Origin of the sequence: Streptomyces sp. NPDC053541, from assembly GCF_044544705.1 — a bacterium.
Lineage (GTDB): Bacteria > Actinomycetota > Actinomycetes > Streptomycetales > Streptomycetaceae > Streptomyces.
In genome coordinates, this window is the sequence record NZ_JBITXM010000007.1 from 298928 (window position 1) to 356598 (window position 57671).

At 72.4% G+C, this 57671-nt stretch carries 42 protein-coding genes (2 of these 42 running past the window's edge); 24 read left to right on the plus strand and 18 right to left on the minus strand.

Going from position 1 to position 57671, the window contains the following annotated elements; genetic code table 11:
- A protein-coding gene (locus ACIGW2_RS19875; RefSeq protein ID WP_399844740.1) for an McrC family protein crosses the window boundary here: on the plus strand, positions 1-380 show its end. It extends 874 nt beyond the left edge of the window; only the last 380 of its 1254 coding nucleotides appear in the window; its start codon lies beyond the left edge, outside the window; it ends in the stop codon at positions 378-380.
- Between the two features lie 264 nt (positions 381-644).
- Here ACIGW2_RS19875 and ACIGW2_RS19880 read toward each other — a convergent pair whose 3' ends face one another.
- The 3 genes from ACIGW2_RS19880 to ACIGW2_RS19890 form a co-directional block, all read right to left on the minus strand.
- Positions 645-2174 (minus strand): UDP-N-acetylglucosamine 1-carboxyvinyltransferase, encoded by a 1530-nt coding sequence (locus ACIGW2_RS19880; protein ID WP_356068320.1) that lies wholly within the window; start codon positions 2172-2174, stop codon positions 645-647.
- Between the two features lie 96 nt (positions 2175-2270).
- Positions 2271-2627: a VOC family protein gene (locus ACIGW2_RS19885; protein WP_391653487.1), complete on the minus strand. Its 357-nt coding sequence runs from the start codon at positions 2625-2627 to the stop codon at positions 2271-2273.
- Positions 2628-2691: 64 nt separating this feature from the next.
- Positions 2692-3876: a hypothetical protein gene (locus tag ACIGW2_RS19890; RefSeq protein WP_399844743.1), complete on the minus strand. Its 1185-nt coding sequence runs from the start codon at positions 3874-3876 to the stop codon at positions 2692-2694.
- Between the two features lie 470 nt (positions 3877-4346).
- Here ACIGW2_RS19890 and acnA point away from each other — a divergent pair, with 470 nt between their 5' ends.
- Positions 4347-7076: an aconitate hydratase AcnA gene (gene acnA / locus ACIGW2_RS19895; protein ID WP_391653485.1), complete on the plus strand. Its 2730-nt coding sequence runs from the start codon at positions 4347-4349 to the stop codon at positions 7074-7076.
- A 70-nt stretch (positions 7077-7146) separates the two neighbouring features.
- Here the strand turns inward: acnA and ACIGW2_RS19900 are convergent, their stop codons facing one another.
- Positions 7147-10971: a GH92 family glycosyl hydrolase gene (locus tag ACIGW2_RS19900; RefSeq protein ID WP_399844745.1), complete on the minus strand. Its 3825-nt coding sequence runs from the start codon at positions 10969-10971 to the stop codon at positions 7147-7149.
- 393 nt (positions 10972-11364) lie between these two features.
- Between ACIGW2_RS19900 and ngcE the strand changes: the two genes are divergently transcribed.
- The 9 genes from ngcE to ACIGW2_RS19945 all read left to right on the plus strand — a co-directional run bounded on the left by ngcE (position 11365) and on the right by ACIGW2_RS19945 (position 23438).
- The gene (gene ngcE / locus ACIGW2_RS19905; RefSeq protein WP_356068330.1) at positions 11365-12804 is read left to right on the plus strand and encodes an N-acetylglucosamine/diacetylchitobiose ABC transporter substrate-binding protein; all 1440 of its coding nucleotides are present in this window, start codon (positions 11365-11367) and stop codon (positions 12802-12804) included.
- Positions 12805-12857: 53 nt separating this feature from the next.
- Complete coding sequence (locus ACIGW2_RS19910; protein ID WP_356068332.1) at positions 12858-13787, plus strand: sugar ABC transporter permease; 930 nt, start codon at positions 12858-12860, stop codon at positions 13785-13787.
- A gap of 15 nt (positions 13788-13802) precedes the next feature.
- Positions 13803-14753 (plus strand): carbohydrate ABC transporter permease, encoded by a 951-nt coding sequence (locus ACIGW2_RS19915; protein ID WP_391653483.1) that lies wholly within the window; start codon positions 13803-13805, stop codon positions 14751-14753.
- A gap of 157 nt (positions 14754-14910) precedes the next feature.
- Complete coding sequence (locus ACIGW2_RS19920) at positions 14911-16122, plus strand: ROK family transcriptional regulator (protein WP_356068336.1); 1212 nt, start codon at positions 14911-14913, stop codon at positions 16120-16122.
- A gap of 122 nt (positions 16123-16244) precedes the next feature.
- Positions 16245-17345, plus strand: a complete 1101-nt coding sequence (locus ACIGW2_RS19925; RefSeq protein ID WP_391653482.1) for a sugar ABC transporter substrate-binding protein — start codon at positions 16245-16247, stop codon at positions 17343-17345.
- A gap of 155 nt (positions 17346-17500) precedes the next feature.
- A complete protein-coding gene (locus ACIGW2_RS19930) occupies positions 17501-18295 on the plus strand; it encodes an ATP-binding cassette domain-containing protein (protein ID WP_356068338.1) in 795 nt (264 codons plus the stop codon).
- Complete coding sequence (locus ACIGW2_RS19935) at positions 18292-19608, plus strand: sugar ABC transporter permease (protein ID WP_361580867.1); 1317 nt, start codon at positions 18292-18294, stop codon at positions 19606-19608. The genes ACIGW2_RS19930 and ACIGW2_RS19935 overlap by 4 nt, the downstream gene beginning before the upstream one ends.
- 224 nt (positions 19609-19832) lie before the next feature.
- The gene (dxs, locus tag ACIGW2_RS19940; protein ID WP_356068342.1) at positions 19833-21752 is read left to right on the plus strand and encodes a 1-deoxy-D-xylulose-5-phosphate synthase; all 1920 of its coding nucleotides are present in this window, start codon (positions 19833-19835) and stop codon (positions 21750-21752) included.
- 171 nt (positions 21753-21923) lie between these two features.
- On the plus strand, positions 21924-23438 hold the full coding sequence (locus ACIGW2_RS19945; protein ID WP_391653479.1) for an amino acid permease: 1515 nt from the start codon (positions 21924-21926) through the stop codon (positions 23436-23438).
- A 34-nt stretch (positions 23439-23472) separates the two neighbouring features.
- On the opposite strand, the gene ACIGW2_RS19950 is transcribed toward ACIGW2_RS19945, so the two are convergent.
- Together ACIGW2_RS19950 and ACIGW2_RS19955 are read right to left on the minus strand one after the other, a co-directional pair.
- Entirely contained in the window at positions 23473-23844 is a 372-nt protein-coding gene (locus ACIGW2_RS19950; protein ID WP_391653478.1) for an NTP pyrophosphohydrolase, read from the minus strand.
- Between the two features lie 12 nt (positions 23845-23856).
- Positions 23857-24963: an LCP family protein gene (locus ACIGW2_RS19955; RefSeq protein WP_399844751.1), complete on the minus strand. Its 1107-nt coding sequence runs from the start codon at positions 24961-24963 to the stop codon at positions 23857-23859.
- A gap of 279 nt (positions 24964-25242) precedes the next feature.
- On the opposite strand from ACIGW2_RS19955, the gene ACIGW2_RS19960 reads away from it, so the two are divergent.
- The 6 genes from ACIGW2_RS19960 (at position 25243) to ACIGW2_RS19985 (ending at position 35494) form a co-directional block, all read left to right on the plus strand.
- A complete protein-coding gene (locus ACIGW2_RS19960) occupies positions 25243-26871 on the plus strand; it encodes a hypothetical protein (RefSeq protein WP_399844753.1) in 1629 nt (542 codons plus the stop codon).
- Between the two features lie 156 nt (positions 26872-27027).
- Positions 27028-28254: a CDP-alcohol phosphatidyltransferase family protein gene (locus ACIGW2_RS19965; RefSeq protein ID WP_356068352.1), complete on the plus strand. Its 1227-nt coding sequence runs from the start codon at positions 27028-27030 to the stop codon at positions 28252-28254.
- A complete protein-coding gene (locus ACIGW2_RS19970; RefSeq protein ID WP_399844755.1) occupies positions 28251-32714 on the plus strand; it encodes a glycosyltransferase in 4464 nt (1487 codons plus the stop codon). Before ACIGW2_RS19965 ends, ACIGW2_RS19970 begins: the two co-directional genes overlap by 4 nt.
- 8 nt (positions 32715-32722) lie before the next feature.
- The gene (locus ACIGW2_RS19975; protein WP_356068355.1) at positions 32723-33487 is read left to right on the plus strand and encodes a rhamnogalacturonan acetylesterase; all 765 of its coding nucleotides are present in this window, start codon (positions 32723-32725) and stop codon (positions 33485-33487) included.
- The gene (locus ACIGW2_RS19980; protein ID WP_356068356.1) at positions 33484-34212 is read left to right on the plus strand and encodes a hypothetical protein; all 729 of its coding nucleotides are present in this window, start codon (positions 33484-33486) and stop codon (positions 34210-34212) included. The genes ACIGW2_RS19975 and ACIGW2_RS19980 overlap by 4 nt, the downstream gene beginning before the upstream one ends.
- Positions 34205-35494 (plus strand): phosphodiester glycosidase family protein, encoded by a 1290-nt coding sequence (locus ACIGW2_RS19985; RefSeq protein ID WP_391653474.1) that lies wholly within the window; start codon positions 34205-34207, stop codon positions 35492-35494. Before ACIGW2_RS19980 ends, ACIGW2_RS19985 begins: the two co-directional genes overlap by 8 nt.
- Positions 35495-35611: 117 nt before the next feature.
- On the opposite strand, the gene ACIGW2_RS19990 is transcribed toward ACIGW2_RS19985, so the two are convergent.
- The 5 genes from ACIGW2_RS19990 to ACIGW2_RS20010 all read right to left on the minus strand — a co-directional run bounded on the left by ACIGW2_RS19990 (position 35612) and on the right by ACIGW2_RS20010 (position 42531).
- Positions 35612-37750 (minus strand): 3-hydroxyacyl-CoA dehydrogenase NAD-binding domain-containing protein, encoded by a 2139-nt coding sequence (locus ACIGW2_RS19990; RefSeq protein WP_399844758.1) that lies wholly within the window; start codon positions 37748-37750, stop codon positions 35612-35614.
- A complete protein-coding gene (locus ACIGW2_RS19995) occupies positions 37747-38973 on the minus strand; it encodes an acetyl-CoA C-acyltransferase (protein WP_356068361.1) in 1227 nt (408 codons plus the stop codon). Before ACIGW2_RS19995 ends, ACIGW2_RS19990 begins: the two co-directional genes overlap by 4 nt.
- A gap of 280 nt (positions 38974-39253) precedes the next feature.
- Positions 39254-40537: an HRDC domain-containing protein gene (locus ACIGW2_RS20000; RefSeq protein ID WP_391653472.1), complete on the minus strand. Its 1284-nt coding sequence runs from the start codon at positions 40535-40537 to the stop codon at positions 39254-39256.
- A 150-nt stretch (positions 40538-40687) separates the two neighbouring features.
- Positions 40688-41353 carry a LuxR C-terminal-related transcriptional regulator gene (locus ACIGW2_RS20005; RefSeq protein WP_399844761.1) on the minus strand — a complete coding sequence of 222 codons (666 nt, stop codon included), beginning with the start codon at positions 41351-41353 and terminating at the stop codon, positions 40688-40690.
- 368 nt (positions 41354-41721) lie between these two features.
- Positions 41722-42531 (minus strand): DUF3000 domain-containing protein, encoded by an 810-nt coding sequence (locus tag ACIGW2_RS20010; protein ID WP_399844763.1) that lies wholly within the window; start codon positions 42529-42531, stop codon positions 41722-41724.
- A gap of 91 nt (positions 42532-42622) precedes the next feature.
- Here ACIGW2_RS20010 and hemE point away from each other — a divergent pair, with 91 nt between their 5' ends.
- A complete protein-coding gene (gene hemE, locus ACIGW2_RS20015; protein WP_399844765.1) occupies positions 42623-43699 on the plus strand; it encodes a uroporphyrinogen decarboxylase in 1077 nt (358 codons plus the stop codon).
- 241 nt (positions 43700-43940) lie between these two features.
- Here the strand turns inward: hemE and ACIGW2_RS20020 are convergent, their stop codons facing one another.
- Complete coding sequence (locus tag ACIGW2_RS20020) at positions 43941-45314, minus strand: FAD-dependent oxidoreductase (RefSeq protein WP_361580909.1); 1374 nt, start codon at positions 45312-45314, stop codon at positions 43941-43943.
- Positions 45315-45415: 101 nt separating this feature from the next.
- On the opposite strand from ACIGW2_RS20020, the gene hemG reads away from it, so the two are divergent.
- Together hemG and hemQ are read left to right on the plus strand one after the other, a co-directional pair.
- Entirely contained in the window at positions 45416-46933 is a 1518-nt protein-coding gene (hemG, locus tag ACIGW2_RS20025) for a protoporphyrinogen oxidase (RefSeq protein WP_399844922.1), read from the plus strand.
- A 23-nt stretch (positions 46934-46956) separates the two neighbouring features.
- On the plus strand, positions 46957-47670 hold the full coding sequence (gene hemQ, locus ACIGW2_RS20030; RefSeq protein ID WP_361580915.1) for a hydrogen peroxide-dependent heme synthase: 714 nt from the start codon (positions 46957-46959) through the stop codon (positions 47668-47670).
- Between the two features lie 60 nt (positions 47671-47730).
- On the opposite strand, the gene ACIGW2_RS20035 is transcribed toward hemQ, so the two are convergent.
- Together ACIGW2_RS20035 and ACIGW2_RS20040 are read right to left on the minus strand one after the other, a co-directional pair.
- Positions 47731-49419: an alpha/beta hydrolase gene (locus tag ACIGW2_RS20035; protein ID WP_399844768.1), complete on the minus strand. Its 1689-nt coding sequence runs from the start codon at positions 49417-49419 to the stop codon at positions 47731-47733.
- Positions 49420-49488: 69 nt separating this feature from the next.
- Positions 49489-50259 (minus strand): TIGR04222 domain-containing membrane protein, encoded by a 771-nt coding sequence (locus ACIGW2_RS20040; RefSeq protein WP_399844770.1) that lies wholly within the window; start codon positions 50257-50259, stop codon positions 49489-49491.
- Positions 50260-50383: 124 nt separating this feature from the next.
- Here ACIGW2_RS20040 and ACIGW2_RS20045 point away from each other — a divergent pair, with 124 nt between their 5' ends.
- Complete coding sequence (locus tag ACIGW2_RS20045) at positions 50384-51166, plus strand: hypothetical protein (RefSeq protein ID WP_399844772.1); 783 nt, start codon at positions 50384-50386, stop codon at positions 51164-51166.
- On the opposite strand, the gene ACIGW2_RS20050 is transcribed toward ACIGW2_RS20045, so the two are convergent.
- The 3 genes from ACIGW2_RS20050 to ACIGW2_RS20060 form a co-directional block, all read right to left on the minus strand.
- Positions 51163-52203, minus strand: coding sequence for a TIGR04222 domain-containing membrane protein (locus ACIGW2_RS20050; RefSeq protein WP_399844774.1), 1041 nt, complete (start codon positions 52201-52203; stop codon positions 51163-51165). The genes ACIGW2_RS20045 and ACIGW2_RS20050 overlap by 4 nt on opposite strands.
- On the minus strand, positions 52200-53618 hold the full coding sequence (locus ACIGW2_RS20055; RefSeq protein WP_399844776.1) for a DUF692 family multinuclear iron-containing protein: 1419 nt from the start codon (positions 53616-53618) through the stop codon (positions 52200-52202). Before ACIGW2_RS20055 ends, ACIGW2_RS20050 begins: the two co-directional genes overlap by 4 nt.
- 129 nt (positions 53619-53747) lie before the next feature.
- Positions 53748-54443, minus strand: coding sequence for a peptidyl-tRNA hydrolase (locus ACIGW2_RS20060; protein ID WP_399844924.1), 696 nt, complete (start codon positions 54441-54443; stop codon positions 53748-53750).
- 199 nt (positions 54444-54642) lie between these two features.
- Here ACIGW2_RS20060 and ACIGW2_RS20065 point away from each other — a divergent pair, with 199 nt between their 5' ends.
- The 3 genes from ACIGW2_RS20065 to ACIGW2_RS20075 are packed head-to-tail and all read left to right on the plus strand — an operon-like array spanning position 54643 to position 56788.
- A complete protein-coding gene (locus tag ACIGW2_RS20065) occupies positions 54643-55317 on the plus strand; it encodes an AIM24 family protein (RefSeq protein ID WP_391653461.1) in 675 nt (224 codons plus the stop codon).
- 47 nt (positions 55318-55364) lie between these two features.
- Positions 55365-56141 (plus strand): ATP-binding cassette domain-containing protein, encoded by a 777-nt coding sequence (locus tag ACIGW2_RS20070; protein WP_399844927.1) that lies wholly within the window; start codon positions 55365-55367, stop codon positions 56139-56141.
- Positions 56138-56788, plus strand: coding sequence for an ABC transporter (locus tag ACIGW2_RS20075; protein WP_399844779.1), 651 nt, complete (start codon positions 56138-56140; stop codon positions 56786-56788). The genes ACIGW2_RS20070 and ACIGW2_RS20075 overlap by 4 nt, the downstream gene beginning before the upstream one ends.
- 6 nt (positions 56789-56794) lie before the next feature.
- On the opposite strand, the gene ACIGW2_RS20080 is transcribed toward ACIGW2_RS20075, so the two are convergent.
- Positions 56795-57671 carry the 3' portion of a polysaccharide deacetylase family protein gene (locus tag ACIGW2_RS20080; RefSeq protein WP_399844781.1) on the minus strand. Its footprint extends 5 nt past the window's final position, so the window shows 877 of its 882 coding nt (coding positions 6-882); the start codon falls outside the window, past its right edge; its stop codon occupies positions 56795-56797.

The following is a 57671-nucleotide window of genomic DNA, read 5'->3' on the forward strand; positions in this document are numbered from 1 at the left end:
TGGACGAAGGGGATGCGATCCGCCTGCGACCCGATTTCGTCTGGTACGGAGAGTCCGGCACCCCACTGATCGTCGCGGACGCCAAGTACAAGGCCCGCAGAAAACGCGGCTTTCCGAATGAGGACCTGTACCAAATGCTGGCCTACTGCACGGCCCTGGGGCTGCCGGAGGGGCACCTGGTGTACGCGAAGGGCAACGCCCCAAACATCAGTCACCGTGTGCGACATGCCGGTACAGTCCTCCACCAGCACGCCATTGACTTGGAACAGCAGCCCGCGGGGTTGCTTGCCGAGATCGACGCGCTGGCTCGGCGCATGCTTCACGGCTCAGCAATGTCGCGTCAGGGCAGCGCGCCCTCTGGGAGTTCCTCGAATACCTGAGCCGGTGCATGGGACGCACGGCTGAGCACCCCGAGTTGGAGACAGCTCGTTGTACGGGTCTTCTCCGATGGGGTGGCTGCTCCACATGATTCCGATGACGAATCACATAGAGCACCGACCAACCGTCCCCCAGGCTCCGGGGCCGGTAGTCTCCCGGTCCCGACCCAAAGTCCCAGACAAGTCCCACAGGCACCGACGAATCCCCTCCTGGCTCGCATACATGCAGGGTCAGGAGGGGATTAGCGGCGTTGTATCTGAGGCTGCTCAGATGTCCCGGAAGATCTCGATCTGCGCCCCCACCGAGTTCAGCCGCTCCGCCAGGTCCTCGTAGCCGCGGTTGATGACGTACACGTTCCGCAGCACCGACGTGCCCTCCGCCGCCATCATCGCCAGCAGGACGACCACCGCCGGGCGGAGGGCCGGGGGGCACATCATCTCGGCGGCGCGCCAGCGGGTGGGGCCCTCGACGAGGACGCGGTGGGGGTCGAGGAGCTGGAGGCGGCCGCCGAGGCGGTTGAGGTCGGTGAGGTAGATGGCGCGGTTGTCGTAGACCCAGTCGTGGATCAGGGTCTTGCCCTGGGCCGTGGCCGCGATCGCCGCGAAGAAGGGGACGTTGTCGATGTTGAGGCCCGGGAAGGGCATCGGGTGGATCTTGTCGATCGGCGCCTCCAGCTTGGAGGGGCGGACCGTCAGGTCGACCAGGCGGGTGCGGCCGTTGTCGGCCGGGTACTCGGCCGAGCGGTCGTGGTCGAGGCCCATCTCCTCCAGGACCGCGAGCTCGATCTCCATGAACTCGATCGGGACCCGGCGGATCGTCAGCTCCGACTCCGTGACCACGGCGGCGGCGAGCAGGCTCATCGCCTCGACCGGGTCCTCGGAGGGGGAGTAGTCGACGTCGACGTCGATGTCGGGGATGCCGTGCACCGTCAGGGTCGTGGTGCCGATGCCCTCCACCCGCACGCCCAGGGCCTCCAGGAAGAAGCACAGGTCCTGGACCATGTAGTTGGAGGAGGCGTTGCGGATGACGGTGACGCCGTCGTGGCGGGCGGCGGCGAGCAGGGCGTTCTCGGTCACCGTGTCGCCGCGCTCGGTCAGCACGATCGGGCGGTCCGGGGCCACCGAGCGCTCGACCCGGGCGTGGTAGAGGCCCTCGGTGGCGGTGATGTCGAGGCCGAAGCGGCGCAGCGCGATCATGTGCGGCTCGATCGTGCGCGTACCGAGGTCGCAGCCACCCGCGTACGGGAGCTTGAAGCGGTCCAGGCGGTGCAGCAGCGGGCCGAGGAACATGATGATGGAGCGGGTGCGGATGGCGGCCTCGGCGTCGATGGACTCCATCTCCAGCTCGGCCGGCGGCACGATCTCCAGGTCCACGCCCTCGTTGATCCAACGGGTGCGGACGCCGATGGAGTTGAGGACCTCCAGGAGGCGGAAGACCTCCTCGATCCGCGCCACCCGGCGCAGCACCGTGCGGCCCTTGTTGAGCAGCGAGGCGCAGAGCAGCGCGACACAGGCGTTCTTGCTGGTCTTGACGTCGATCGAGCCGGAGAGCCGGCGGCGGCCGACGACGCGCAGGTGCATCGGGCCGGCGTAGCCGAGGGAGACGATCTCGCTGTCGAGGGCTTCGCCGATGCGGGCGATCATCTCAAGGCTGATGTTCTGGTTGCCGCGTTCGATCCGGTTGACGGCGCTCTGGCTGGTGGCCAGGGCCTCGGCGAGCTGCGTCTGGGTCCAGCCGCGGTGCTGCCGCGCGTCACGGATGAGCTTGCCGATGCGTACGAGGTAGTCGTCTGCCATGGCGTCACGTTATCTCAGATATGAGATGTGTCGATCACCGGGGTGCGGCATTCGGGTGACGTGTCGTTATTTATGAGGCTATATGACCGTTTCGGTCTAGTCGGGGAGATCGAGCGCCGTGGGGTGTCGCGGCTCGTAGAGCGGCAGCTCGGTCCCGCTCGGCAGCCGCACCGCCGCGAGCAGCCCCCAGGACTGCTCGGTGATGGCCCGTGAGATCTCGGCGCCCCGGTCCTCCAGCTCGCTGAGGGTACGGGTGAGGTCCTCGCACATCAGATAGACCTCGTGCTTCGGCTCACCCTCGGTCGGGTGCACCGCGACCTCGGCCGGCGGCAGCCGGAAGACCAGCCACCCCCGCCCGGCGTCCACGTGGGGGAAGCCGACGACGTCCCTGAGGAAGGCCCGGTCGGCCTCCGCGTCCCGGGTGTAGAGGATGACGTGCGCGCCGCTGAACATGCTCCGAGCCTCCGCCCCCGGCCCCGCCCCGGCAACGCGCGCGCGTCCGAACGGAGTCACCCGTTCAGGGCCGCCCCGCCGGCGTCAGGCTCCACGTCCCGCGCGACCGCACGTACAGCAGCCCCGGCTTCCTCGGCGTGACCACCGTGCGGACGAAGGCGCCGTCCCCCTCGCACAGCGCCTGCCCGAGCCGGAGGTCCGGGCGCAGGACGTGCAGCGCGAAGGCGGATCCGGAGTGCTGGGCGACCCGGATGCGCTCCCGGCCGCCCGGGTGCCGCAGCACGTACGAACCGGCCGACGCCAGGCCGTCGTCCAGGAGCAGCGGGTCCAGCGAGGGGAGCGCGTCGAGCGGGTGCAGCCAGGCCCGCCAGCCCTTCGCGGTGTGCGTCCGGAGGTGGATCCCGGTCAGCCCGTCGGCCGGGACCGGCACGACCGCCCGGGTCAGCGCGGAAGCGTGGGTGAGGGGCTGCCGGACCGGCCCGTCCGAGGGTTGGGTCAGCTCCACCCAGGAGTTCTCGGCCCGCTCCAGGTGGACGACGAGCACCGCGGGCTCGGCCGCGCCCGTGCGGTGGAGCACGAGCCCCGTCCCGCCCCGGCCCTCCCGCCGCTGCCCGGTCCCGGTGTGCGCCGGCCAGGTCTGGTAGGCCTCGGCGGGCGGTGGTACGGGCGGGGCGGAGGGTGCGTCCGTGCCCTTCCCGGAGCCCGGCGCGGACCGGGGTCCCGGCGCGGACCGGGGGACGGGCTCAGGCTCGCGCAGCCCGCTCTCGATCGGCGGCAGGCCCTCCGCGAGCCGCACGGCGTCGGCGGCGCACACGGCGATCGTCCGGGCCGCGCCGCCGGGCGGCGCCCAGCGGACCTCCTCGGCGGCGCGCCCGTGGCGCGGGTCGAAGAAGCAGAGGGGGAGGCGGTGCGGTCGCGGACGGCCGTCGAGCGCGGTGTCCACACAGGCCAGGGCGTATCGGCCCGCGTCGAGGGAGCGCAGCACGTCGGCGGCGTCGCGCAGCGTCCGGTCGCCGACGAAGTCCCGCTTGGCCTGCTCGTACGCGTCCAGGGCGCGCTGGTAGTCGGCGAGGAGCACGGGGTCGTGCGCCGTGTGGTCGGGCGTGAAGGGGTGCGCGGCGAGCGCCTCCCCGAACGCCGTGATCTCCGCGTCCACCCGGGCCAGGTCGCGCTCCGCCCGGTCCGCGCCCTCCTCGCGTCCGCGCCCCCGGAACAGGCCCCGGATCGCCCCCACCACGCCGTCGCTCATGCGCGTGATCGTAGGGCGTGGCTGCGCGGGGCGTCCGGCCGCCCCGGACCCCTGCCCCGGCCGCCCTGCGCGCGCCCCGGCCCCGGCCCCGGCCGCCCCTGCCCGTGTCCCGCCCCGCTGGCCTCGTGCCCCGCTCCACGGCCGTTCCGCCCGCGCCCGGGCCCCGGCTGCACCCGAAGCCCCCTCGTACGGGAGGGGTGCCCCTGCGCCCGCCCGGCCGCCGCCCTGCCTCCACCCGCCCGGGAAGCCCCTCCGCGGCCGTCCCGCCCGTGCCCCGGCCCCGCCACGCGAGATCCGGCCGGGCCGGGGCATGACCGACCGCCGGTGATGTACTAGAGTTATCTCGACATCGAGATATCTGCCGAGGCGCACCGCTGCCGCCACCCTGGTAAGGGTTACCTAACTTAGCCTTACCTTAGCGGATCGACGACGTGTACGTGGCGGCAGGATGTGGTGGAACGCGCACATATATGAAGGAGACTGTCGTGTCGGCGAACAGCTTCGACGCCCGCAGCACGCTGCGCGTGGGCGACGAGTCGTACGAGATCTTCAAGCTGGACAAGGTCGAGGGCTCCGCGCGCCTCCCCTACAGCCTGAAGGTCCTCCTGGAGAACCTGCTCCGCACCGAGGACGGCGCGAACATCACCGCCGACCACATCCGGGCCCTGGGCAACTGGGACTCCCAGGCCCAGCCGAGCCAGGAGATCCAGTTCACGCCGGCCCGCGTGATCATGCAGGACTTCACCGGTGTGCCCTGTGTCGTCGACCTGGCCACCATGCGTGAGGCCGTCGCGGCGCTCGGCGGCGACCCGGCGAAGATCAACCCGCTGTCCCCGGCCGAGATGGTCATCGACCACTCCGTCATCGCCGACAAGTTCGGCACCAACGACGCGTTCGCGCAGAACGTCGAGCTGGAGTACGGCCGCAACAAGGAGCGCTACCAGTTCCTGCGCTGGGGCCAGACCGCCTTCGACGACTTCAAGGTCGTCCCGCCGGGCACCGGCATCGTCCACCAGGTGAACATCGAGCACCTGGCCCGCACGGTCATGGTCCGCAACGGCCAGGCCTACCCCGACACCCTCGTCGGCACCGACTCCCACACCACCATGGTCAACGGCCTCGGTGTGCTCGGCTGGGGCGTCGGCGGCATCGAGGCCGAGGCCGCGATGCTCGGCCAGCCGGTCTCCATGCTCATCCCGCGCGTCGTCGGCTTCAAGCTGACCGGCGAGCTGCCCACCGGCACCACCGCCACCGACCTCGTGCTGACCATCACCGAGATGCTGCGCAAGCACGGTGTCGTCGGCAAGTTCGTCGAGTTCTACGGCGAGGGCGTGGCCGCCACCTCGCTCGCCAACCGCGCCACCATCGGCAACATGTCGCCGGAGTTCGGCTCCACCGCCGCGGTCTTCCCGATCGACGACGAGACCCTGAACTACCTCAAGCTCACCGGCCGCTCCGAGCAGCAGGTCGCGCTCGTCGAGGCGTACGCCAAGGAGCAGGGCCTCTGGCTGGACCCGAAGGCCGAGCCGGACTTCTCCGAGAAGCTGGAGCTCGACCTCTCCACCGTCGTCCCGTCGATCGCCGGCCCGAAGCGCCCGCAGGACCGCATCGTCCTCGCGAACGCCGCCGAGCAGTTCAAGAGCGACGTCCTCAACTACGTCGCCACCGCCGACGAGGCCGGCGAGGAGTCCTTCCCGGCGTCCGACGCCCCGGCCGCCACCAACGGCGTCCCGTCGAACCCGGTCCAGGTCACCGCCCCCGACGGCACGACCTACACCCTCGACCACGGTGCGGTGACGGTCGCGGCCATCACCTCCTGCACCAACACCTCGAACCCGTACGTCATGGTCGCCGCCGCGCTCGTCGCGAAGAAGGCCGTGGAGAAGGGCCTGACCCGCAAGCCGTGGGTCAAGACCACCCTCGCCCCGGGCTCGAAGGTCGTCACCGACTACTTCGACAAGGCGGGCCTCACCCCGTACCTCGACAAGGTCGGCTTCAACCTCGTCGGCTACGGCTGCACCACCTGCATCGGCAACTCCGGCCCGCTGCCGGAGGAGGTCTCCAAGGCCGTCAACGAGCACGACCTCGCGGTCACCTCGGTCCTCTCCGGCAACCGGAACTTCGAGGGCCGCATCAACCCCGACGTCAAGATGAACTACCTGGCCTCCCCGCCGCTGGTCGTCGCGTACGCCATCGCGGGCTCCATGAAGGTGGACATCACCAAGGACGCGCTCGGCACCGACACCGAGGGCAACCCGGTCTACCTCAAGGACATCTGGCCCTCCGAGGCCGAGGTCAACGACGTCGTCGCCAACGCCATCGGCGAGGACATGTTCTCCAAGTCCTACCAGGACGTCTTCGCGGGCGACGCCCAGTGGCAGGCGCTGTCGATCCCGACCGGCAACACCTTCGAGTGGGACCCGGAGTCGACCTACGTCCGCAAGCCCCCGTACTTCGAGGGCATGACGATGGAGACCACCCCGGTCACCGACATCTCCGGTGCCCGCGTCCTCGCCAAGCTCGGCGACTCGGTCACCACCGACCACATCTCCCCGGCCGGTGCCATCAAGGCCGACACCCCGGCCGGCAAGTACCTCACCGAGCACGGTGTGGAGCGTCGTGACTTCAACTCCTACGGCTCGCGCCGAGGCAACCACGAGGTCATGATCCGCGGCACCTTCGCCAACATCCGCCTGCGCAACCAGATCGCGCCGGGCACCGAGGGCGGCTTCACGCGTGACTTCACGCAGGAGGGCGGCCCGGTCTCCTTCATCTACGACGCCTCGCAGAACTACCAGGCCGCCGGCATCCCGCTGGTCATCCTCGGTGGCAAGGAGTACGGCTCCGGCTCGTCCCGCGACTGGGCGGCCAAGGGCACCGCGCTCCTCGGCGTCAAGGCCGTCATCACCGAGTCGTACGAGCGCATCCACCGCTCGAACCTCATCGGCATGGGCGTCCTCCCGCTGCAGTTCCCGGCCGGCCAGTCGGCCGAGTCGCTGGGCCTGACCGGCGAGGAGACCTTCTCCATCACCGGCATCACCGAGCTCAACGAGGGCCGCACCCCGAGCACGGTGAAGGTCACCACCGACACCGGTGTCGAGTTCGACGCGGTCGTCCGCATCGACACCCCCGGTGAGGCGGACTACTACCGCAACGGCGGCATCATGCAGTACGTGCTGCGCAACCTGATCCGCGGCTAGCAGCCAAGGGATCGGACGGAAGGGCCCTCTCCCCGGCGGGGAGAGGGCCCTTCCTCGTGTCCGGCGGGCGTCAGCCCAGCAGCTCCACCTCCGCCAGCTCACCCGGACCGGCCGGCACCAGCCGGTACTTCGCGTACGCGGCCGGCTTCGCCACCGAGAACACGCGGGTCTGCCGGGCCCAGGCGAAGGACTCGCCCGTCCGCCGGTCCAGGTCCGTCCAGGTCACGCCGTCCGCCGAGCCCTGGAGCACCCACCCCGCCGGCGCCTTCGTGCGGTCCGCCGAGGAGGTCAGGGTGTACTGGACCGCCCTGCCCGCCGCCGGCACCGGCAGCTCCAGCGCGCCGGCCACCGGCCCGGCCGTCGCCGAGGTGTCGTCGAAGAGCGGGCCCGTGCCGCGCGGCACCAGGTCCGTCCGCGGCGCCGGCACCCTGTCGTCCCGGGTGATCGACACCGGGGCCGCCGAGGCGCCCGTGCCCCAGGCCGAGGGCTCCGGGCCCATGTCGAACTTCAGCGTGCCGCCCTTCGCGAGCAGCGCGTGCGGCAGCGCCGTCGAGTTCCAGGCCACGCCGTTCACCTTCACGCCCTGGACGTAGACGTTCCGGGCGCTGTTGCGCGGGGCCTCCACGACCAGGGTGCGCCCGTTGTCCATCCGCACGGTCGCCTTGGTGAAGAGCGGCGAGCCGATCGCGTACTCCCCGCTGCCCATCACCAGCGGGTAGAAGCCGAGCGCGGAGAACAGGAACCAGGCCGACTGCTCGCCGTTGTCCTCGTCGCCGTGGTAGCCCTGCCCGATCTCGCTGCCGGTGTAGAGCCGCGACAGCACCTCGCGCACCTTCTCGGCCGTCTTCCAGGGCTGCCCGGCCGCATCGTACATGTACGGCACGTGGTGCGCGACCTGGTTGGAGTGCCCGTACATGCCCATCCGCACGTCCCGGGCCTCGGTCATCTCGTGGATGACGCTGCCGTAGGAGCCGGCCACGTCGGGCGAGGCCGTCTCGGGCGTCGAGAAGTAGGCGTCCAGCTTCTTCGCGAGGCCGGCCCGTCCGCCGTACAGGTTGGCCAGGCCCCGGGAGTCCTGCGGCGCGGTGAAGGCGTAGCCCCAGCCGTTGGTCTCCGTGTAGTCGTGACCCCAGATCCGCGGGTCGTACGACTCCGAGGGCACCCGCCAGGCGCCGTTCGCGTCCCGGCCCTGGAAGAAGCCGGCCTTGGCGTCGAAGAGCGAGACGTACCTGCGGGCCCGGTCGAGGAAGTACGCCGACTCCTCCGCGTACCGCTTCTTCCCGGTCTTCGCGTGGAGCGCCCGGCCCATCTGCGCGATGCCGTAGTCGTTGAGGTAGCCCTCCAGGGACCAGGACAGGCCCTCGTGGGTCGCGGTGGAGGCGTAGCCGGTGAAGACGGAGGTCGTGGTGCCCTTGCGGCCGACGCCCGCGCTCGGCGGGGCGACGGTGGCGTTCTTCAGGGCCGCCTCGTACGCCGCCTCCGCGTCGAAGTCGACGCCCTTCACGTACGCGTCGGCGAAGGCCACGTCGGAGGAGGTGCCGGTCATCAGGTCCGCGTAGCCGGGGGAGGACCAGCGGGAGATCCAGCCGCCGTCCTTGTACTGCTGCACGAAGCCGTCGACCAGCTCGCCCGCCTTCTTCGGGGTGAGGAAGGAGTAGGCCGGCCAGGTGGTGCGGTAGGTGTCCCAGAAGCCGTTGTTGACGTACGCCTTGCCCTCGACGATCCTCGCGCCGGTACGGGTCGGGGTGTCGGGCCCGGCCGGGGCGGAGAAGGGGCTGGCGTAGCGGTAGGTCGAACCGACCTTCTCGAAGGCCGAGTTGGGGTAGAGGTAGAGCCGGTAGAGGCTGGAGTAGAGGGTGACCAGCTGGTCGTGGCTCGCGCCCTCCACGGTGACCCGGCCGAGCACCTCGTCCCAGGCGTCCTGGGCCCGCTCGCGCACGGTCTCGAAGGAGGTGCCCTCCGGGATCTCGTCCGAGAGGTTGGCCCTGGCCTGCTCGACGGAGATCAGCGAGGTCGCGATCCGCAGCTGGACCGTCCGGTCGGCGCCCGCGTCGAAGCGGAGGCTCCCCTTCACGCCCTGGGCGGCGGAGTCGGTGACCGGCGCGTCGAAGACGCCGTAGACGAACATCCGGCCGGCGCCGGTGGACAGCCCGCTCCTCACGTCCGAGTAGGCGGTGAAGGAGCGGCTCGCCGGGTCGAGGGTGAGACCGCCCTGGCCGGTGACGTTGTCGAGGACCACGCTCGCGTCCTCGCCGGGGAAGCGGAAGCGCATCAGGGCGGCGTGGTCGGCCGGCGCGATCTCCGCCTTCAGGCCGTTGGTGAAGGTCACCCCGTAGGCGTACGGCTTCGCCGACTCGTCGGCGTGCCGGAACGGCAGCGCGCGGGCCGCCTTGTCGGTCGGCACGGTCCCGGCCGCCGCCGAGGGCATCACCTGGAAGGTCTGCCGGTCGCCCATCCAGGGGCTCGGCTGGTGGCTGACGGACAGCGCCTGGAGGGCCGGCAGGTTGTCGGCGTTGTTGCCGCGCGCGTACTCGTAGATCCAGCTCTGGGTCGCCGCGTTGGTCACCGGCGTCCAGAAGTTGAAGCCGTGCGGGACGGCGGTCGCGGGGAAGGTGTTGCCGCGCGAGAAGGAGCCCGAGGAGTTGGTGCCGCGGGTGGTCGAGGCGTACTCGGAGAGGCGCTCGTACGGCTGCTGCGGGGCCTTCGGCGCGATCGACAGGTCGTCGAGCCAGCCCTGGAACTTCCCGGGGCCCTCGGGTGAGTCGTACGCCAGCAGGATCCGGTCCACCGTCTTGCCGTTCGCGACCTCGCCGATCCGGGAGGTGACCTGGTTCCACTGGTTGACGTAGAGGCGCTTGGCAGCGGCCTGGCCCTGCGGGGTGAGGGCCCCGCCGTGGGAGTCCGTGGCGCCGAGCTCGCTCAGATACGTGCCGTCGGTGAAGGCCAGGTCCACGGACACGTGGGTGGCGGGGTAGTTGAGGTCGGTCTCGGAGGCCGACATCGACGGGAAGACCTTGTAGGACAGCTCGGTGTTGCGGCCGACGCGGGTGTCGACGTCGAAGACCTTGTTGTACGAGTAGGCCCGGCCCTCGCCCTGGTGGGTGCCCGCGTAGCGCAGCGCGCGCTTCCCGGTGAAGCCGACCCCGGCCTTGGCGGTGGGGGAGCCGCTGGGGCCGCGGTCGACGGCGCTGCGCATGTCCTCGGGGACCGGCTGGGAGGTGTCGCCGTTGGAGAACTGCACGTCGGCGAGCTGGGTGAGGCCCGCGCCGGCGTTCTTCGTGATCTCCAGGCGGTAGTGGGCGTAGGCGGTCGCGCCGCCGCCGGCCGCGCCGGGGACGTCGTAGCTCCTCGTCTCGAAGCGCTTGGCGAAGGACTCGCCGGTGCGGGTGTCGAGGACGGTCCAGTGCGTGCCGTCCGCCGAGCCCTTGAGGACCCAGTCCTTCGGGTCGCGCTCGGCGGCGTCGTTGGCCGAGGTGAGCGCGTAGGTGGCGAGCTTCACCGGCTCGTCGAGGTCGAACTCCAGCCAGGCGGTGGGCTCGAAGACCAGCCACTTGGTGCCGGCCTGGAGGTCGACGAGGTTCTCCTTGACCTCGCCGGAGCCGGCGTTCTCGCCGCTGGCGCGCACGGCGGTCACCCGGTCGGTGACGTTGCCGGGGATGCCGGTGGCGAACCCGCCGTCGACGCCGGAGGCGTGCTTCTTTCCGTCGGGGCCGACGTCGACGGTGTTCCGCCAGGTCGGCTGTGTCTCGTCCGCTTCGAAGGAGGTGGTGAACGTGTCGGCGGTGGTGCCGGATTCGCCCGATCGGCCCGGAAGCGCCTGAGCCACCGTGGGGGTGAGGCTCAGGACGAGTGCCGCCGAGGCCGCGAGGGCGACCGTTCTGAGGTGGGGACGCATGCCGTGTGGTCGCTCCTGCCGCTGGTTCTAGACAACGTTGTCAAACCGATTGCGCGAGACCCCAGGAGACGGGTGAATGATGCCCCCTGTCAAGGGTGTTGACGACAATCGGCAGGAGGAAACGGGGCAGAAACGCCCTCGTGAATCCGCAGGTCTCAACTCGGAGAAGACTGCGCGGGAAAGCTGGTTTCGATCTTGCTCCCGCGAAGGGAAGTGGACTATACCTGTCGGCGTCCAGCCCGTCGTCGCGGAACTCGCGGAAACCAACGGCGGCCCGACGCCTGCACGACCCAGCTGCAATTGACCGCGGTGGCGGGGCCCTTCGCCTGAGGCGAACTCTGTACGGGCGACCGGTACACCGCCTGAGTCCTGAATGAAGGCGAGGACTTGAGCATGGGATCCACCTCCGCCCCGAAGAACGAGGGCCTCGGCCGTCGCGATCTGATCAAGCGTTCCGCCGCACTCGGTCTGATCTCGGTGCCCACCATGAGTTTCCTGTCCGCGTGCGCTTCCAGCGGCGGCGACGACTCCTCCTCCGACAAGCCCAAGGGCGAGAAGACGAAGGACAATCCGTTCGGCCTCACCAAGGGCGGCAAGATCGACGTCGTCGTCTTCAAGGGCGGTTACGGCGACGAGTACGCCAAGGCGTGGGAAGCCGCCTTCAACAAGAAGTGGGGCGTCACCGCCACCCACACCGGCACCCAGGAGATCACCGGCAAGCTCCAGCCGCGCTTCAACGCCGGCAACCCGCCGGACATCGTCGACGACTCCGGCGCCCAGAAGATCAAGATCGACGTGCTGCACAAGAACGGGCAGCTGCTCGACCTCGCCGAGGTCCTCGACGCACCCTCCGTCGACGACCCGAACAAGAAGGTCCGCGACACCCTCATCCCCGGCACCATCGACGCCGGCCTCCAGGAGGGCAAGGTCGTCGCCCTCAACTACATCTACACGGTGTGGGGCCTGTGGTACTCCGGCAAGCTCTTCAAGGAGAAGGGCTGGACCGAGCCCAAGACCTGGGACGAGTTCCTCGCCATCTGCAAGGACGCCACCGCCCAGGGCATCGGCGGCCTCGCCCACCAGGGCAAGTACCCGTACTACATCAACGTCGCCATCATGGACCTGATCGCCAAGACCGGCGGCCTGGAGGCCATGAAGGCCATCGACAACCTCGACCCCAAGGCCTTCGTCGGCTCCGACGCCGCCAAGCAGGCCGTCGAGGCGATCTACGAGGTGGTCGAGAAGGGCTACCTCATGCCCGGCACCAACGGCCTGGAGCACACCGAGTCCCAGACCCGCTGGAACCAGTACAAGGCCGCCTTCATCACCTGCGGCTCCTGGCTGGAGAACGAGCAGCTGAAGCAGACCCCGGCGGACTTCGACATGAAGTTCATGCCGATGCCGCTGCTGCCCGGCAGCAAGATGCCCTACGAGGCGATCCGGGCCGGCTCCGGCGAGCCCTTCATCATCCCGGCCAAGGCGAAGAACCTGGCCGAGGCGAAGGAGTTCATGCGCCTGATGCTCTCCAAGGAGTGGTCGACGCTCTTCGCCAAGGAGGCCAACTCCCTCACCATCCTCGCCGACGGCGTGGACCCGAGCGTCAAGCTGCGCCCGGGCACCCAGTCCACGGTCGAGGCCTCCAAGAAGGCCGGCACCAACACCTTCCGTTACCTGTACACCGAGTGGTACAGCGAGATGGACACCGAGATCCAGAACGCCTCCAACGAGCTGATGGCCAAGCGCATCCAGCCCGCGGAATGGCTGAAGCGGGCCCAGGCGGCGGTCGACAAGGCCGCCAAGGACCCGGCGTCCAAGAAGAACCACCGCGACTGACGCGCGGACCGCACTCGCGTATCTCCGCCGGGGACATCAGGGACAGGAACGCCATGCGCAAAGGGCAGTACAAGTTCGTCACGGGATTCCTCCTCATACCCGTGACCCTCTATCTGGTCTTCGTCATCTGGCCGTACATCCAGACGTTCGGCTACTCGCTGACCGACTGGAAGGGCCAGTCACAGGACTTCTCCTTCGTCGGCCTCGACAATTACGTCGCGCTCTTCGAGGACGACGTCTTCCTGGGAGCGGTCTGGCACAACATCCTGTTCCTGGTGTTCATCCCGGTGATCACCATTCTGCTCGCCCTCTTCTTCGCCTTCATGGTGAACGCGGGCGGGCGGAGCCGGGCCGGCGGCGTCGCGGGCGTCGCCGGGTCCAAGTTCTACAAGGTCGTCTACTTCTTTCCGCAGGTGCTCTCGCTCGCGATCCTCGCGGTGCTCTTCGGCGCCGTGTACCGCAGCGACGCCGGCGGCATGCTCAACGGCCTGCTCCTGAAGCTCGGCCTGATCGAGGCCGACCAGCCGGTCGAATGGCTCAACGAGCCCGACTTCGTCCTGTGGGCCCTGCTCGCGGTCGTCGTCTGGCACGGCGTCGGCTTCTACCTGGTGCTCTTCTCGGCGGCCATGCAGTCCATCCCGAGGGACATCTACGAGGCCGCCCTGATCGACGGCGCCGGCCGCGCCCAGTCCTTCTTCCGGATCACGCTGCCGCTGCTGTGGGACTCCGTCCAGACGGCCTGGGTCTACCTCGGCATCGTGGCGATGGACATGTTCGTCCTCGTCTCCACCATGACCTCCGGCGACTACGGCGGTGGGCCCGACCACCACAGCGAGGTCATGTCGACGGTCATGATGCGCAACTTCCTCTACTTCGGAAAGAGCGGCTACGCCTGCGCCATGGGCGTCGTGATGCTGCTGCTCACCCTGATCGTGTCCGTGGTCACGCTGCGCGCCACCCGCCGCGAGCGCCTCGAGTTCTGAGCGGGAGAACCGACGATGACTGCACCCATCCAGAAGTCCGGCGCCCAGCCGTCCGACGCCGGCGAGGCCGCCGTGCCGCGCCAGCGCGCCGTCCGAGCGGGCGGCACCCCGGCCCGCGGCCCGGCCCGCGAGGGCGTCGTGCTGAACGTCTTCTCGCACGGCTTCCTCGCCGTCTGGGCCCTGCTGATCGTGCTGCCCCTGATCTGGCTCGTGCTGAGCTCCTTCAAGACGGACGCCCAGATCGCCGGCTCGGCCTTCGGCTGGCCCGAGAACTGGTCCTTCGACGTCTTCACCCGGGCCTGGAACAAGGGCATCGGCGACTACTTCCTCAACACCGTGATCGTCCTGGTGTTCTCGGTGCCGCTGACCATGCTCTTCGGCTCGATGGCCGCCTACGTGCTGGCCCGCTACGCGTTCTGGGGCAACCGGCTCCTCTACTACTTCTTCGTGGCCGGCGCGATGTTCCCGGTCTTCCTGGCCCTGGTCCCGCTCTTCTTCATGGTGAAGATGCTCGGGATGCTCAACACCTACCAGGGCCTGATCCTGGTGTACGTCGCCTACTCGATGCCGTTCACCGTCTTCTTCATGCACTCCTTCTTCCGGACGCTGCCGACGGCGGTCTTCGAGGCGGCGATCCTGGACGGGGCCTCGCACACCCGGGCCTTCTTCCAGGTGATGCTGCCGATGGCCAAGCCCGGCCTGCTCAGCGTCGGGATCTTCAACACGCTGGGGCAGTGGAACCAGTTCATCCTGCCGACCGTGCTCATGCAGCCGCAGAGCGGTGACGACCCGGAGCGCTACGTGCTCACCCAGGGCCTGATCCAGCTGGAGCAGCAGCAGGGCTACGCGACCGACCTGCCGGTGCTCTTTGCCGGCGTGACCATCGCCATGATCCCGATGCTGGTGGTCTACCTCTCCTTCCAGCGACAGGTCCAGGCGGGTCTCACTTCGGCCACGCTCAAGTAACAAGAGCGCTGCTTCGCTCCGGCCCCCGGGAACGCGGTTCCCGGGGGCCGGACCTTTTCGTTCCGGATTCGACTACCGTCGAGGACTTGACGACGACAAGCCCCACAGCGGAGCTTGGAGTTCATAACTTGTACACGTCGTAGGGTGGAGAGAGTCAATGGAGACTCCGGGGTCGCAGTCCTCGCTGCACCGGGCCAATCTCGAGCGGGTCGTCCGGGCGGTACGGATGGCCGGATCGCTCACCCAGGCGGAGATCGCCCGGACGACCGGCCTGTCCGCGGCCACGGTCTCCAACATCGTGCGCGAGCTGAAGGACGGCGGCACGGTCGAGGTCACCCCGACCTCGGCGGGCGGCCGCCGGGCCCGCAGCGTCTCGCTCAGCGGCGACGCTGGCATCGTCATCGGCGTCGACTTCGGCCACACCCACCTGCGGGTCGCGGTGGGCAACCTGGCGCACCAGGTGCTCGCCGAGGAGGCCGAGCCGATGGACGTGGACGCCTCGTCCGCGGAGGGCTTCGACCGGGCCGAGCAGCTGGTCAGCCGGCTGATCGCGGCCACGGGCATCGGCCGGGACAAGGTGGTCGGGGTCGGCCTCGGCGTGCCGGGCCCGATCGACGTGTCCTCCGGCCTTCTCGGCTCGACCTCGATCCTGCCGGGCTGGAGCGGGATCAACCCGGCCGAGGAGCTCTCGGCCCGCCTGGGCGTCCCGGTGCACGTCGACAACGACGCCAACCTCGGCGCGCTCGGCGAGCTGGTCTGGGGGAGCGGGCGGGGCGTCAAGGACCTCGCGTACATCAAGGTGGCCAGCGGCGTCGGCGCCGGCCTGGTGATCGACGGGCGGGTCTACCGGGGCCCCGGCGGCACCGCCGGCGAGATCGGGCACATCACCCTCGACGAGTCGGGTCCGGTGTGCCGCTGCGGCAACCGCGGCTGCCTGGAGACCTTCGCGGCCGCGCGCTACGTCCTTCCGCTGCTCCAGTCCAGCCACGGGCCGGATCTGACCATGGAGCGGGTGGTCCAGCTGGCCCGCGAGGGCGATCCGGGCTGCCGCCGGGTGATCGCCGACGTGGGCCGGCACATCGGCAGCGGTGTCGCCAACCTCTGCAACCTCCTGAACCCGAGCCGGGTGGTCCTGGGCGGCGACCTGGCGGAGGCCGGGGAGCTGGTCCTGGCGCCCATCAGGGACTCCGTGGCGCGCTACGCGATCCCCAGCGCGGCCCGGCAGCTCTCGGTGGCCCCGGGGGCGCTGGGCGGGCGCGCCGAGGTGCTGGGCGCCCTCGCCCTCGTACTGAGCGAAATGGGCGATTCGACCCTGCTGGAGAGCGCGCTGCCGGGCGCCGCGGCGACCCGCGCGCCTGCCTTCACTTAGATAACGAATGGCACCGTTGCCATCTCGTTAAAGATTTACTTCTTGACGTTGAAGCCGCGGCCGAGTTGACTTCCAGCCACCTCGGCCGCAACGTCGCGGCCTCGTCAGGGAGGCAACCCCACATGAACGCAATGACGCGACGCGTCGTCATAGGCACGGCCGCGGTCTCCATGGCCCTGTCCCTCGCCGCCTGCGGCAAGGCCGGCGACAACGGCTCGGGCGACGCGAACGGCGGCGACGGCAAGACCATCGGTCTGCTGCTCCCGGAGAACAAGACCACGCGTTACGAGACCTTCGACCGCCCGATCATCGAGGCGAAGATCAAGGCCCTCTGCTCCGACTGCGAGGTCAAGTACAACAACGCCGCGCAGGACACCGAGACCCAGAAGAAGCAGTTCGACGCGCTGGTCACGCAGGGCGTGAAGGTCATCATCCTGGACTCGGTCGACTACAAGGCCACCAAGTCCTGGGTGCAGCAGGCCGAGAAGAAGGGCGTCAAGGTCGTCGCGTACGACCGCCTGGCCGAGGGCCCGATCTCCGCCTACGTCTCCTACGACAACGAGAAGATCGGCCGCCTCCAGGGCGAGGCCCTGGTGAAGGCGCTCGGCGACAAGGCGAAGGACGCCAACGTTGTCATGATCAACGGCTCGCCGACCGACCCGAACGCCCCGCTGTTCAAGAAGGGCGCCCACAGCGTCCTCGACGGCGGCGTCAAGAAGGTCGTCTACGAGCAGGACATCCCGGACTGGTCCCCGGACGAGGCCAACAAGAAGATGGGTGCCGCCATCGACTCCCTGGGCAAGGACGGCTTCCAGGGCGTGTACTCGGCCAACGACGGCATGGCCGGCGGCATCATCACCGCCCTCGCCAAGCAGGGCGTCAAGGTCCCGGTCGGCGGCCAGGACGCCGAACTCGCCGGTCTGCAGCGCATCCTGAAGGGCGACCAGGCCTTCACGATCTACAAGCAGATCAAGCCCGAGGCCGAGACCACCGCCGAGATCGCGGTCAAGCTCCTCAAGGGCGAGAAGATCGACGACCTCACCCCGGTCAAGGTCACCAGCCTCACCGGCGAGTTCAAGGACATCCCGGCCAAGCTCTACGACGCGCAGATCGTGACCAAGGAGAACATCGCCTCCACGATCATCGCCGACAACGTCTACAAGGCGGCCGACATCTGCACCGCCGAGTACAAGGCGGCCTGCGACGCGGCGGGCATCAAGTAACCCCTCCCGCCCCACGGAACCGGTCCGGCGCACCCGCCCCACTCCACGCCCCGCAAGCGGGGGCGGGGCGCCGGACTCCCCTCGTACCACCCCCCACCGCCCCCGTCGGAGGGGTGCCCCCGCACCACATCCCCGCCGGTCAGGCGGCGAAGGAGATGATTCACGTGTCCGCTACGCCCGTGCTGGCGTTGCGCGGGGTCTCCAAGCGGTTCGGCGCCGTCCAGGTGCTCACCGATGTCGATCTGGAGATCCACGCCGGAGAGGTCGTCGCCCTGGTGGGCGACAACGGCGCCGGCAAGTCCACCCTCGTCAAGACGATCTCGGGCGTCCACCCGATCGACGAGGGCACCATCGAGTGGGACGGCCGCCCGGTCCAGATCACCAAGCCCCACGACTCCCAGAACCTCGGGGTCGCGACCGTCTACCAGGACCTGGCGCTCTGCGACAACCTCGACGTGGTCGCCAACCTCTTCCTCGGCAGCGAGCTCAGCTCCGGCTCCGTCCTCGACGAGATCGCCATGGAGAAGCGCGCCCGGGAGCTGCTCGACACCCTGTCCATCCGGATCCCCTCGGTGCGCATACCCGTGGCCGCCCTCTCCGGCGGCCAGCGCCAGGTCGTGGCCATCGCCCGCGCCCTGATCGGCGACCCGAAGATCGTGATCCTGGACGAGCCCACCGCCGCCCTCGGCGTCGAGCAGACCGCCCAGGTCCTCGACCTGGTGGAGCGGCTGCGCGAGCGCGGCCACGGCGTCATCCTCATCAGCCACAACATGGCCGACGTCCGCGCCGTCGCGGACAAGGTCGCCGTGCTCCGGCTCGGCCGCAACAACGGTGTCTTCGACGTCAAGGACACCACCCACGAGACGATCATCGCCGCCATCACCGGAGCCACGGACAACGCCGTGACCCGCCGGCAGGCCCGTACGGCCGCGAAGGAGGACGCCAAGTGAGCGACCTCGCCAAGACCCCCGAAGCCCCCGAGACCCCGGAGACCCCCGAGGCGGCACCGGCCCCCGAGGCCTCCGCGGCGCCGGTCCCGGCCGTCGACCCCCGCCTCCTCGTCCGCGAGGAGGGCATCAAGGGCTACTGGACCGAGTTCACCCGCAAGATCCGCGGCGGCGAGCTCGGCTCCCTGCCCGTGATCCTCGGCCTGATCGTCATCGCGATCGTCTTCCAGCTCCAGAACAGCAACTTCCTGTCCGCGAGCTCGGTCGCCAACGTCGCCGTCTACGCCTCCGGCCTCGGCATCATGGCCGTCGGCATCGTCTTCGTGCTCGTCCTCGGCGAGATCGACCTCTCCATGGGCTCGGTCGCCGGCGTCGGCGCGGCCGTCTGGGCCGGCCTCCAGGTCAGCAACGGCACGAACGAGTGGCTGGCCATCGCGCTCGCCGTGCTCTCCGGCACCGCCATCGGCGCGCTGCACGGCTTCTTCTTCGCCAAGATCGGCGTCCCCGCCTTCGTGGTCACCCTGGCCGGCTTCCTCGGCTGGATGGGTCTCCAGGAGTGGCTGATGGGCGGCGAGGGCTCCATCAACACGCCGTCCGGCAGCGTGGTGGAGAACCTCACCAACTACTTCTTCGCCGACAAGATCGCCGCCTACGGCCTCGCGCTGGTCGCCGTCGCCGCCTACCTGGTCTCCCTGCTGCGCGACAGCAGCCGCCGCAAGGCCGCCCTGCTGCCGGCCCGCCCGGTCAGCGAGATCGCGCTGCGCACCGGCGTCGTCGCCGTCCTGGTCTTCGTGGTCGCGTACGTGATGAACGAGCCCGCCGGCGCCCGCGGCCTTCCGCTGGCCCTGGTGCTCTTCCTGGCCGTCCTGGTGCTCGCCGACTTCGTCGCCCGCCGCACCCTCTTCGGCCGCAAGGTCTTCGCGGTCGGCGGCAACGCCGAGGCGGCCCGCCGGGCCGGCATCAACGTGGACGGGGTCCGGATCGCGGTCTTCGCCATCTCCGGCACGCTCGCGGCCTTCGGCGGCCTGTTCATCGCCAGCCTCTCCGGCGGCGCGACCAAGAGCCTCGGCGGCGGCAACACGCTGATGCTGGTCATCGCCGCGGCCGTGATCGGCGGCACCAGCCTCTTCGGCGGCCGCGGCAAGGTCTGGTCGGCACTCCTGGGCATGATCGTGATCCAGTCGATCCAGCAGGGCCTGAACATGATCGGCATGTCCAACGCCATCCAGAACATGATCACCGGCGCGGTGCTGCTCGCCGCCGTCGTGATCGACTCGGTCTCCCGCCGCACGCAGAAGACCGCCGGCCGCGCGTGACGGCCGCCGCCGTCCCGTAACCGACATCACGTACAGTCCGCCCGGCGCCGCAGAACCGGCGCCGGGCGCTGCTGCGTCCGGAGCAGTGCGGCGACCGCACGGATCAGCGGTGTGTCGGCCATCCGGGTGGCGGTCAAGCCCCCGGCCCGATGCCCACGATCCAAGACGGAACATTAGACTCGACAAATCGGCAAGCTCGACCAGTTCAAAACAAGGAGGCACGGGTGGCGCTGCTGACCCGTATCAGGGGACCGCGAGACCTGGACCGGCTCTCCTCGGAACAGCTGGAGCAGCTGGCCGAGGAGATCAGGACTTTCCTCGTGGACGCCGTCTCCAAGACCGGCGGGCACCTCGGCCCCAACCTGGGCGTGGTCGAGCTGACCATCGCCCTGCACCGCGTCTTCGACTCGCCCAAGGACCGGGTCCTGTGGGACACCGGCCACCAGAGCTACGTGCACAAGCTGCTCACCGGCCGCCAGGACTTCTCCCGCCTGAAGATGAAGGGCGGCCTGTCCGGCTACCCCTCGCAGGCCGAGTCCGAGCACGACGTCATCGAGAACTCGCACGCCTCGACCGTCCTCGGCTGGGCCGACGGCCTTGCCAAGGCCAACCAGGTCCTGAACCGGGACGACCACGTCGTCGCCGTCATCGGCGACGGCGCGCTGACCGGCGGCATGGCCTGGGAGGCGCTCAACAACATCGCCGACGCCAAGGACCGCCAGGTCGTCATCGTCGTCAACGACAACGAGCGTTCCTACGCCCCCACGATCGGCGGTCTCGCCAACCACCTGGCGACCCTGCGCACCACCGACGGCTACGAGCGCTTCCTCGCCCGCGGCAAGGACATCCTGGAGCGCACCCCGGTCGTCGGGAAGCCGCTCTACGAGACCCTGCACGGCGCCAAGAAGGGCCTGAAGGACTTCATCGCCCCGCAGGGCATGTTCGAGGACCTCGGCCTGAAGTACGTCGGCCCGATCGACGGCCACGACATCGAGGCCCTGGAGTCGGCGCTCACCCGCGCCAAGCGCTTCGGCGGCCCGGTCATCGTGCACTGCCTCACCGAGAAGGGCCGCGGCTACCAGCCGGCCCTCCAGGACGAGGCCGACCGCTTCCACGCGGTCGGCAAGATCCACCCCGACACCGGTCTGCCGATCGCCTCCTCGGGCGCCGACTGGACCAGCGTCTTCGGCGAGGAGATGGTCGCGCTCGGCAAGGAGCGCGAGGACATCGTCGCCATCACCGCCGCCATGCTCCAGCCGGTCGGCCTCGACAAGTTCGCCAAGGCCTTCCCCGAGCGGGTCTTCGACGTCGGCATCGCCGAGCAGCACGGCGCGGTCTCCGCGGCCGGCCTGGCCACCGGCGGACTGCACCCGGTCTTCGCCGTCTACGCCACCTTCCTCAACCGCGCCTTCGACCAGGTCCTCATGGACGTGGCCCTGCACAAGTGCGGCGTCACCTTCGTGCTCGACCGGGCCGGCATCACCGGCACCGACGGCGCCTCGCACAACGGCATGTGGGACATGTCGATCCTCCAGGTCGTGCCCGGCCTCCGGCTCGCCGCCCCGCGCGACGCCGACCAGGTCCGCGCCCAGCTGCGCGAGGCCGTCGAGGTCACCGACGCCCCCACCGTGGTGCGCTTCTCCAAGGGCGCCGTCGGCCCGGCCGTCCCGGCGCTGCGCCGGGTGGGCGGCATGGACGTGCTGCGCGAGCCCGGCAGCGACACGCCGGACGTGCTGCTCGTCTCGGTCGGCGCGCTGGCGCCGATGTGCCTGGAGATCGCCGACCTGCTCGACAAGCAGGGCATCTCCACCACGGTGGTCGACCCGCGCTGGGTCAAGCCGGTCGACGAGGCCCTGGCACCGCTGGCCGAGCGCCACCGGGTGGTCGTCACCGTCGAGGACAACAGCCGCGTCGGCGGCGTCGGCTCCGCGGTCGCCCAGGCGCTGCGCGACGCCGGCGTGGACGTGCCGCTGCGTGACTTCGGCATCCCGCCGCGCTTCCTCGACCACGCCTCGCGCGCCGAGGTGCTGGCCGAGATCGGCCTGACCGCCCCGGACATCGCGCGCCAGGTCACCGGTCTGGTCTCGCGGCTCGACGGACGCTTCGAGAGCAGCAGCCAGGCCGTGGAGCCCGCCCGGGACTGACGCCCCGGCGCCCCGCCCGTACGTCACAGGACGTCACCCCCGGGGCTCACAGCACGTCACCGTTGGGCCGGTCGGCTCACTCTTCGGAGTGCCGACCGGCCCTTCCGCGTGCATCCTGGCCTGAGGGCGGGCAGCTGCCCCCTGCCAAGGCCCTTGCCAGGGAGGTGCGACGTGAGTACGGACCAGCAGCCACGAGCGAACGCCGGGTTGTTCCGGACGAAAACGGTGGAGCAGTCGATCCGCGACACCGAGGAGCCCGAGCACGCGCTCAAGAAGTCGCTGTCCGCCTGGGACCTCACGGTCTTCGGCGTCGGCGTCATCATCGGCACCGGCATCTTCGTCCTCACCGGCAAGGTGGCGAAGGAGAACGCGGGCCCGGCGACCGCCCTCGCCTTCGTGGCCGCGGGCATCGTCTGCGCGCTGGCCGCCCTGTGCTACGCGGAGTTCGCCTCGACCGTGCCGGTGGCCGGTTCGGCGTACACCTTCGCGTACGCCTCCATCGGCGAGCTGCCGGCCTGGATCATCGGCTGGGACCTGGTCCTGGAGTTCGCGCTCGGCACGGCGGTGGTCGCCGTCGGCTGGTCGGGCTACGTGCGCTCGCTGATGGACAACATCGGCTGGCACCTGCCGGCCTCGCTCGAAGGGCCGGACGTGCCGGGCGGCACCTTCGACATCCTGGCCTTCATCCTGGTCCTCGTGCTCACCGTGGTCCTGGTCCTCGGCATGAAGCTGTCGGCCCGGATCACCGCCCTCGTCGTCGCCATCAAGGTGACCGTGGTGATGATCGTGATCGTCGCGGGCCTGTTCTTCATCGTCGGCGACAACTACAAGCCGTTCATCCCGCCCGCGGTGACCCCCGAGACCGGCGGCGGCTGGGAGACCGCCCCGCTGGTCCAGCTGATGTTCGGCTACGAGCCCACCAACTTCGGCGTGATGGGCATCTTCACCGCCGCCTCCGTGGTCTTCTTCGCCTTCATCGGCTTCGACGTGGTGGCCACCGCCGCCGAGGAGACCAAGCTGCCGCAGCGCGACATGCCCCGGGGCATCCTCGGCTCGCTGTTCATCTGCACCGTGCTGTACGTGGCGGTGGCGCTGGTCGTCACCGGCATGCAGCACTACACCAAGCTCTCCGTCAGCGCCCCGCTCGCCGACGCCTTCAAGGCCGTCGGGCACCCGTTCTACGCGGGCGTGATCAGCTTCGGCGCCGCCGTCGGCCTCACCACGGTCTGTCTGATCCTGCTGCTCGGCCAGACCCGGGTGTTCTTCGCGATGAGCCGGGACGGGCTGCTGCCCCGGTTCTTCTCCGTCACCCACCCGAAGTTCCGCACCCCGTACCGCCCGACCATCCTGCTCGGCGTGCTCATCGCCGTCGTCGCCGGCTTCACCAGCATCAACGAACTGGCGACGCTGGTGAACATCGGCACCCTGTTCGCCTTCGTGGTGGTCGCCTTCGGCGTCATGGTGCTCCGCCGCACCCGCCCCGACCTGCACCGCGCCTTCCGCACCCCGTGGGTGCCGGTGCTGCCGATCCTCTCCATCGCCGCCTCGCTGTGGCTGATGCTGAACCTGCCGGGCGAGACCTGGCTCCGCTTCGCCATCTGGATGATCATCGGCTTCGTCGTGTACTTCCTGTACGGCCGGCAGCACAGCCGCCTCGGCAAGGCGGGCCGGGACGCCACCTACTGAAGCCCCGTCGGCGGGAGCCCTCGGGCCCGGGCCGTCACGGCAGGGCGCGCGGCCCCACGCACTCCGCGCCCGCCTCCGCCACCCGCCGCCGCAGTTCCCGGTCGGCCGTGACCACCAGGCACGGCCGGCCGCCGGCGTTCCGGGCCAGCTCCGCGATCAGGTCGTCGCCGCTGCCCGGCGCCTCCTCGATCCGCACCCCCGGCACCGGCGCCACGCCCCGCGCCCGCCCCTCCAGGACGAGCACGATCTCGTACGGGCCGGGGTACGGGCCCCCGGCCGGCCCGCCGCGCTCGGCGAGCCGGTCCCGCAGCCGCTCGGCGGCCCCGCGCCGGTCCTTCCACCAGCCGTCGGGCACAGACCCGACCACGTTGGCGCCGTCGACGATCAGCAGCGGGAGGAGGGTCATGCGCCCAGCATGTCAGTTCCCGGAGCCGCCGGTGGCGGGGGACTTCCGGGCCTCGGCGGGGATCTCGGTGTCCTCGCGGATCGCCGTCCACAGCTTGGAGGCGTTGGGCTCGTACGCGACGACCCGGTTGGGGTCCTTCTTGTCGTACGCGACCGGCAGCATGATCGTGTCCATGTCCACCGGGTCGACGCCGTTGAGGCTCTGCGCGTAGTCGCCGAGCGCCTTCAGGGAGGCCAGCTCGGAGTCGGTGGTGAGCGCCTTCGTCATCGAGTCGGCGATCTTGTACGTCTTGGCGGGGCTGCCGAGCAGGTCCTGCTTCTTCACCTCGGTGAGCAGCGCGGCCAGGAACTTCTGCTGGTTGCCGATCCGCCCGAGGTCGCTGCCGTCGCCGACGCCGTGCCGGGTGCGGACGAAGGCCAGCGACTGGGTGCCGTCCAGGCGCTGCGGACCGGCGGCCAGGTCGAGGCCGGAGTGCTTGTCCCTGATGGGCTCGTCGAGCCGGATCGTCACGCCGCCGATCGCGTCCACCAGGTCCTTGAACCCGGCGAAGTCGATCTCCACGTAGTGGTCGAGCCGCACCCCGGACATCTTCTCGACGGTCTTCATCACACAGGCCGGGCCGTACTGCGCGTACACGGAGTTGAACATCACCCGCTGGGCGCCCGGCGCGGTGCCGCCGTCCTTGCGCCCGCACTCCGGCCGCGTCACCAGGGTGTCGCGCGGGATGCTCACCGCGACGGCGCTGCTGCGCCCCTCGGGCACGTGCACGACCAGCGCGGTGTCGGACCGCGCCCCGCTGACGGCCGCCCCGTCCAGCGCGGCATTGGCCCCGGCCCGCGAGTCGGACCCGAGCACCAGCAGGTTCTGACCGCTCGTCGGCACCTTGGCCGGCCGGTCGTCGCCCAGGTCCTTGTCGATGTCGACGGCCGAGGTGATGTTCCCGTCGAGGCTGGAGTACATCCAGTAGACCGTCCCGCCGCCGGCCAGCACGAGCAGCAACAGCACGAGCAGCACGATCCGCCCGGTACGGCGCTTGCGGGTGCGGCGGGCGCGGGCGCGGCCGCGGGGAAGGTCCTCCGCCTCGCCGTGGGCGGCGGGCGGGCGTATGTCCTGGGTCATGCGGCTGAGTCCTCGAATTCGGCGGCCCGTCGGCCGGGTCACGGAAACCCGGCCCCCCCCGGGCTGCAGGATCCGTGGGCTCCTGTCGAGTCGTGAAGTATAGGCAGATGGTCCGGACGTGTGTGCGAGTGCCCCCCGGGGTTATCGTCTTTTCGTTCGCATCGGGGTGAAGTCCCGGCATCGGCCGGGCGGCCACCCGGGAAACCGGCCGGGGATTCCGCAGGGGGAGGGGAGCGCATGGCGCGCGCGAGCGGTCGTCGGACCGGAGGAGCGGCCACCGTGCCCGGGACCCCCGAACCGTACGCGGACGCGTACCGGACCGCCGGCCCGGGCCCCTTCGGCGCGCCCGGCCTCGTCGCCGTCGTCGTGGCCACCCCCGCCGACGCCCTCCCGCTGCTGTACGCCCTGCCGGGCGGCACCCCGGTCGCCGTGGTCAGTCTGTGGCCCGGCGGGGCCGGTGAACTCGACGACCTGGCCCGGCGCCTGGACCGGGCCGCCGACGCCGGGCTCGCCCCGGTCGGCCCGCCCCGCGTCCTCGGCCTGCCGGAGGCGGCAGCGGACGCCGACGCGGAGGACCCGCGGGCCCTCGCACGCGCCGAGTCCGCCGTGCTCGACGCGCTGACCGCCCTCGCCCCGCTGCGGATCGCCACCCTGGACCCCGACCCGGCGAGCGTCCCCGTCCCCGGCGGTGAGCGGAAGTACGCCGTGGTCGAGCCGCCCGGACGGGCCGTCGCCGCGCTCGCCGCGCTGCGCGCGGCCCGGTGCCTCCAGGAGGCCGCCGGCGCCCCGGTCTTCGTGGACTGCCGCCGCGCGGCCGTCGACCCGCGCGCCCCGCTCGACCTCGCCGCCCGCTATCCACGCCCGGTGCGCTGGCTGACCGCCGGCACCGACGGGCGGCTCTCGCTGCACCTGCTCTCCGCCGGCGGGGTGCTGCGCTGGACGGAGCGAACCCCGGGAGGGCCCGGCTGGATTGGCCCCGAGCCGCTGGACACCCCGGAACTGATGCCGGGTCTGTCCGTCGTCCAAGGTCCCGACGGCTATGTCCGGCTGCTCGGGCTGCGCCGCTCCGAGGGGAGGCGGGGCCCCGCCCTCGACGTCGTCACCGCCGTTCAGTACCAGAGCGGCCGGGCGCTCGGCCCCTGGACCGAGGTCGGCAACCCCAACGCCCGCGAGTGGCACAAGGCCCGCCGTGTCGGCTTCCCCGCCGGTGCCTTCGACGCCTCCGGCACCTTCCACGTCTTCGTCCGCAACGTCGGAGCGAGCATCAGCACCCGACGCCAGGACCCGGACGGCCGCTGGTCGCCCTGGGAGCACCTGCGCGGCCGGAAGGTCGCCGACGAGCTCGTCGCCTTCCCCTCCTGGGACGGCGGGGTGGACCTCGTCGCCCGGGTACGGGACGGCGTCGCCGCCGTGCACTGGCACCGCGACCCGGCCACCGGTACCTGGACGGAGGACCGCGCGGTGCCGGTCAGCGCGGTGCCGGGCAGCCTGTCCGCCGCGCCGGAGGCCGGCGCGCTGCGCTTCCGCCACGCGGAGACCAACGAGGTCTGCGTGTGGCAGCCCGGCACGCCGGCCCCCGTCGGCCTCGGCGGCGGCGACGGCACCGGACCGGTGACCGGGCTCGCGGGCGCCGGGATCCAGGGCTGGGGCTGCACCGTGCTGGTGCGCACCGGGCATGACGGGCTGCCCTCGGTCGGCGCGCACCCCGACGGTCGGCCCGACCTCGGCGTCTGGTGGGCGCCGCACGCCGCGGCCGCCGCGGCGCCGCCGGCGGTCGCCCTGGACGGCCGGGGCCGCGTGGTGATCGCCACAATCGGGTCGGACGGTGGCCCCCTGATCGCCCGGCAGCGACCTGACGTGCAAGGACTCGAGTTCTCCGGCTGGCAATCGGTTCACCAAGAAATTTGAAAATCGAGCATTTTTGCTAAGATCCAGCGCACGTCCAAAGTGAATGACAGGTGAAGAGTTTCTGTTCGCCTTGTGTGCACGGCCCAGGGGCAGGGGCGAGCGGGGACACGGCGCTCCACTCGGCGGGACGTTTCGTCGCCAGAACACGAGGGGGCCATGCACAAGCTGTCACTGCGCGCTGTCCAGAAGCTGACCTGCAAGAAGCGGGACGCCTGGTGGACCGTGCTCCTGGTCGACCCCGTCGCCACCCGGCTCGTGTGCCTGCTCGCCCGCTTCGACTGGGTCACCCCCAACCGGGTCACCTGGGGCGCCCTCTTCGTCGGCCTCGGCTCCGCCTACTTCTTCCTGGAAGGCGACCCGACGTCGCTCGCCATCGGCGCCGGCCTCTACCACATCAGCTTCATCCTCGACTGCATCGACGGAAAGCTCGCCCGGCTCAAGGGCAACGGCTCCGTCTTCGGCGGCTGGCTCGACTACGTCTTCGACCGCATCCGCGTGCTCTTCTGCGCCCTCGCCCTGATGGGCGGCCAGTACCTGCGCACCGAGAAGCCGGTCTTCCTGCTCGCCGCCCTCGTCGTCGTCTTCCTCGACATGCTGCGCTACGTCGACGCCCTGCAGATCTACAAGATGCGCATGTCCATGCGCAACAAGATCGAAGCCGTGACCCTCGCCCGCCGCGCCGCCGACGGCGCGGAGGCCGAGGAGCGGAAGGTCGTCTTCATGGAGGACCTGCTCCGCGAGCAGCCGCACCTGGAACCGGAGCAGCACCGCGCCGCCGCCGAGGCCGCCGGCGCGCCCCCGGTCGTCGACCTGCACCAGGGCTTCCGCAAGAGCTTCCCGTGGTACGCCCGCTTCCGGCACATGCTGCTGCGCAGCCGCATCCGGCCGCACCTCATCAGCGGCATCGAGTTCCAGATGTTCATCTTCATCGTGGGACCGCTCCTCGGGCACGTGCTGCTCACCACCGCCGTCTCCGCCGTGCTCCTCGGCCTCTTCGAGCTCGTCATCATGTTCAAGTTCTGGCTCTCCACCCGGGACTTCACCCGCACCATGGAGCAGATCGACCCGGACAGCGTGCCCACCCGCGCCGGCTCCATCTCGCCCCGGATGCAGGCCGGCCGGCACCGCCGCCGCGGCCAGGACCCGGTCGCCGACGCCGCCGAGGACCGCGCCGTGCACGCCGTGCTGACCGACGAGCGGTTCGCCGCGCCCGAGCCGTACGAGGACCCCGGCTTCCAGCCGTACCCCCACCCCTACGACGAGTCGGCGCACCAGCCCGCCCACGAGGGGCACCAGCGCCACGGCGACACCGTGCAGCTCCAGCAGATCCCGGCCCAGGCGCTGCGCGGCGAGGCCCGGTGGACGGAGTACCAGGGCCGATGAACACCCCGTACGAAACCGAGCCGTACCGCGTCAGCGTCGTCGTCCCCGCCTACAACGCGAGCGCGACCCTCGGCCGCGCCCTGCAGTCCGCGCTCGCCCAGACGCACCGCGAGGTCGAGGTGATCGTCGTCGACGACGCCTCCGCCGACGGCACCCTGCTGGTCGCCCACGAGTTCGCCCGGCAGGACGCCCGTGTCCGGGTGCTGGAACGCCCCGCCAACAGCGGCGGCTGCGGCGCCCCGCGCAACAACGGCGTCGACGCCGCCACCGGCCAGTACGTCATGTTCCTCGACGCCGACGACGAACTGCCGCTCAAGGCCGTCGAGGAACTCCTCGGCAGCGCCGTCGCCACCGGTGCCGACGTCACCGCGGGACGGGTGCTGCGCATCAATCCTGCCAAGGACGAGATCACCGTCTGGCAGCAGCAGTTGTACACCACCGACCGGACCGCCGCCGGACTCGGCGAGCTCCCGGAACTCCTCGACGACCCGATCGCCGCCGGCAAGCTCTACCGCCGCGACTTCCTCGACGGCTTCGGCATCCGCTTCCCCGAAGGCGTCTTCTTCGAGGACACGTACTTCTCCACCGTCGCCAACTTCCACGCGCGCGTGCTCACCCTCCTCCCCACCCCCGTATACCGGTGGATGTGGGAGCGCGAGACCGACCAGCCCTCCATCACCAACCGCCGCCACGAGCTGCGCAGCATCACCGACCGGGTCAAGGTCCACCGCGCCACCGACCGCTTCCTCGCCGGAGTGGGCCGCCCCGACCTGATCGCCCGCAAGGCCGCCAAGTTCCTCGGCCACGACCTGCGCCTCTACACCCCCGAACTGCGCACGGGCGACGAGGGCTACCGCGAGGGCTTCGTCCGCGCCGTCGCCCCGTACCTGCGCACCTTCGACCGGCACGCCTACGAGCTGTGCGGCCCCATGGAACGCGTCCGCGCCTTCGGGCTCATGCACGGCCGGGTCGACATCGCGCTCTCCGCGGCCGGCTTCCTCGCCCGCCGCAGCGTCATCAGCTCCGACCTCGTCGAACGCGACGGCCGGGTCTACTGGTCCGGCTCCCTCCTCGGCTTCCCCGGCGCCGCGGACTTCCTCGACGTCACCGACCTGGAACTCACGGGCACCAGCCTCGCCGACGCCCGCCTCTCCAACGAGGCCACCCGCGTCGAGATCGCCGGCGACCGGCTCCACATCACCGGCGCCATCCGCAACCAGCTCGGCCGGGTCAAGCCCGAGGACAAGGTCGAACTCATCGCCGTGCTGCGCCGCCGCAGCACCAAGACCGACCACCGCTTCCCGGTCTCCGGTATCGAGATCGACGAGCAGTGGATCCGCTACCACGCCGACCTCGACCTCGCCGCCACCCTCGGCGCCGCCGAACGCACCGGCCACTGGAACTTCTTCGTCCAGCTCCGCCACGCCGGCGAGCGGGCCTCCACGGCCCTCAACATCGACTCGGTCGACGTCTCCGAGCTGCGCCACACCGGTCCGGCCGGCACCTACGAGTTCTACCGCACGGTCAGCGGCAACCTCGGCGTGCGCCCGGAGACCGGGGCCGTCCAGGGCCGCGTCAACCCCCGCGGCACCCCCTGGCTGTGGTGGCAGGGTGCCGAGGCCGCGGCGCCGGCCGCCCGGCCCGATCGCCCCTCCGCCGCCGTCGTCGTGCACTGCCACAACGACGAGTACAACCTGCCCGACTTCCTGTCCTCGCTGGCCGCCCAGCGCGGCTTCGGCAGCACCCAGGTCGTCCTCGTCGACGACGGCTCCACCGACAGCACCGCCCGGCAGCTCGCCGCCTTCGCCGCGTACTACCCGAACGCCCAGGTCGTCAGCCAGGCCGCGCTCGGCCTGCGCTCCTCCTACGACCACGGCCTGCGGCACGTCCGCGCCCCCTACGTGCTCTTCACCCGCGCCCGCGACCTCCTCGGCGAGGCCGTACTCGCCCGGCTGCTCGACGCCGCCCGCACCGCCGACACCGGCTACGACGTGGTCGTCGGCGAGGCCGACAACTTCCCCGGCCCGCGCCGTGCCACCGACGAGCCCTGGATGCGCTACTTCACCGAGGACGCCACCGTCCGGCACCTCCACGACGCTCCGTACCTGGTGTTCTCCACCGCCCTCACCGGCAAGCTCTTCAAGACCTCCTACATCCGCGACCGCGCCTTCCGCTGCGGCCCCGGGCCCGGCTTCGAGGACGACTGGTTCGCCGTCCCCGCCCTGCTGCGCTCCCGCCGCATCACGCTCGCCAAGGGCGCCCGCTGCTACGCCCGCGACGAGCGCGAACAGGACTCGCTCTTCGACCGACCGTGGAACGACCCCGTCAAGACCCAGGAACTGGTCCGCCTCGCCGACCACGTTCTCAAGGCCGTCGTCGGCGAACCCGAGCGCACCGTCCGGCTCGCCCAGCGCTTCGTCGTCCGCTCCCTCCAGCCGTACGTGCGCAACATGCACCGCATCATGAGCCGGCCCGAACTCGCCGCCGTCTTCCCCGTGCTGCACCGCGTCTACGCCGGCATCCCCGACGACCTGATCCTGCAGTACGCCGTCCAGCAGCAGTCCAGGATCCAGCACCACGCCGTCGTCACCGGCAACTTCGAGCTCTTCGCGGACCCGCTGCACACCCCTGCCTACCTGCCCACCCTCCACCTCGACGACCAGGGCGTCTACCGCCGGCTCGCCGAGGACACCGTGGACACCGCCCTGCTCAGGATCGAGCGCACCGGCGCCGTCCTGGAGACCCTGCGGTGGACCGACCGGGGCGGCGTCGAGTTCGAGGGGCTCCTCGTCTTCTCCGGCACCGACATCGACACCCTCTTCACCAATCCGCTGGAGCTGGTCCTCGGCGACGGACGCCGCGAGGCCGCCGTACCGCTCGAACAGGTCTACCGGCGTGACCGCTGGCGCACCCGCAAGGACCAGGACTGGTTCTCCGGCTGGCGCGCCGCCGTCCCCGAGGACGTCCTCGACGGCCTCGCCGGCACCGACCTCAGCCTCGCCCTGCGCATCCACCACGGCGAGCGGCGGCACGACGTGCCGCTCGCCACCCGGCAGATGCTGCACCGCTTCAAGGGCGTCCACACCGCCCGGCGCCGCCGCCTCGTCCTCACCATCGACGAGGACGAGCGCGCCACCGTCCGCTGGGTGCGCGGGGCGCTCGCCCGCCGCACCGAGCAGCTGCGCCGCCTCCGCTCGGAGCTGCGCCGTTCGCTGCCCGGCAGCCCCGGCTGGCGCACCCGCCTGCTCTACTGGCTCACCCGCCCGGTCCTCGGCCGGCGCGGCATCTGGATCATCGGCGAGCGCGAGGACACCGCTCAGGACAACAGCTACCACCTCTTCAAGTGGATCCGGGAGAACCACCCCAAGCGGAAGATCTACTACTCGATCAACCGCGGCTCCGCCGACTGGGACAAGGTCGCCCGCCACGGCCAGGTCATCGACCGCCTGTCCTGGCGCCACCGCGCCTACCTGCTGCACGCGGAACGCCTGATCAACGCCTACGACCTGGAGGCCTACCTCGGCTTCCCGGGTCTCAACAAGCGCTCCTTCCTGCGCGGCTACGGCGACCTGCTCCGCTACAAGCGCGTCTTCCTCCAGCACGGTGTCGTCTACAACGACGTCGTCGCCTCCATCCACGCCCAGGTCACCAACGTCGACCTGGTGCTCACCACCGGCCGCAGCGAACGCGCCTACTACGCCGAGCACTGCGGCTACGGCTACGAACGGGTCGCCGCCACCGGACTGCCCCGCTTCGACGCCCTCACCCCGGTGCCCGGCAAGCGCCGGATCCTCGTCATGCCCACCTGGCGCCGGGAGATCGTCGCCCCCTCCTACAACAGGGCGGCCAAGCCGGAGGTCCCCTTCGCGGCCTCCGCCTACTACCGCTTCTTCTCCGCGCTGCTGCGCGACGAGCGGCTGCTCGACGCCCTCCAGCGGTACGGCGTCGAGCTGGAGTTCATGCCGCACTACGAGATCCGGCCCTATCTGAAGCACTTCACGATCGACCACCCGTCGATCACGGTCTCCACCACCGGCCGCGACGTGCAGCTCGCCATGCGCGAGTGCTCGATGCTGGTCACCGACTACTCCTCGGTGTTCTTCGACGTCGCCTACATGGGCAAGCCGATCGTCTACACCAACTTCGACGACGAGCAGTTCTACAGCAAGCACTACAAGCGCGGTTACTTCGACCTCGCGCGCGACGGCTTCGGCCCCGCCTGCGGCACCGTCCAGCACGCCGTCGACGAGATCGTCGCCTCCATCGAGCGCGACTTCCGCGTCGAGCCCGAGTACCAGCGCCGGGCGGAGGAGTTCTTCGTGCTGCGCGACACCTCGAACTGCGAACGCGCCTACACCGTGATCGAGTCGCTGGACCCGGCGGACGTCGCGGATCCCGCGTTCGACGAACGGCACCGCGGGGGTGCCGACCTCATGAACGGTCAGGTCAGGCAGATATGAAGGAACCGATGAGACGCATCTTCATCGCGGGCGGGTCCGGTGCCTGCACGCGTCAGACCAGCATGGCCCCGATGGCCGGCTGGGGGCAGGCCCTCCACCTCTTCACCCAGGGTGCCGAGGTCGTCAACGCCGCCCGCGCGGGCGCCAGTTCGCGCAGCTTCTACGAGCGCGGCCGACTGGCCTGGATCCTGGAGCACATCGCCCCCGGCGACCTGCTGCTCATCTCCTTCGGCCACAACGACATGCGCGCCGAGGACGGGCGCTTCACCGCGCCCTTCTCCGACTTCCAGTTCTACCTGCGCAAGTACACCGACGGCGCCCGCGCCCGCGGCGCCCACCCCGTGCTCGTGCCCGGCGTCGAGCGCCGCGTCTTCGACGCCTTCGGCAACATGAAGCGCAGCCTCGGCGTCTACCCGCAGGCCGTCCGCGAGCTCTCCCGGGCCATCTCCGTCCCGCTCATCGACCTGCACGAGTTCACCAGCACCTGGTGGGAGCGGATCGGCGCGGAGGAGAGCAAGAAGATCTTCCTCTACCTCGGACCCGGCGAACACCCCAACTACCCCGACGGCGTCGAGGACAACAGCCACCTGCGCCCGCAGGGCGCCCTGGAGTGCGCCCGCTACGTCGCCCGCGAGCTGTTCGCCCAGGGCATCCTGCCGCCCGAGCTGTTCCGCAACCTGGACGCACACGTCCCGGAGCAGGAGGTCACCTGGCTGCCCGACGACCTCTTCGAGCAGCTCACCAAGTCCCGCGTGAGCGAGGTAGTGCGATGAACGACTGGTACCCGCTCGCCCGCGCCTGGGTGTCCCACCCCGAGGACCCGCGCCACGGCGGCCACCTGGAGCTCTTCTCCGACGCCGACCCGGCCCTGCCGCTGACCCCCGGTCAGCGCTTCCAGCTCACCCTCTCCATCACCCCGCAGGACGCCCCCTACCGGGTCTACGGCTATCTGCTCGGCGACATCTTCGAGGACGGCGTCCTCGAGGTCGCCCGCCACAAGGGCCTCGGCCGGCTCGCCAACGGCCGCTACGCCACATACAGCTCGGGCGCCGAACCGCGCAGCGCCACGATGACCGTCAAGGTCTCCGCGAACGCCGCCGAGGGCGCGTACTTCCTGCCCCGGATCGTGGTCGGCGTCAAGCGCGCCGAGGACGAGCGCCTCGTGCCCTCCATGGCCGTCTCCCGCACCGGCTTCCGGATCCGCCGCCACTGGCTCCCCGGCCGCTCCATGGTCCTCGCCCCCGGCGGCGGCTTCCTCATCCCGGCCGGTTACGTACCCGCCGAGGGCCTGCGCCTCACCGGCACGACCTTCCCGGCCCGCGGCACCGTCCACACCTCCCAGGACGGCCTGTCCTACACGGCGGAGCCCGGCCACCTCGGCTACGACTCCTTCTCGCTGTGCTTCGAGGACGAGCTCGGCCACCGCGTCTGGCAGGAGATCACCGTCCACCTCGGCGACCTCTCCCGCACGCCGGGGGCCCTCCTCCCGGATGCGTAGCCGCCGCGCTCCGCACAGCGGTCGGCTGCCCGCCGTCGTGCTCGCGCTCGCGGTGCTCGGTGGGGCCGCCGGGTGCTCCGAAGGGGCGCCGCGTCCGGCGCCCCTGAAGACCGCGCCGCTGCCGGCGGGGGAGCGCCTCGCGCCCGGGGTGGTGTACCAGGAGTTCACCGCGCGGGGACCGGCCGGGCCGGTGCGCGCGCACCTGGTGCGGATCGCGCCGGACGCCCGGGCCCGACTGGCCACGGCCCACGGACGGACGCTCGCAGCGGCGGGCACCGTACGGGACGCCGCCCGCCGCGCGGGCGCGCTGGCCGCCGTCAACGCCTCGTACTTCGACATCCGCGGCGGCAAGGGCTTCGCCGGCTACCCCGGCGACCCGACCGGCCTCTACGTCGAGCGCGGCACCGTCCTCAGCGAGTCCCGCAACGACGCCGCCGCCCTGCTCCTCGGCACCGAGGACGGCCGGCCCACCGCCCGGATCGCTCGCGTCGCCACCGCCGGGCGGCTGACCGCCGACGACGGGGCGAGCCGCGAGCTCGACGGAGTCGACCGGGTCGCCGGCCGGCTGCGGCCCTGCGGCGGCCCGGACGCCGAACGGCGCGTCGCGGCCGGCCGCCCGCTGACCCGTGACGCCCGCAGCGGGCTGTGCGAGGACCCGGACGAGATCGTCGAGTTCACCCCCGAGTGGGGCACCGGCCTGCCGGACGGAGCGGACGGCTCCGTCGCGACCGTGCTCGCCGCCGACGGCACGGTGCGCGGACTGCGGGAACCGGCCACCGGCTCCATGCCGCGCGGCTCCCGGGTGCTGTACGGCATCGGGGCGGGCGCCGACTGGCTGCGCGCCCACGCCCGCCCGGGCTCCCGCGTCACCGCGTCGACCACCCTGCGGGACCTCGACGGCGCCCCCGTGCCCGGCCGGGTCGAATCAGCGGTGGGCGGTGGCGCCCGCCTGCTGAAGGGCGGCGAACTCGCCCTGGGGGAGCGGGACCTCGGCCGCCCGGACCGCCCGGCCAGGACCGTCGTCGGGATCACCGGAGACGGCTCGGTGCTGCTGCTCGTCCTGGACGGGCGCGACCCCGGCGTCAGCGCCGGCGCGACCCTGGCGGAGGCCGCCGAGCTGCTGCGCTCGCTCGGCGCCGTCGACGGGCTCAACCTGGACGGCGGCGGCTCCTCGACGATGGTCGTCGGAGGTGCCCTGCGCAACCGCCCCCGCGAGTCGAAGGGCGACCCGGTGAGCGAGCGCGAGGTGGCGACGGTGCTCGCGGTCGTACCGGAGCCGTAGCCGCGCCGGCGGCCCACCCGGTCCGACGGACCGGGGAGGAGCGAACGGAGAAGGCCGGCGGACCCGCCCCCCGAGGGGAGCGGCCACCGGCCTTCGCCGTTCTTCCGCGTGCTTCGCTTACGCCGGGACGCTCGCCACGCCCTGCGCCAGGAACCGCTTGCCGTTGACGCGCTCCGAGACGCCCTCGCGGTCCAGGTACGGCGTGATGCCGCCCAGGTGGAAGGGCCAGCCCGCACCGGTGATGAGGCAGAGGTCGATGTCCTGCGCCTCGGCGACGACACCCTCCTCCAGCATCAGGCCGATCTCCTGGGCCACCGCGTCCAGGACGCGGTCACGGGCCTGCTCCTCGGTCAGGACGACGTCGCCCTGCTTCAGGAGCGCGGCGACCTCGGGGTCGAGCTCCGGCTTGAAGCCGTTCTCCGCGTTGTAGACGTAGAAGCCGCGCTTGCCGGCCTCGACGACGGCCTTCAGGTTGGGGGAGACCTTGAAGCGCTCCGGGAAGGCGCGGTTCAGGGTCTCGGAGACGTGCAGGCCGATGGCCGGGCCCACGAGCTCCAGGAGCACCAGCGGTGACATCGGCAGGCCGAGCGGCTCGACCGCCTTCTCCGCCGTCTCGACGGGGGTGCCCTCGTCGATGATGTTCTGGATCTCGCCCATGAAGCGGGTGAGGATGCGGTTCACGACGAACGCCGGGGCGTCCTTCGTCAGGACCGCGGTCTTCTTCAGCTTCTTGGCCACGCCGAAGGCGGTGGCCAGCGAGGCGTCGTCGGTCTTCTCGCCGCGCACGATCTCCAGGAGCGGGAGGATCGCGACCGGGTTGAAGAAGTGGAAGCCGACCACGCGCTCGGGGTGCTTCAGCTTCGAGGCCATCTCGCTGACGGACAGCGAGGAGGTGTTGGTGGCGAGGATCGCGTGCGCCGGGGCGACCGCCTCCACCTCCGCGAACACCTGCTGCTTGACGCCCATCTCCTCGAACACGGCCTCGATGATGAAGTCCGCGTCCGCGAAGCCGGCGGCCTTGTCCAGGACACCGGAGACCAGGCCCTTGAGGCGGTTGGCCTTGTCCTGGTTGATCCGGCCCTTGCCGAGCAGCTTGTCGATCTCGCCGTGGACGTAGCCCACGCCCTTGTCGACGCGCTCCTGGTCGATGTCGGTCAGCACGACCGGCACCTCCAGGCGGCGCAGGAACAGCAGGGCCAGCTGGGAGGCCATCAGACCGGCGCCGACGACGCCGACCTTGGTGACCGGGCGGGCCAGGTTCTTGTCCGGGGCACCGGCCGGGCGCTTGCCGCGCTTCTGCACCAGGTTGAAGGCGTAGATGCCGGAGCGCAGCTCGCCGCCCATGATCAGGTCCGCGAGGGCCCGGTCCTCGGCGTCGAAGCCCTTCTGCAGGTCGCCGTCCTTGGCGGCCTCGATGATGTCGAGGGCGCGGTAAGCGGCCGGGGCGGCGCCGTGCACCTTGGAGTCGGCGACGGCACGGCCCTTGGCGACGGCCTGGTCCCAGGCCTCGCCGCGGTCCACCTCGGGACGCTCGACGGTGACGTCGCCCTTGAGCACGCCGGCCGTCCAGAGCAGCGACTGCTCCAGGAAGTCCGCGCCCTCGAAGATCGCGTCGGCGATGCCGAGCTCGAAGACCTGCTTGCCCTTGAGCTGGCGGTTCTGGTTGAGGCTGTTCTCGATGATGACCGAGACGGCCTTCTCGGCGCCGATCAGGTTCGGCAGGATCGCGCAGCCGCCCCAGCCGGGGACGAGACCGAGGAAGACCTCGGGCAGCGAGAAGGCCGGCAGGGCCTTGGAGACGGTGCGGTAGCTGCAGTGCAGACCGACCTCGACGCCGCCGCCCATGGCCGCGCCGTTGTAGTACGCGAAGGTCGGCACGGCGAGCGCGGACAGACGCTTGAAGACGTCGTGGCCGCCCTTGCCGATGGCCAGGGCCTCCTCGTGCTTCTTCAGCAGCTCGACGCCCTTGAGGTCGGCGCCCACGGCGAAGATGAACGGCTTGCCGGTGATGCCGACGCCGACGATCTCACCGTTCGCGGCCTCCGCCTCGACCTGGTCGATCGCCGTGTTCAGGTTGGCGAGCGAGGCCGGACCGAAGGTGGTCGGCTTGGTGTGGTCGAAGCCGTTGTCCAGCGTGATCAGCGCGAACCGGCCCGCACCCAGCGGCAGTTCGAAGTGGCGTACGTGGGCCGCGGTGACGACCTCGTCCGGGAAGAGCTCGGCGGCGCCCTTCAGAAGCTCTGCGGTGGTGCTCACTTGCTGCCTCCGGCGTCCTTGTGGTTCGGGTTCTCCCAGATGACCGTGGCGCCCATGCCGAAGCCGACGCACATGGTGGTGAGGCCGTAGCGGACCTCCGGCTGCTCCTCGAACTGGCGGGCCAGCTGCGTCATCAGACGGACGCCGGAGGAGGCGAGCGGGTGGCCGTACGCGATGGCGCCGCCGTACTGGTTGACGCGGGCGTCGTCGTCGGCGATGCCGTAGTGCTCCAGGAAGGCGAGGACCTGGACGGCGAAGGCCTCGTTGATCTCGAACAGCTGGATGTCGTCGATCGTCAGACCGGCCTTGGCCAGGGCCTTCTCGGTGGCCGGGATCGGGCCGTAGCCCATGACCTCCGGCTCCACGCCGGCGAAGGCGTAGGAGACCAGGCGCATCTTCACCGGGAGGTTGTTCTCGCGGGCGAAGTCCTCGGAGGCGATGATCGAGGCGGTGGCGCCGTCGTTGAGGCCGGCCGCGTTGCCCGCGGTGACGTTGCCGTGGACGCGGAACGGCGTCTTCAGGTTCGCCAGCGACTCCAGCGTGGTGCCCGGACGCATCGGCTCGTCGGCGGTGACCAGGCCCCAGCCCGTCTCGCCGCCCTCGGGCGAGGTGCGGCGCACCGAGATCGGCACCAGGTCCTGCTGGATCTTGCCGTCGGCGTACGCCTTGGCGGCTTTCTCCTGCGAGCGCACGGCGTACTCGTCGGCGCGCTGCTTGGTGATGGTCGGGTAGCGGTCGTGCAGGTTCTCGGCGGTCATGCCCATGAAGAGGGCGGACTCGTCGACCAGCTTCTCGCTGACGAACCGCGGGTTCGGGTCGACGCCCTCGCCCATGGGATGACGGCCCATGTGCTCGACACCACCGGCGATGACGGCGTCGTACGCGCCGAACGCGATCGAACCGGCCACGCTGGTGACGGCGGTCATGGCACCGGCGCACATGCGGTCGATGGAGTAGCCGGGCACGGACTGCGGCAGACCGGCCAGGATGCCCGCGGTACGGCCGAGGGTCAGGCCCTGGTCACCGATCTGCGTGGTCGCGGCGATGGCGACCTCGTCGATCTTCTTCGGGTCGAGGCCGGGGTTGCGGCGCAGCAGCTCCCGGATGGCCTTCACGACGAGGTCGTCGGCGCGGGTCTCGTGGTAGATGCCCTTCGGGCCCGCCTTGCCGAACGGGGTACGGACGCCGTCGACGAAGACGACGTCCCTGACGGTACGAGGCACGATGGCTCTCCTCCAGGGTGCGGGATGGCACTGCTGCTGCGCGGGCACACGGCCCGACACGCACCTAAGCGCGCGCTTGCTCCCCCCATGCTACTTGCGGGTAACCAAGCTGCCCAGTCCCCCCGCCCCAAGCGGCGAAGGTCACACCGCCGGAGCCGCCGGGACGGGGACACCCGGGCGCGGAAACGGGGGAGCCCCCGCCGAAGCGGGGGCTCCCCCGTGAACGCGGCCTCGCGGGCCACGGGGTCGCGGGCCTTCAGGCCTTCAGGGTCTCGGACCCTCAGGCCTTCGCCGCCAGGGCCGTCACCAGCAGCGGGGCCACCAGGCGGATCTGCCAGGCGCGCGCGCCGTGGCCGGCGAGGGCGGCCTCCACCGCCTCCAGGGTCGCCGGGGCCGGCGGCTCCCAGCAGACCCGGCGGACGGTGTCCGGGGTGATCAGGTTCTCCTGCGGCAGGTTCAGCTCCTCCGCCAGGGCCGACACCGCGGTACGGGCCGCGGCCAGGCGCGCCGCGGCCGCCGGGTCCTTGTCCGCCCAGGCGCGCGGCGGCGGCGGGCCCGCCACCGGCTGGCCCGGCTGCGGCAGCTCGGACTCCGGCAGCGCCTTCGCCCGGTCCACGGCCGCCTGCCACTGCTCCAGCTGGCGCCGGCCCATCCGCTGCCCGAAGCCGGGCAGCGCGGACAGCGCGCCCGCGTTCGGCGGCAGCGCGAGGGCCGCCTCGACGATCGCCGCGTCGCTCAGCACCTTGCCGGGGGAGACGTCACGCCGCTGGGCGATCCGGTCCCGGGCCGTCCACAGCTCCCGTACCACCGCCATCTGACGGCGCCGTCGCACCTTGTGCATGCCCGAGGTGCGGCGCCACGGGTCCTTGCGCGGCGGGGCGGGCGGGGCCGCCGCGATCGCGGCGAACTCCTCCAGGGCCCACTCCAGCTTGCCCTGCCGGTCGAGCTCCTTCTCCAGCTCGTCGCGCAGGTCCACGAGCAGCTCCACGTCGAGCGCGGCATAGCGCAGCCAGGGCTCGGGCAGCGGCCGGGTGGACCAGTCGACCGCGGAGTGGCCCTTCTCCAGGGCGTAACCGAGCACCGACTCGACCATCGCGCCGAGCCCCACCCGCGGGAAGCCCGCGAGCCGCCCGGCCAGCTCGGTGTCGAAGAGCCGGCTCGGCACCATGCCTATGTCCCGCAGGCACGGCAGGTCCTGCGTCGCGGCGTGCAGGATCCACTCGGTCCCGGCCAGCGCCTCGCCGAGCCCGGACAGATCGGGACACCCCACCGGATCGATCAGCGCGGTCCCCGCGCCCTCCCGGCGCAGCTGGACCAGATAGGCACGCTGCCCGTAGCGGTACCCGGAGGCCCGCTCGGCGTCCACGGCGACGGGCCCGCGCCCGGCGGCGAAGGCGGCGACCACCTCGGCCAGCGCCTCCTCGGTCGCCACCACGGGCGGAATCCCCTCACGGGGTTCGAGCAGCGGGATCGGCAGCCCACGCGGAAGGACGTCGTCGTCCGAGGGGGCGCCCCCGGTGGTTCGCAGTGCGGTGTCGCTCGCGGTCTCTTGGGCGTCGGTCACCTGTCAAGGGTATCTGTGAATGGCAAGCGCCCAGCGACGGAACGGTCCGGGCCTTCGATCCGGAGTCGGACCGGAGGCCCGGACCAGAGGGAACGTTCCGTCGGTGGGCGCCCACCGTCGTTCGCGCCCGGCCTGGGGCCGGGCCCGGGCTCAGTGAATGATCCCCGTGCGCAGTGCCACCGCCACCATGCCGGCGCGGTCGCCCGTGCCGAGCTTGCGGGCGATGCGGGCGAGGTGGCTCTTCACCGTGAGGGCCGAGAGGCCCATCGAGACGCCGATCGCCTTGTTCGACTGGCCCTCGGCGACGAGGCGGAGGACCTCGACCTCGCGGCCGGAGAGCTCGCGGTAGCCGCCCGGGTGGCTCGGGGCACCCGGGGGGCGGCGGTGGCCGAGGCGGGCGGCGGCGGAGCCGATGGGGGCGGCTCCGGGGCGGGTGGGGTGGCTGATGTTGGTGCGGGTGCCGGTGACGACGTATCCCTTGACGCCGCCGGCGAGGGCGTTGCGCACGGCGCCGATGTCGTCGGCGGCGGAGAGGGCGAGGCCGTTGGGCCAGCCCGCCGCGCGGGTCTCGGACAGCAGCGTCAGACCGCTGCCGTCGGGCAGGTGGACGTCGGCCACGCAGATGTCGCGCGGGTTGCCGACGCGGGGACGGGCCTCCGCGATGGACGACGCCTCGATGACGTCGCGCACCCCGAGCGCCCACAGGTGGCGGGTGACGGTGGAGCGGACGCGCGGGTCGGCCACGACGACCATGGCCGTCGGCTTGTTCGGGCGGTAGGCGACCAGGCTTGCGGGCTGCTCGAGGAGAACGGACACCAGGCCTCCTGGGGAAGGTGCGGGACGGAGCCGGCTCGGGGAAGAAGCCGGGGGCGAACCCGTGCTGTGAAGGGGTCACTGACTCCTTCGGCAGCTGGGCCGCCCGCCTTTAGGGAAAGATCACGATTTGGTGAGTAACAATTGGGGCAATTCGGACGCGTGATCGATCATCGTACGAGCCTCACGCCTCCATGAGCCTCACGGGGGACGCCCGGCGGACCCTTTCGAATCCGTTCGGGTCCTTTCTCGCCACATCCCGGCCATCCGGGGCGCCGGAACCGCCCCCGACCCGCCCGAATCTGTCCGAAAAGCACCCCTCCAAGCCCCCTGGGCGCCCCGAGTCGCCCGAACCCCCGGAGCCCCAGCCGCTACATCGGCTGCGGCCCCCGCCGCTGCGGCAGCGACACCACGCCCGCTCCCGAGGTCGTTCCCGCCCCCGGCCCCGTCCCCGGGTCCACCGGCGCCGGCGGCAGCCCCGCGACCTGGCACAGCAGGTCGCACCAGGCCGCCAGGTGCGCCCCCGTGTCCGGCACCCCCGCCCGGCCCTCGCGCGGCGACCACGAGGCCCGGATCTCGATCTGCGTCGCCGGCCGGCGCTCCGCGAGCCCCCCGAAGTAGTGGGAGCCCGCCATCGTCACCGTCCCGCTCGCCTCCCCGTACGCGAGGCCGCGCGCGTCCAGCGCCCCGGTCAGCCAGGACCAGCACACCTCCGGCAGCAGCGGGTCCGCCGCCATCTCCGGCTCCAGCTCCGCCCGTACCAGCGTCACCAGCCGGAAGGTGCCCTTCCAGGCATCGTGCCCCGCCGGGTCGTGCAGCAGCACGAGCCGCCCGTCCGCCAGGTCCTCCTCGCCCGCCACGACCGCCGCCTCCAGGGCGTACGCGTACGGGGCGAGCCGCTGCGGCGGGCGGGTCGGGTCGACCTCGATCTCCGGCCGCAGCCGGGCCGCGCGCAGCGCCTCGACCGCCCGCCGGAACGCCACCGGCACCGGGTTCGCCTCCGTGGGATCCATGGGATCCGTGGCATCCGTGGGATTCACCCTGTCGCCCGCCGTCTTCCTCGTCCCTGTGATGCCGCTCGTCCCCGCGGTGCCGTTCCCCGCGGTGCCGTTCCCTGTGGTGCCGTCGGTCCCTCTCATGCCGTCGGAATGATCGGAAAAATGTCCCTGAGCCGCAGCCATGCGGGGAAGAGTAGGCGGAACGGGGCCCGCGTGCGGGGAGGGACACCCGGGCCGGGCGAGCGGCTTCTCGCCACATGCGAAGATTCTGGTCGTGAGCGCCAACCACGGCCCCGAGGGGCAGCAGACGAAGCACCAGCCGCAGACGTACGACTCCGCCTTCCTCAAGGCGTGCCGGCGGGAGGCCGTGCCGCACACCCCGGTGTGGTTCATGCGGCAGGCCGGCCGGTCCCTGCCCGAGTACCTCAAGGTCCGCGAGGGCATCCCCATGCTCGAGTCCTGCATGCGGCCCGAGCTGGTCACCGAGATCACGCTGCAGCCGGTGCGCCGGCACAAGGTCGACGCGGCGATCTACTTCAGCGACATCGTCGTCCCCCTCAAGGCCACCGGCGTCGACCTCGACATCAAGCCCGGCGTCGGCCCGGTCGTCGCCGAGCCCATCCGCACCCGCGCGGACCTGGACCGGCTGCGCGACCTCACCCCGGAGGACGTGCACTACGTCACCGAGGCCATCGGCATGCTCACCGCCGAGCTCGGCGCCACCCCGCTGATCGGCTTCGCCGGCGCCCCCTTCACCCTCGCGAGCTACCTCGTCGAGGGCGGCCCGTCGCGCAACCACGAGCACACCAAGGCGCTCATGTACGGCGACCCGCAGCTGTGGGCCGATCTGCTCGACCGTCTCGCCGGGATCACCTCGGCCTTCCTCAAGGTGCAGATCGAGGCCGGCGCCTCGGCCGTCCAGCTCTTCGACTCCTGGGTCGGCGCCCTCGCCCCCGCCGACTACCGCCGCTCGGTCATGCCGGCCTCGGCGAAGGTCTTCGACGCGGTCGCCGGCTACGGCGTCCCGCGCATCCACTTCGGTGTCGGTACGGGCGAGCTGCTCGGCCTCATGGGCGAGGCGGGCGCCGACGTGGTGGGCGTCGACTGGCGGGTCCCGCTGGACGAGGCCGCCCGCCGGGTCGGACCGGGCAAGGCGCTCCAGGGCAACCTCGACCCGGCCGTGCTGTTCTCGACCCGGGAGGCGGTGGAGGCCAAGACGGACGAGGTCCTGGCCGCCGCGCGGGGACTGGAGGGGCACGTCTTCAACCTCGGTCACGGGGTGCTGCCGACGACCGACCCGGACGCGCTCACCCGCCTGGTCGACCACGTGCACACCCGGACGGCCCGCTGAGGGCCTTCCGGGCGCGAGCCGGGGGCGCCCCGGCCGCCGGGGCGACTCCGGCGGCCGGGGCGGTCCGGGGTATGAGCTGACGGGCGGGGCCGGGCGCGCGCGGCGCGGTGCTGTTCGTGCGAGTCATGAACCCAGTCACCCACGGTGAGACCCGGCCCGCAATCCGTCACCGCACGTGACTGCTCCGCCCGGGGCGCCCGCCGCCCGTACGGCGGCCGTCCCCGGCACCTCGCGGACGGGGCTACCCAGCCGCCCGTACCGCCGTCACCGCCTTGCGGGCCGCCACCAGGACCGGGTCCCACACCGGGGAGAACGGCGGGGCGTAGCCCAGGTCGAGGGCGGTCATCTGGTCCACCGTCATCCCGGCCGTCAGCGCCACCGCCGCGATGTCCACCCGCTTCGCCGCGCCCTCGCGGCCCACGATCTGCACGCCGAGCAGCTTGCCGGTGCGGCGCTCCGCGAGCATCTTCACCGTCATCAGGCCCGCCCCCGGGTAGTAGCCCGCGCGGCTGGTCGACTCCACCGTGACCGTGACGTAGCGCAGGCCCACCTCGCGGGCGTCCTTCTCGCGCAGCCCGGTCCGGGCGATCTCCAGGTCGCAGACCTTCGACACGGCCGTGCCCACCACGCCCGGGAAGGTCGCGTAGCCGCCGCCCACGTTCGAACCGATCACCTGGCCGTGCTTGTTGGCGTGGGTGCCGAGCGCCACGTGCCGCTCCCGGCCCGAGACCAGGTCCAGGACCTCCACGCAGTCGCCGCCCGCCCACACGTTCTCCTGGCCGCGCACCCGCATGGACAGGTCGGTGAGCAGCCCGCCGTACGCGCCGAGGGGCAGCCCCGCCGCCCGCGCGAGCGTGGTCTCCGGCACCACGCCGGTGCCGAGCACGACCACGTCCGCCGGGTACTCGCCGGAGTCCGTCGCCACCGCCCGCACCCGGCCGTCCTCGCCGGTGAGGACCTTGCGCACCGGCGACGAGCCGACGGTCGTGATGCCGAGGCCGTCCATCGCCTCGTGCACCAGGCGCCCCATGTCCGGGTCGAGGGTGGCCATCGGCTGCTCGCCGCGGTTGAGGACCGTCACCTCGAAGCCGTGGCCGAGCAGCGCCTCCGCCATCTCGACGCCGATGTACCCGGCGCCGACCACGACCGCCCGCCGGCCCTTGGCCCGGTCCAGGGACTCCAGGAGCGCCTGCCCGTCGTCCAGGGTCTGCACCCCGTGCACGCCCGGCGCGTCGATGCCCGGCAGCGGCGGGCGCAGCGGCCGCGCCCCGGTCGCGATCACCAGCTTGTCGAAGCCGGTCCACTCCTCCGTGCCCGACTCCAGGTCCCGGCTGCGCACCCGCTGTCCGGGCAGGTCGATCTCGGTCACCTCGGTCCGGACGCGCAGGTCGATGTCCCGGGCCCGGTGCTCCTCCGGGCTGCGGGCGATCAGCTTGTCCCGTACGGGGACGTCCCCGCCCACCCAGTACGGGATGCCGCACGCCGAGTACGAGGTGAAGTGCCCCCGTTCGAAGGCGACGATCTCCAGTTCCTCCGGCCCCTTGAGCCTGCGCGCCTGCGAGGCGGCCGACATGCCCGCCGCGTCGCCCCCGATGACCACCAGTCGTTCGCTCATACGAACACGCTACGGCGCAGGGCCCGTTCGGCGGGGGGCCTTCGGCCAGGGCCCGGAACCGGCCACACCGGGCGATTTGAGAGAGTGGTCCCATGAGCCCCATGAACGCGCACGCGCAGCAGGCCGCGGGCGGTCCCGAGGTCGTCGTCGTGGGCGGCGGCATCTCCGGTCTCGCCGCGGCGCACCGACTCGTCACGGCAGGCGCCCGGGTGACCCTCCTGGAGGGCGGCGACCGGCTCGGCGGGAAGCTGCGCGCCGGGGAGATCGCCGGGGCGCCGGTGGACCTCGGCGCCGAGTCGCTGCTGGCCCGCCGCCCCGAGGCCGTCGCGCTCGCCGAGCGGGTCGGCCTGGCCGACCGCGTCCAGGCCCCCGCCACCACCACCGCCTCGGTGTGGTCGCGGGGCGCGCTGGTGCCGATGCCGAAGGGGCACGTGATGGGCGTCCCGGCCGACGGGAACGCCCTCGCCGGGCTGCTGTCCGCCGCCGGGGTGGAGCGGATCGGGCGGGACGCCGCACTGCCGCCCACCGAGGTCGGCGAGGACGTCGCCATCGGCGCCTACGTGGCCGAGCGCATGGGCCACGAGGTCGTCGACCGGCTCGTCGAACCCCTCCTCGGCGGGGTGTACGCGGGCGACGCCTACCGGATCTCGATGCGGGCCGCGGTGCCCGCGCTGTTCGCCGCCGCCCGCCGGCACCCCACGCTCCACGAGGCCGTCCGCGCCGTGCAGCGGGCCGGCGCCGCGACCCCCACCGACGCGGCCGGCGCCGGCACGGGCCTGGCCGGCGGCGGCCTCGGCGGCGCCGCGTTCGCCGGCATCGAGGGCGGCGTCGGCACCCTGCCGCTCGCCGTCGCCGACGCGGTCCGCGCCGCCGGCGGCACGATCCGGACCGGCACCCCGGTCACGGAACTGCGCCGCACGGGCGGAAGCGACGGCGGCGCGAGCCACGGCGGCGCGAGCACCGGCCGCTGGCAGGTCGTGACCCCGGAGCGCACGTACACCGCCGACGCCGTCGTCCTCGCCACCCCCGCCGGGCCCGCCGCCGCGCTGCTCGCCGCCCACGCCCCGGCCGCGGCGGCCGAGCTCGGCGCCGTCGAGTACGCCTCCATGGCCCTGGTCACCCTCGCCTTCCGGCGCGCGGACGTCCAGGACGGCCCGGCCCTGCCGGGCTCCGGCTTCCTCGTGCCACCGGTCGACGGGCACACCATCAAGGCCTCCACCTTCTCCAGCCGCAAGTGGCGCTGGGTCGACGAGGCCGCCCCCGACCTCCTCGTGCTGCGCACCTCCGTCGGGCGGCACGGCGAGGAGGAGCAGGTGCACCGGGAGGACGCCGACCTCGTCGACGTCTCCCTCAAGGACCTGGCCGCCGCCACCGGCCTCGCCGCCCGGCCCGTCGCCACCACCGTGACCCGCTGGATCGGCGGCCTGCCCCAGTACCCGGTCGGCCACCTCGCGCGGGTCGAGCGGATCCGCGCGGCCGTCGCCGGCCTGCCCGGCCTCGCCCTCGCGGGCGCCGTCTACGAGGGCGTGGGCATCCCCGCCTGCGTCGCCTCCGCCGAGCGCGCGGCCGACGAGATCATCGCCACGTCGAAAACCACCGACCCTGGTGCGGGGCACTGACCGTGACGGGCGAGAATAGGCGTATGAGTGCGCCCGAAAAGATCCCGAACGCCGGTAAGAAGGCGAAGGACCTCAACGAGGTCATCCGCTACACCCTGTGGTCCGTGTTCAAGCTGCGCGACGTTCTGCCCGAGGACCGCGCCGGCTACGCGGACGAGGTCCAGGAGCTGTTCGACCAGCTCGCGGCCAAGGACATCACCATCCGCGGCACGTACGACCTGTCCGGTCTGCGCGCCGACGCCGACGTCATGATCTGGTGGCACGCCGAGACGAGCGACGAGCTCCAGGAGGCGTACAACCTCTTCCGTCGCACCAAGCTGGGCCGCGCCCTGGAACCGGTCTGGTCGAACATGGCGCTGCACCGCCCCGCCGAGTTCAACAAGTCGCACATCCCGGCCTTCCTGGCCGACGAGACCCCGCGCGACTACGTCTCGGTCTACCCCTTCGTCCGCTCCTACGACTGGTACCTGCTGCCGGACGAGGACCGCCGCCGGATGCTCGCCGACCACGGCAAGATGGCCCGCGGCTACCCGGACGTGCGCGCCAACACGGTCGCCTCGTTCTCGCTGGGCGACTACGAGTGGATCCTGGCCTTCGAGGCCGACGAGCTGCACCGCATCGTCGACCTCATGCGCCACCTGCGGGGCTCCGAGGCGCGGATGCACGTCCGCGAGGAGGTCCCGTTCTTCACCGGCCGCCGCAAGAGCGTCGCGGACCTGGTGGCGGGCCTGGCCTGACGGCCGCCCGCGGGACCCGTCCGGCCGTGAACAGGCGCCGGACGGTCCCTCCGTGCCCGGTCACCGCCCGGCGTCCAGCCGTGCGGCGACCCCTCGACCCGGAAGATCAGACGGCGGGCGAAGCCTCGCCTGCCGCTCCAGCGACACCGGGTCCGGCTCCGGGTGCGGCGCGCATGACGCGCGCCGCACCGGCGTCCCTTCCTCCGGCACGCGGATCGCCGAGGGCACGGCCCCGTCGAGCAGATAGCGCTCCAGGTGGGCGTTCACGCAGGAGTTCGCGCCGCCCCCGATGCCGTGCGAGCCGGCGTCCCGCTCGGTGACCAGCGCCGCACCGGCCAGCCTCCGCTGCAGTTCGAGCGCCCCCTCGTACGGTGCCGCCGCGTCCCGCTCCGCCGCCAGGATCAGCACCGGCGGCAGCACGCCCGGACCGGTCCGCACGTCCAGCGGCTTCTGCCGCGGCCCCTTCCAGTAGGCGCAGGGCAGGTTCGCCCACACGTTGTCCCAGGTCTCGAACGGTGCCAGCCGGGCCAGCCGGGTGTTGTCCCGGTCCCACAGCGCGAAGTCCCCCGGCCACGGCGCGTCGTTGCACTCCACCGCCGTGTAGACGGCCGCCGCGTTCCCCGGATCGGGGAGCTCGGCGCCCTCGGCGCGGCCGGGCGGCGGGGCGGCCGGACCCGCCTGCGCGACCAGCGGCTTCGGATCGCCCTTCAGGTACGCGCCGAGGGCGCCCGCCCGCGCGGCCCAGAAGCGGTCGTCGTACAGCGCCTGGAGCATCGCCGAGTGCAGCTGGCCCTGGCCGACCGTGCCGCCGGCCGGCGCCGCCGCCAGCTCGGCCCGCACCTTCTCGTAGTTCCGCGCCACCTCGGCGGCCGTCGCGCCGAGCCCGTACACCGCGTCGTGCTTCGCCGCCCAGGTCCGGAAGTCGGCCCAGCGGCGCTCGAAGGCGAGGGACTGGTCGAGGTTGTTCACGTACCAGATCTGCTCCGGCGCCGGGTTCACCGGCGCGTCGAAGACCATCCGGCGCACCCGGTGCGGGAACAGCGCGGCGTACAGCGCCCCGAAGTACGTGCCGTAGGACGCGCCCATGTACGTCAGGCGCCGCTCGCCGAGAGCCGCCCGCAGCACCTCCAGGTCACGGGCGTTGTTCAGCGAGTGGTAGTGGCGCAGCGCGGCGCCGGTGCGCCGGGCGCAGCCCTGGGCGTAGGTGCGGGCGCGGGCGATCCGCTCCTGCTTGAACACCTCCGAGGGCACCGTCGGCGCGAGCGTCGGCCCCTTCGCGCGGTCCGCCGGGTCCTGGCAGGAGACCGGCGCCGAACGGCCCACCCCGCGCGGGGCGTAGCCGACCAGGTCGTACGCGGCGGAGACGCGCTGCCAGGCCGGGAGCCCGGCGACCAGCGGGAAGTACGTCGAGGAGGCGCCGGGCCCGCCCGGGTTGTAGACGAGCGCGCCCTGCCGGCCGGACGCCGGGCCCGAGGCCCGCACCCGGCTCACCGTCAGCGGGATGCGGGTGCCGTCGGGGTGGGCGTAGTCCAGCGGCACCCTCACCGTGCCGCACTCCACCGGCGCCGGCAGCCGCTCCGCCTTCGGGCACGGCCCGAAGGCGATCCCCTCGGCCGCGGCGGCCCGGGCGGCGGCGGCGACGCCGCGGTTCTCGGCGGGCGGGGCGTCGGCGCGGGGGACGGCCGCGGCGGCGGGGACGACGGCGGTGGGGGCGAAGAGAGCGGACAGCAGCAGCGCGACGGACTTCATGCGCATCCCCTTCTTGGTGCCGTGGGACGGGGCTTCAGCGGACCCCAGCGCACCGCACAAGTAAAGGATCTACGGCAGGTGTCGGGTGTCATGTCCCCGAAAGGCGGCCCAGAGGGACGTCCGGACGGGTGCCCGGAACGCCGCCCGCAGCCCCGGCTCCAGCACCCCCGTGCCGCGGCGGGCCAGCGCCGTCATCGGGTCCCGCCGCGAGAGCTCCGCGAGCAGCCGGCGCCCGGCGGGGGAGGCCCAGCCGGCGGGCGCGTCGGCCCGGGCGACGAGCAGGCAGAGCCCGCCCGCGACCAGCGGCAGCGCGAACCAGGCCAGGACCGGGCCGCGTTGCTCCACCGGCACCAGCAGTGCCGCCACCGCGCCCAGCCCCAGGGTCAGCAGGAACGCGGCCCGCAGCCCCCGGCCGCCCGCCGCCGTCGCCCGCCGCACCGGCTCCGGCAGCGCGAGACCGCGCGCCACCAGGCCCTCCGCCAGCGCCCGTACGCACTCCGCCCCGGCCACCCGCGGCCGCACCACCGGAACCGGCGCCTGCCCCTCCGCGCCGATCGCCAGCAGCACCGCCCGCTCCACCTCGTCCCGTCCGCCGTCCGGGTCCACCACCGTCACCCAGCCGGTGTGCGCGAGCAGCACGAGCCGCGCCCGGTGCAGGCTCACCAGCGCGAGATCGGCGACCCGCAGCGGCCCGCCCGCGAGATAGGCCGCCTCCAGGACGGTCAGCCCCGGGGCCGCCTCCCGCCCGAGCAGATCGACCGTGACGGCGTCCCGGCAGGCCCGCGCGCAGGCGATGCCGGTGACCAGGACGGCGAGCAGGAGCAGCGGGACCCACAGCATGGTCCGGTTCTACGGGAGCGGCCCCGGGGCCGCCACCGGAAGCGGGACTTCGGGGCAAACCCGTCCGGCCGGCCGCGGCGGTCCGGAATCATGGGGACGGCACGAACCCACGGGAGAACCTGAGATGCTCGACAACCTCGGCCGCTACGAAGGCGCCCACGGCGACTTCTGCAAGGTCCACCTCTGCTGCCGCTGTCAGCAGCGCCCCTGGGCCACCCGGGTCGGCGACGAACGCCTCTGCGGTCTGTGCGCCGCGTGCTGCCAGAGTTGCGGCCGCGCGCCGGCGCCGCACCTCCAGGGGCTCGACCGCGGCCTGTGCGCGGAGTGCCGCGGAGTCTGCGCGCGCTGCGGCAACGCCCTGCCCGAGACCGGCGGCTGCGGCTGTCGGAAGTGGCGGCGCGGCCCCGGACGGGACCCGGTCGGCTTCGTCATGCAGGGCTTCCCGCAGCCGCTCCTCCAGGCCCTCGGCCACCGGCTGCCGCCGACCCTGCCCGACATCCTGTTCGCCGAACTCGCCCACCGGACCCCGGCCCAGCTCCTCGACCGGATCGAGCGCCGCTGGCACGGCCGCTGGTCCCACGCCATCCACGAGCGCGACGAGGACAACCGGCGCCGCTGGGCGCCCCAGGAGATCGCCGAGTACCTCGTCCGGCGCAGGCACTGCGAGAACCGCGCCTGCGAGGACGGCCGCCTCCTCCACGACGACTCGCCGTGCCCGTACTGCCAGCAGCCCGAGAACCGGTTCGTCCCCGGCACGGCCGGACCCGCCACCACCGAGCACGCCCTCAGGACCGCCGCGGAGATCCGCCAGGCCCTCCGCGCCGGCCGCACCGACCGCAAGAAGCGCCCCGAACTGCGCGACGCGTCGGCCCGGCCGGGAACCTGGCCGGGCCGACGCGGCCGCTAGGAGCTCGACCCGCAGCTCGAACTGCTGCTGGAGCCACAGCTCGACCCGCTGCTCGATCCGCACGAGCTGCCCGAGGAGGACGAGCACGAGCTGCCGCCGGAGGAGGAGCAGCCGCTGACGCCGCCGCCCCCGGAGCAGGAGCTGCCGCCGGAGCAGGAGCTTCCGCCCCCGCAGCCGCCGCCTCCGCCACCGGCCGCCGCGGCGCACCACATCACGGGCATCAGCGCCGCGTCCGAAGAGGACGACGACGAGGACGAGGACGTGGAGGCCGGGTACGGGTGCCGGTAGGGGGGCATCGGGCGGTAGGTGCGGGCGGTGGTGGCGAGTTGTTCCCGCAGCATCGGGTCCGGCAGGCCCGGGAGGCCCTGGAGGGCCACCAACAGGGCCGGGTCGGCGAAGGGCTGCGCGCGCGTGAACGCGTCGACCGCCGCCCGCCCCGCCGGGGTGACCCGCCGCTTCGCCGCGACCGCGCACATCACGGCCGCCGGCAGCGCGACGCCGAGCACGGGCAGCACCTTCAGGAGGAACGGCACCCGCGGCGGACCGAAGTCGACGAGGTCGAACAGCGTGAAGACCAGCGAGAACAGCGTCGCGATCGAGCCGACCACGAGCACGACACCGCCCCACGCGGCGGCCGAGTTGCGCACCCGCGGCTCCAGGATCAGCCCGCGGGCGGCCAGCCCGTCGCCGATCTCCTGCACCGCCGGGTGCCGCATCACCGCGAACCGCAGCGGCCCGAGCGCCGCCGTCGGGGCGGCCGACAGCTCCTGGAGCACGGCCCGTTCGACCGGGTCGTACGCGGTCGCCCGCAGCACCTGGACGATGCCGGGGCCGCCGACCAGGATCCGCCCGTCGGAGTGCAGCGCGGTGATCGCGGTGTCGGCGACCCGGGCCGGGCCGCCGTTGAGGAAGGCCGTCTCGTAGCGGTCGTGGACCGCGCCGCCGGCCGGGGCGCGCCGGATCCGGCGCAGTTTGACGACGAGGACGACCGCGAGCGGCCCGAACACCAGGTAGTAGAGGAAGGCCAGGACGTTCACCGGTGCTCACCCCCGCCGGGCGCGGTCCGGGCGAGCGCGGTACGGATCCGGTGCCCGAGCCGGGCCACCGGTCCGGGCGGCCGGATGCCCGCCCGCTCCCGCCACCAGGCGGTCAGCCGCTCGCGCGCGCTGTCGTCCGCGGGCAGTCCGGCGACCAGCAGCGACTCGACGAAGTCGAGGGCGTCGTGCCGGTAGCCGTCGGTCATGGGCCGCTTGCGGGCGTACGTGAGGAAGGCCGGGCGGTACTCCCCGCCCAGGATCTCCGGCAGTTCGGGCGCCACCTTCGCGACCACGTCCGCCCGCTTGGCCGCGAGTGCCCGGCCCTGCACGCCGAGCCGCTTCACGTCGAAGCCCTCCGGCGCGGGCGTCCCGGCGACCAGCGCGGACAGCAGCGCGGCCTCGGCGAGCCCGACCCGCTGGCGGGCCCCCGCCGGGTCGGACGTACGGGGCGGGGCCACGGGAGCGGTCGCGACGGCCGGAGCCGCCGGCGCTCCCGGGGCCGCCGCCGGCATGGCGCCGCCCGAGGCCCGGGCGCCCGCGCCGATGAGCAGCGGCCGCCGCCGGGCGGACCCCGTCGCGGAGCCGGCGGACTCCACCGTCGTACGGATCGCCGCCAGCTCCGCGGCCAGTTCCTCCGGTGCCGGGAAGCGGTCGTCCCGCTCCAGGAGCACGCCCGGCGGCGTGACCCGGGCACACAGCTCGGCGAGCACGTCGAGGACGGCCGGCGGCACCGGGTGGGCGTGGGTGTCGTGCCAGACGCCGTCGCGCTCCAGGCCGCCCGCCACGTGGACGTAGGCCAGGGCCTCGACCGGCAGCGCGGCCAGCGCCTCGGCCGGGTCCTCGCCCCGGTTGACGTGGTTGGTGTGCAGGTTGGCCACGTCGATCAGGAGCCGCACCCCCGTGCGTTCCACCAGCTCGGCCAGGAACTGCCCCTCCGTCAGCTCCTCGCCCGGCCAGGCGACCAGGGCGGCGATGTTCTCCAGGGCGAGCGGCACCGGCAGGGCGTCCTGTGCGATCCGCACGTTCTCGCAGAGCACGTCGAGCGCGTCCCAGGTGCGCGGCACGGGCAGCAGGTGCCCGGCCTCCAGGAGCGGCGTCGCGGTGACCGCGCCCCCGGCCCGTACGAAGGCGATGTGCTCCGTCACCAGCGGCGCGCCGAGCAGCTCCGCCTTGCGGGCCAGCGCGTCGAGCCGCCCGGCATCGGGCCGGTCGGCCCCGCCGAGCCCCAGCGACACCCCGTGCGGCACGACGGTCACCCCGCGCGCCCGCAGCCGCGCCAGGGAGTCGGGCAGGTGGTCCCCGCAGATGTTCTCGGCGACGACCTCGACCCAGTCGACCCCGGCCAGGCCCTCGACCGCCTCCGCGATCTCCGGCCGCCACCCGATGCCGACCCCGAGCCTCTTCACGTCCCCCATGTCCCCCTCCTTCGGTCCCTGGGGTGATGGCCCGGAAGCCGTGGTTCGAATCCGCACCCGCGCACCTTCAGAGCTTGATTTGAGGTTCGCGCGAAGAGAGCGCCGACCGGTGGCCCCCCCCGTCAGGGCTCAGGCGTCGGCGGCGCGGATGCCCAGGGCCGGGTACTCGGCGACCACCGTGCAGGAGCCGGGGGCGATCTCGGTGAACCCGGCGTCCCGGACCAGCGGCAGGTCGCCGGAGGTGAGCAGCGGCCAGCGGGCCGGGTCCGCGGTGCGGACGGAGAGCGGGAAGCCGGCCGCGCGCCAGGCCTTGCGGTCGGCGTCGGAGAGGCGCCACCACAGGAGCTGGGCGCCGTGGCCGGTCTGGGCCATGGTCTTGCCCGCGGACATGTCGAGTGCGGGGTTGAGCCACAGCACCGGCGCGTCCGCCGCCACCGGGCCGGGCTCCGCCGGGTCGTCCAGGTCGGTGCCCGAGACCTGGAGCCGGGCCAGGTCCTTGGGCCAGCCGTCCAGCGGGACCGGCGGGAAGACCCGTACCTCCGCGCCGCCCGCGCCCGTGACCGTGATGCCCGGCAGCGCCTCGGCGCGCCGCCACTCCGCCCCGCGCGCCCGGCGCACCACCTTGCGGATCCGGGCGTCCTCCCAGTCCTCGATCGCCCGGGCCCATTCGCCCTCGCCCTGCGCGCGCTCGTCGGCGAGGATCGCCAGGACCGCGCGGGCCGAGGTCTCCAGGGCGTCGGTACGGGCCGGGGGCGCGGCCCGCTCGATGCGGACCACGAGGGGGAGGACGTACTGCGGCTTCGCGTCGCGGGGGTCGGTGCCCATGTCGTCGCCGTAGTCGCGGTCCTCCCGGCTGTCACGGCTGTCGCGGTCCTCCCGCTCGTCGCGGTCGTCGTGGTCGCGGGTCCGGTCGTCGGCAAGGTCGTCGCTGCTCACCGGGCAAGTCTGCCACCGTCGCCGCCCCGGCCCGGTCGCGGGACGGGTTCCTTGTGGGAACCGGACGTTCCGGGACAGGATGCCTGCCATGAAGAGCGATCTTTTCAGCAAGGAACACCTCGCCGAGGCGGCGCCGATACCGGGGATGACCCTCCAGAACGCCAAGTCGGTCAAGTACACGGTGAACGGGGAGATGCACGCCCGCCAGGGCTCCATGGTCGCCTTCCGGGGGAACCTGCAGTTCGAGCACAAGAGCCAGGGCCTCGGCGGCCTGCTCAAGCGCGCCGTCACCGGCGAGGGCCTCGCGCTGATGGCGGTGCGCGGCCAGGGCGAGGCCTGGTTCGCGCACGAGGCGCAGAACTGCTTCATCGTCGAGATCGAGCAGGGCGACGCGCTCACCGTCAACGGGCGCAACGTGCTGTGCTTCGACGCCACGCTGCACTACGAGATCAGGACGGTGAAGGGCGCCGGGATGACCGGTGGCGGCCTGTTCAACAGCGTCTTCACCGGTCACGGCAAGCTCGCCCTGATGTGCGAGGGCCACCCCATCGTCATCCCGGTCACCCCGCAGGCCCCGGTCTTCGTCGACACCGACGCGGTCGTCGGCTGGAGCGCAGAGCTGCAGACCTCGCTGCACCGCTCCCAGTCCTTCGGCTCGATGATCCGCGGCGGCTCCGGCGAGGCGGTCCAACTGCGCCTGGACGGGCAGGGCTTCGTCATCGTCCGCCCGAGCGAGGCGACCCCGCAGAAGGTGTCCAACTGATCCTCGACGGGGTCGGGCGCCGCTACGGCCCGCGCGGGCCCCGGGTGCTGCGCGCCGTGAGCCTCGTGCTGCCCGCCGGCGCCCTGGTCCGGGTCGTCGGCGGCAACGGCAGCGGCAAGTCCACCCTGCTGCGGCTGGTCGCGGGCATCGACGCGCCCGGCGAGGGCCGGATCACCGGCCGCCCGGCCCGCACCGGTTACGTCCCCGAGCGCTTCCCCGCCGCGCTGCCGCTCACCGCGGCCGGCTACCTCGAACACCTCGGCCGCATCCAGGGCCTGGACCGGCGCGCGGCGCGGGCGGCGGCGGGGGAGTGGCTGGAGCGCTTCGACGCGGCCGGCCACCGCGACACCCCGCTCGCCGCGCTCTCCAAGGGCACCAGCCAGAAGGTGGCCGTCGCCCAGGCGCTGCTCGCCGCACCGGGCCTGCTCGTCCTGGACGAGGCCTGGACCGGCCTCGACACCGGTGCCCGCGCCGAGCTCGACCGCGCGGTGCGCGAGCGGGTCGCCGCGGGCGGCCGGGTGGTGTTCGTGGACCACGACCCGCGGCGGCTCGCGGGCGAGGCGGACGCGGTGTACGAGGTGACGGACGGCCGGGTCCGGCCCGTCGACCCGCCGCCGGCGCCGACGCCGGCGCCCGCGCCCCGGCTCCGCATCACCGCCTCCGGAGGCACCGGACTCCCGGCGGGCGGCAGGCCGGGGGAGGACGGCCGGCTGACCGTCGCGGCGGACGCCGACCGCTCCGACGCGGTGCTGCGAGAGCTGCTCGACGCGGGCTGGCACGTCGAGGCCGTCACGGCCGAGGTGCGGGAAGGGGTACGGGGTTGAGCGCGCTGGTCCGATACCAGGCGGCCCTGCTGCTGCGTTCCCAGCGCTGGCTGGCGCCCTTTCTGCTGTACGCGGCCTTCGTGGGCGTCGGCGTCCAGGCGGGCGAGCCGGTGCTCGGGGCCCTCGGCTACGCGGTGGCCGGGCTCGTGCCGGTCGCGGCCTGGGCGGTGCGGATCTGCCTCAACCAGGAGCCGCCCGCCGCGCGCGCGGTCGTCGCGGCGGCGGCCGGCCGTGCCCGCGCCCACCTCGCGGCGGTCCTCGCCGCGACCGGAGCCGTCCTGCTGGTCGGCGCGGTCACGGTGCTCGTCCTGACGGCGGTGGCCGACCCGCGGGGCGTGCGCCCGGTGACCGCCGCGGCCTCGGGGTTGCTCGCGGCGGGCGTCTGCGTCCTGACCGGCGGCGCCGTCGGCACGCTCACCACCCGCCCCCTGGTCCCGGCCCGCGGCTGGTCCCTGACGGCCCTGCTCCTCGGCTCGCTGCTCGCGCTGGTCACACCGGGCTCGCCGGCCGCGGGCGCGGTCTCCGCCCTGGTCACGGCCGCCCGCACCACCACGGCCCCGTTCCCCTGGCTCGCCGCGGCCACCGCCCCGGTCCTCGCGTCGGTGGCCGTCGCCCTGGCCTGCCGGGCCACGGCCCGGCACGGATGAGACCGCTCAGCGGCTCATCAGTTCCGAGACCTTCACGAAGCGGTAGCCCTTCGCCCGCAGTTCGGGGACGATCCGGCGGATCGCCTGCTCGGTGACCGGGGCGGCGCTGCGGGTGCAGTGCATGACCACCAGGGAGCCGGGCTTCACCCCGTCGACGACCTGGTCGGCGACGGCGTCGGGGTCCTTCGCGAAGGCGTCGCCGCTCACCACGTCCCACTGGATCGCGGTCACCCCGGCCGGGGCGAGGGCGCGCCGGGCGGCGTCGTCGTAGCAGCCGCCGGGGAAGCGGAAGTACGGCACGACGTTGGTGGCGCCGGCGTCCCGGAAGGCGTCGAAGGCGCGCTGCACGTCGGCGGCCATGTCGGGCCGGGCGACGGTCGGCAGGCCGTAGCAGGGCTCCGCGAAGGCATAGTGGCTGTAGGAGTGGTTGGCGATCTCGAAGCGCGGGTCGGTGCCGATGGACTTCGCCTGGTCCGGGTACTGCTCGGCCCAGCGGCCCGTCATGAAGACGGTCGCGTCCACCTTCAGGCGCCGCAGGGTGGCGATGAGCTGCGGGTTGTCGAAGTGCTCGCCGCTCGCCGCACGCGGCCCCTGGTCGGCCGTCATGTCGGCGTCGAAGGTGAGCGCGACGACCTTCTCGGCGCTCTTGGCCCGGTGCGTGTACACGGCCGTGAGCCCGCCCGCCCCCGGCGCCAGCGTGGGCGGCGCCTTGCGGACGGGCGGGGCGGCGGCGGGCTCACCCGGCCGGGCGGCCGAGGCAGAGGTGGAGGGCTGCCCGGTCCCGGCCGCCTTCGCGGGTGAGGCGGAGGCTTTCGCGGGCGCCGGGGTGTCGGCGGCGCCCCCGCCGCAGCCGACGAGCACGGCACCCAACAGGACAAGTGCC

Coding starts and splice junctions, on each gene's coding strand:
- ACIGW2_RS19880 (WP_356068320.1), bottom strand. CDS start 2,174: ATGGCAGACGACTACCTCGTACGCATCGGCAAGCTCATCCGTGACGCG.
- ACIGW2_RS19885 (WP_391653487.1), bottom strand. CDS start 2,627: ATGTTCAGCGGCGCGCACGTCATCCTCTACACCCGGGACGCGGAGGCC.
- ACIGW2_RS19890 (WP_399844743.1), bottom strand. CDS start 3,876: ATGAGCGACGGCGTGGTGGGGGCGATCCGGGGCCTGTTCCGGGGGCGC.
- acnA (WP_391653485.1), top strand. CDS start 4,347: ATGAAGGAGACTGTCGTGTCGGCGAACAGCTTCGACGCCCGCAGCACG.
- ACIGW2_RS19900 (WP_399844745.1), bottom strand. CDS start 10,971: ATGCGTCCCCACCTCAGAACGGTCGCCCTCGCGGCCTCGGCGGCACTC.
- ngcE (WP_356068330.1), top strand. CDS start 11,365: ATGGGATCCACCTCCGCCCCGAAGAACGAGGGCCTCGGCCGTCGCGAT.
- ACIGW2_RS19910 (WP_356068332.1), top strand. CDS start 12,858: ATGCGCAAAGGGCAGTACAAGTTCGTCACGGGATTCCTCCTCATACCC.
- ACIGW2_RS19915 (WP_391653483.1), top strand. CDS start 13,803: ATGACTGCACCCATCCAGAAGTCCGGCGCCCAGCCGTCCGACGCCGGC.
- ACIGW2_RS19920 (WP_356068336.1), top strand. CDS start 14,911: ATGGAGACTCCGGGGTCGCAGTCCTCGCTGCACCGGGCCAATCTCGAG.
- ACIGW2_RS19925 (WP_391653482.1), top strand. CDS start 16,245: ATGAACGCAATGACGCGACGCGTCGTCATAGGCACGGCCGCGGTCTCC.
- ACIGW2_RS19930 (WP_356068338.1), top strand. CDS start 17,501: ATGATTCACGTGTCCGCTACGCCCGTGCTGGCGTTGCGCGGGGTCTCC.
- ACIGW2_RS19950 (WP_391653478.1), bottom strand. CDS start 23,844: ATGACCCTCCTCCCGCTGCTGATCGTCGACGGCGCCAACGTGGTCGGG.
- ACIGW2_RS19955 (WP_399844751.1), bottom strand. CDS start 24,963: ATGACCCAGGACATACGCCCGCCCGCCGCCCACGGCGAGGCGGAGGAC.
- ACIGW2_RS19965 (WP_356068352.1), top strand. CDS start 27,028: ATGCACAAGCTGTCACTGCGCGCTGTCCAGAAGCTGACCTGCAAGAAG.
- ACIGW2_RS19970 (WP_399844755.1), top strand. CDS start 28,251: ATGAACACCCCGTACGAAACCGAGCCGTACCGCGTCAGCGTCGTCGTC.
- ACIGW2_RS19975 (WP_356068355.1), top strand. CDS start 32,723: ATGAGACGCATCTTCATCGCGGGCGGGTCCGGTGCCTGCACGCGTCAG.
- ACIGW2_RS19980 (WP_356068356.1), top strand. CDS start 33,484: ATGAACGACTGGTACCCGCTCGCCCGCGCCTGGGTGTCCCACCCCGAG.
- ACIGW2_RS19985 (WP_391653474.1), top strand. CDS start 34,205: ATGCGTAGCCGCCGCGCTCCGCACAGCGGTCGGCTGCCCGCCGTCGTG.
- ACIGW2_RS20010 (WP_399844763.1), bottom strand. CDS start 42,531: ATGGCTGCGGCTCAGGGACATTTTTCCGATCATTCCGACGGCATGAGA.
- ACIGW2_RS20020 (WP_361580909.1), bottom strand. CDS start 45,314: ATGAGCGAACGACTGGTGGTCATCGGGGGCGACGCGGCGGGCATGTCG.
- hemG (WP_399844922.1), top strand. CDS start 45,416: ATGAACGCGCACGCGCAGCAGGCCGCGGGCGGTCCCGAGGTCGTCGTC.
- hemQ (WP_361580915.1), top strand. CDS start 46,957: ATGAGTGCGCCCGAAAAGATCCCGAACGCCGGTAAGAAGGCGAAGGAC.
- ACIGW2_RS20035 (WP_399844768.1), bottom strand. CDS start 49,419: ATGAAGTCCGTCGCGCTGCTGCTGTCCGCTCTCTTCGCCCCCACCGCC.
- ACIGW2_RS20040 (WP_399844770.1), bottom strand. CDS start 50,259: ATGCTGTGGGTCCCGCTGCTCCTGCTCGCCGTCCTGGTCACCGGCATC.
- ACIGW2_RS20045 (WP_399844772.1), top strand. CDS start 50,384: ATGCTCGACAACCTCGGCCGCTACGAAGGCGCCCACGGCGACTTCTGC.
- ACIGW2_RS20055 (WP_399844776.1), bottom strand. CDS start 53,618: ATGGGGGACGTGAAGAGGCTCGGGGTCGGCATCGGGTGGCGGCCGGAG.
- ACIGW2_RS20060 (WP_399844924.1), bottom strand. CDS start 54,443: ATGGGCACCGACCCCCGCGACGCGAAGCCGCAGTACGTCCTCCCCCTC.
- ACIGW2_RS20065 (WP_391653461.1), top strand. CDS start 54,643: ATGAAGAGCGATCTTTTCAGCAAGGAACACCTCGCCGAGGCGGCGCCG.